This window comes from Enterobacter cloacae complex sp. GF14B (assembly GCF_004136805.1).
Classification (GTDB): Bacteria; Pseudomonadota; Gammaproteobacteria; order Enterobacterales; family Enterobacteriaceae; genus Enterobacter; species Enterobacter hormaechei_C.
In genome coordinates this window covers 1-56328 of record NZ_QFRV01000006.1, presented here as the reverse complement: position 1 = coordinate 56328, position 56328 = coordinate 1, and the positions used below count along the sequence as shown (strand labels likewise).

The 56328-nt window shown below is 53.1% G+C and carries 60 protein-coding genes, 3 tRNA genes and 2 pseudogenes (1 of these 65 only partly in view); 42 read left to right on the top strand and 23 right to left on the bottom strand.

The genetic code is table 11. The annotated features are described in order from the left end of the window. A protein-coding gene (locus DD606_RS03530) for a right-handed parallel beta-helix repeat-containing protein (RefSeq protein WP_129258177.1) crosses the window boundary here: on the top strand, positions 1-349 show its 3' portion. It extends 1748 nt beyond the left edge of the window; 349 of the gene's 2097 nt are visible here — the last part of the coding sequence; its start codon lies off the left edge, out of view; the stop codon is at positions 347-349. Here the strand turns inward: DD606_RS03530 and DD606_RS03525 are convergent, their stop codons facing one another. Genes DD606_RS03525 through DD606_RS03515 form a run of 3 tightly spaced genes read right to left on the bottom strand, consistent with a single transcriptional unit; the run spans position 350 to position 3098 of the window. Beyond that, positions 350-1825 (bottom strand): hypothetical protein, encoded by a 1476-nt coding sequence (locus DD606_RS03525; RefSeq protein WP_129258175.1) that lies wholly within the window; start codon positions 1823-1825, stop codon positions 350-352. Then, positions 1822-2739 carry a glycosyltransferase family 2 protein gene (locus DD606_RS03520; RefSeq protein ID WP_129258173.1) on the bottom strand — a complete coding sequence of 306 codons (918 nt, stop codon included), beginning with the start codon at positions 2737-2739 and terminating at the stop codon, positions 1822-1824. The genes DD606_RS03525 and DD606_RS03520 overlap by 4 nt, the downstream gene beginning before the upstream one ends. Continuing rightward, complete coding sequence (locus DD606_RS03515) at positions 2736-3098, bottom strand: GtrA family protein (RefSeq protein WP_045340345.1); 363 nt, start codon at positions 3096-3098, stop codon at positions 2736-2738. Before DD606_RS03515 ends, DD606_RS03520 begins: the two co-directional genes overlap by 4 nt. Before the next feature lie 112 nt (positions 3099-3210). Between DD606_RS03515 and DD606_RS03510 the strand changes: the two genes are divergently transcribed. From DD606_RS03510 to yedD, 3 genes are all read left to right on the top strand, one after another. Then, on the top strand, positions 3211-3516 hold the full coding sequence (locus DD606_RS03510; protein ID WP_126297191.1) for a hypothetical protein: 306 nt from the start codon (positions 3211-3213) through the stop codon (positions 3514-3516). Further along, complete coding sequence (locus DD606_RS03505; RefSeq protein ID WP_129258171.1) at positions 3516-4784, top strand: Y-family DNA polymerase; 1269 nt, start codon at positions 3516-3518, stop codon at positions 4782-4784. Before DD606_RS03510 ends, DD606_RS03505 begins: the two co-directional genes overlap by 1 nt. Before the next feature lie 347 nt (positions 4785-5131). After that, positions 5132-5545: a lipoprotein YedD gene (gene yedD, locus DD606_RS03500; protein ID WP_047653407.1), complete on the top strand. Its 414-nt coding sequence runs from the start codon at positions 5132-5134 to the stop codon at positions 5543-5545. A gap of 445 nt (positions 5546-5990) precedes the next feature. On the opposite strand, the gene amyA is transcribed toward yedD, so the two are convergent. From amyA to fliD, 4 genes are all read right to left on the bottom strand, one after another. Beyond that, positions 5991-7478: an alpha-amylase gene (gene amyA, locus DD606_RS03495; RefSeq protein WP_003859614.1), complete on the bottom strand. Its 1488-nt coding sequence runs from the start codon at positions 7476-7478 to the stop codon at positions 5991-5993. A 98-nt stretch (positions 7479-7576) separates the two neighbouring features. Next, complete coding sequence (fliT, locus tag DD606_RS03490; RefSeq protein ID WP_006811148.1) at positions 7577-7948, bottom strand: flagella biosynthesis regulatory protein FliT; 372 nt, start codon at positions 7946-7948, stop codon at positions 7577-7579. Next, complete coding sequence (gene fliS, locus DD606_RS03485; protein ID WP_003859616.1) at positions 7948-8358, bottom strand: flagellar export chaperone FliS; 411 nt, start codon at positions 8356-8358, stop codon at positions 7948-7950. Before fliS ends, fliT begins: the two co-directional genes overlap by 1 nt. Before the next feature lie 30 nt (positions 8359-8388). After that, positions 8389-9801, bottom strand: a complete 1413-nt coding sequence (gene fliD / locus DD606_RS03480; RefSeq protein WP_047653406.1) for a flagellar filament capping protein FliD — start codon at positions 9799-9801, stop codon at positions 8389-8391. 269 nt (positions 9802-10070) lie between these two features. Between fliD and DD606_RS03475 the strand changes: the two genes are divergently transcribed. The 8 genes from DD606_RS03475 to sdiA all read left to right on the top strand — a co-directional run bounded on the left by DD606_RS03475 (position 10071) and on the right by sdiA (position 17232). After that, positions 10071-11381, top strand: a complete 1311-nt coding sequence (locus tag DD606_RS03475; RefSeq protein WP_022651462.1) for a FliC/FljB family flagellin — start codon at positions 10071-10073, stop codon at positions 11379-11381. Between the two features lie 163 nt (positions 11382-11544). Continuing rightward, complete coding sequence (locus DD606_RS03470) at positions 11545-12264, top strand: RNA polymerase sigma factor FliA (RefSeq protein WP_003859623.1); 720 nt, start codon at positions 11545-11547, stop codon at positions 12262-12264. Positions 12265-12318: 54 nt separating this feature from the next. Next, positions 12319-12870: a flagella biosynthesis regulatory protein FliZ gene (gene fliZ, locus DD606_RS03465; protein WP_015570235.1), complete on the top strand. Its 552-nt coding sequence runs from the start codon at positions 12319-12321 to the stop codon at positions 12868-12870. A gap of 86 nt (positions 12871-12956) precedes the next feature. Beyond that, entirely contained in the window at positions 12957-13757 is an 801-nt protein-coding gene (tcyJ, locus tag DD606_RS03460; RefSeq protein ID WP_003859627.1) for a cystine ABC transporter substrate-binding protein, read from the top strand. 103 nt (positions 13758-13860) lie between these two features. Next, positions 13861-14847 carry a D-cysteine desulfhydrase gene (dcyD, locus tag DD606_RS03455; RefSeq protein ID WP_096946721.1) on the top strand — a complete coding sequence of 329 codons (987 nt, stop codon included), beginning with the start codon at positions 13861-13863 and terminating at the stop codon, positions 14845-14847. A 21-nt stretch (positions 14848-14868) separates the two neighbouring features. After that, on the top strand, positions 14869-15537 hold the full coding sequence (gene tcyL / locus DD606_RS03450; RefSeq protein ID WP_003859632.1) for a cystine ABC transporter permease: 669 nt from the start codon (positions 14869-14871) through the stop codon (positions 15535-15537). Further along, positions 15534-16286 carry an L-cystine ABC transporter ATP-binding protein TcyN gene (gene tcyN / locus DD606_RS03445; RefSeq protein ID WP_003859634.1) on the top strand — a complete coding sequence of 251 codons (753 nt, stop codon included), beginning with the start codon at positions 15534-15536 and terminating at the stop codon, positions 16284-16286. Before tcyL ends, tcyN begins: the two co-directional genes overlap by 4 nt. A gap of 223 nt (positions 16287-16509) precedes the next feature. Further along, the gene (gene sdiA / locus DD606_RS03440; RefSeq protein ID WP_003859639.1) at positions 16510-17232 is read left to right on the top strand and encodes a transcriptional regulator SdiA; all 723 of its coding nucleotides are present in this window, start codon (positions 16510-16512) and stop codon (positions 17230-17232) included. Between the two features lie 64 nt (positions 17233-17296). Here the strand turns inward: sdiA and DD606_RS03435 are convergent, their stop codons facing one another. Next, a complete protein-coding gene (locus tag DD606_RS03435) occupies positions 17297-17521 on the bottom strand; it encodes a DUF2594 family protein (RefSeq protein WP_003859644.1) in 225 nt (74 codons plus the stop codon). Beyond that, positions 17518-17619, bottom strand: a pseudogene (locus DD606_RS26620) (hypothetical protein); the annotation flags it as partial. The gene DD606_RS03435 and the pseudogene DD606_RS26620, both read right to left, overlap by 4 nt. Positions 17620-17985: 366 nt before the next feature. On the opposite strand from DD606_RS26620, the gene uvrY reads away from it, so the two are divergent. The 9 genes from uvrY (at position 17986) to DD606_RS03395 (ending at position 23264) form a co-directional block, all read left to right on the top strand. Next, complete coding sequence (gene uvrY, locus DD606_RS03430) at positions 17986-18642, top strand: UvrY/SirA/GacA family response regulator transcription factor (protein ID WP_003859647.1); 657 nt, start codon at positions 17986-17988, stop codon at positions 18640-18642. After that, on the top strand, positions 18639-20471 hold the full coding sequence (gene uvrC, locus DD606_RS03425) for an excinuclease ABC subunit UvrC (RefSeq protein ID WP_003859650.1): 1833 nt from the start codon (positions 18639-18641) through the stop codon (positions 20469-20471). Before uvrY ends, uvrC begins: the two co-directional genes overlap by 4 nt. Before the next feature lie 56 nt (positions 20472-20527). Then, positions 20528-21076, top strand: a complete 549-nt coding sequence (pgsA, locus tag DD606_RS03420; protein WP_003859652.1) for a CDP-diacylglycerol--glycerol-3-phosphate 3-phosphatidyltransferase — start codon at positions 20528-20530, stop codon at positions 21074-21076. Positions 21077-21239: 163 nt separating this feature from the next. Beyond that, positions 21240-21315 (top strand) — tRNA-Gly (locus DD606_RS03415). A gap of 51 nt (positions 21316-21366) precedes the next feature. Next, a tRNA-Cys gene (locus DD606_RS03410) sits at positions 21367-21440 on the top strand. Positions 21441-21451: 11 nt separating this feature from the next. Further along, a tRNA-Leu gene (locus DD606_RS03405) sits at positions 21452-21538 on the top strand. A gap of 291 nt (positions 21539-21829) precedes the next feature. Further along, positions 21830-21982: a hypothetical protein gene (locus tag DD606_RS25870; RefSeq protein WP_023314371.1), complete on the top strand. Its 153-nt coding sequence runs from the start codon at positions 21830-21832 to the stop codon at positions 21980-21982. Positions 21983-21984: 2 nt separating this feature from the next. Next, positions 21985-22308, top strand: a complete 324-nt coding sequence (locus DD606_RS03400) for a hypothetical protein (protein WP_045337573.1) — start codon at positions 21985-21987, stop codon at positions 22306-22308. 29 nt (positions 22309-22337) lie between these two features. Continuing rightward, positions 22338-23264, top strand: coding sequence for a LysR substrate-binding domain-containing protein (locus DD606_RS03395; protein WP_022651459.1), 927 nt, complete (start codon positions 22338-22340; stop codon positions 23262-23264). A 5-nt stretch (positions 23265-23269) separates the two neighbouring features. On the opposite strand, the gene DD606_RS03390 is transcribed toward DD606_RS03395, so the two are convergent. From DD606_RS03390 to DD606_RS03365, 6 genes are all read right to left on the bottom strand, one after another. Next, positions 23270-23740, bottom strand: a complete 471-nt coding sequence (locus DD606_RS03390; RefSeq protein WP_129258170.1) for a hypothetical protein — start codon at positions 23738-23740, stop codon at positions 23270-23272. Between the two features lie 163 nt (positions 23741-23903). Continuing rightward, complete coding sequence (locus DD606_RS03385; protein WP_003859661.1) at positions 23904-24620, bottom strand: ABC transporter ATP-binding protein; 717 nt, start codon at positions 24618-24620, stop codon at positions 23904-23906. After that, complete coding sequence (locus DD606_RS03380) at positions 24617-25492, bottom strand: ATP-binding cassette domain-containing protein (RefSeq protein WP_003859662.1); 876 nt, start codon at positions 25490-25492, stop codon at positions 24617-24619. Before DD606_RS03380 ends, DD606_RS03385 begins: the two co-directional genes overlap by 4 nt. Next, positions 25489-26763, bottom strand: coding sequence for a high-affinity branched-chain amino acid ABC transporter permease LivM (gene livM / locus DD606_RS03375; RefSeq protein WP_063864385.1), 1275 nt, complete (start codon positions 26761-26763; stop codon positions 25489-25491). The genes DD606_RS03380 and livM overlap by 4 nt, the downstream gene beginning before the upstream one ends. A gap of 11 nt (positions 26764-26774) precedes the next feature. Then, complete coding sequence (locus tag DD606_RS03370) at positions 26775-27689, bottom strand: branched-chain amino acid ABC transporter permease (protein WP_003859667.1); 915 nt, start codon at positions 27687-27689, stop codon at positions 26775-26777. A gap of 68 nt (positions 27690-27757) precedes the next feature. Then, entirely contained in the window at positions 27758-28879 is a 1122-nt protein-coding gene (locus tag DD606_RS03365; protein WP_003859669.1) for a branched-chain amino acid ABC transporter substrate-binding protein, read from the bottom strand. Positions 28880-29290: 411 nt separating this feature from the next. On the opposite strand from DD606_RS03365, the gene DD606_RS03360 reads away from it, so the two are divergent. Further along, positions 29291-29959: a YecA family protein gene (locus tag DD606_RS03360; RefSeq protein WP_129258167.1), complete on the top strand. Its 669-nt coding sequence runs from the start codon at positions 29291-29293 to the stop codon at positions 29957-29959. 316 nt (positions 29960-30275) lie between these two features. Here DD606_RS03360 and tyrP read toward each other — a convergent pair whose 3' ends face one another. Then, entirely contained in the window at positions 30276-31487 is a 1212-nt protein-coding gene (tyrP, locus tag DD606_RS03355) for a tyrosine transporter TyrP (RefSeq protein ID WP_032645646.1), read from the bottom strand. Between the two features lie 191 nt (positions 31488-31678). Here tyrP and DD606_RS03350 point away from each other — a divergent pair, with 191 nt between their 5' ends. Further along, positions 31679-31915, top strand: coding sequence for a YecH family metal-binding protein (locus DD606_RS03350; protein WP_003859673.1), 237 nt, complete (start codon positions 31679-31681; stop codon positions 31913-31915). Positions 31916-31951: 36 nt separating this feature from the next. Here the strand turns inward: DD606_RS03350 and ftnA are convergent, their stop codons facing one another. After that, entirely contained in the window at positions 31952-32449 is a 498-nt protein-coding gene (gene ftnA / locus DD606_RS03345) for a non-heme ferritin (protein WP_003859676.1), read from the bottom strand. 200 nt (positions 32450-32649) lie between these two features. Then, the gene (yecR, locus tag DD606_RS03340; protein ID WP_003859678.1) at positions 32650-32988 is read right to left on the bottom strand and encodes a YecR family lipoprotein; all 339 of its coding nucleotides are present in this window, start codon (positions 32986-32988) and stop codon (positions 32650-32652) included. 245 nt (positions 32989-33233) lie between these two features. Here yecR and DD606_RS03335 point away from each other — a divergent pair, with 245 nt between their 5' ends. Continuing rightward, positions 33234-33872, top strand: a complete 639-nt coding sequence (locus DD606_RS03335; protein WP_003859680.1) for an RpiB/LacA/LacB family sugar-phosphate isomerase — start codon at positions 33234-33236, stop codon at positions 33870-33872. A 43-nt stretch (positions 33873-33915) separates the two neighbouring features. On the opposite strand, the gene DD606_RS03330 is transcribed toward DD606_RS03335, so the two are convergent. Continuing rightward, a complete protein-coding gene (locus tag DD606_RS03330; protein WP_032609552.1) occupies positions 33916-35334 on the bottom strand; it encodes an MFS transporter in 1419 nt (472 codons plus the stop codon). A gap of 214 nt (positions 35335-35548) precedes the next feature. On the opposite strand from DD606_RS03330, the gene azuC reads away from it, so the two are divergent. After that, complete coding sequence (azuC, locus tag DD606_RS03325; RefSeq protein WP_003859682.1) at positions 35549-35632, top strand: stress response protein AzuC; 84 nt, start codon at positions 35549-35551, stop codon at positions 35630-35632. A 106-nt stretch (positions 35633-35738) separates the two neighbouring features. Next, positions 35739-35990, top strand: coding sequence for a DUF2766 family protein (locus DD606_RS03320; protein WP_003859683.1), 252 nt, complete (start codon positions 35739-35741; stop codon positions 35988-35990). A gap of 80 nt (positions 35991-36070) precedes the next feature. Here the strand turns inward: DD606_RS03320 and DD606_RS03315 are convergent, their stop codons facing one another. Next, on the bottom strand, positions 36071-37414 hold the full coding sequence (locus DD606_RS03315) for an anaerobic C4-dicarboxylate transporter (protein ID WP_104469390.1): 1344 nt from the start codon (positions 37412-37414) through the stop codon (positions 36071-36073). Between the two features lie 577 nt (positions 37415-37991). Next, a complete protein-coding gene (locus DD606_RS03310; RefSeq protein ID WP_003859685.1) occupies positions 37992-38495 on the bottom strand; it encodes a non-heme ferritin-like protein in 504 nt (167 codons plus the stop codon). Between the two features lie 502 nt (positions 38496-38997). Between DD606_RS03310 and DD606_RS03305 the strand changes: the two genes are divergently transcribed. The 6 genes from DD606_RS03305 (at position 38998) to otsA (ending at position 45798) form a co-directional block, all read left to right on the top strand. Then, positions 38998-39555: a DJ-1/PfpI family protein gene (locus DD606_RS03305; RefSeq protein ID WP_045329949.1), complete on the top strand. Its 558-nt coding sequence runs from the start codon at positions 38998-39000 to the stop codon at positions 39553-39555. Positions 39556-39871: 316 nt separating this feature from the next. Further along, the gene (araF, locus tag DD606_RS03300; protein WP_003859687.1) at positions 39872-40861 is read left to right on the top strand and encodes an arabinose ABC transporter substrate-binding protein AraF; all 990 of its coding nucleotides are present in this window, start codon (positions 39872-39874) and stop codon (positions 40859-40861) included. 71 nt (positions 40862-40932) lie between these two features. After that, positions 40933-42447 (top strand): L-arabinose ABC transporter ATP-binding protein AraG, encoded by a 1515-nt coding sequence (gene araG, locus DD606_RS03295; protein WP_023324891.1) that lies wholly within the window; start codon positions 40933-40935, stop codon positions 42445-42447. A 14-nt stretch (positions 42448-42461) separates the two neighbouring features. Then, the gene (gene araH, locus DD606_RS03290; protein WP_003859689.1) at positions 42462-43442 is read left to right on the top strand and encodes an arabinose ABC transporter permease AraH; all 981 of its coding nucleotides are present in this window, start codon (positions 42462-42464) and stop codon (positions 43440-43442) included. Between the two features lie 153 nt (positions 43443-43595). Then, positions 43596-44399: a trehalose-phosphatase gene (otsB, locus tag DD606_RS03285; RefSeq protein WP_003859690.1), complete on the top strand. Its 804-nt coding sequence runs from the start codon at positions 43596-43598 to the stop codon at positions 44397-44399. Further along, positions 44374-45798 carry an alpha,alpha-trehalose-phosphate synthase gene (gene otsA / locus DD606_RS03280; protein WP_003859691.1) on the top strand — a complete coding sequence of 475 codons (1425 nt, stop codon included), beginning with the start codon at positions 44374-44376 and terminating at the stop codon, positions 45796-45798. The genes otsB and otsA overlap by 26 nt, the downstream gene beginning before the upstream one ends. A gap of 15 nt (positions 45799-45813) precedes the next feature. Here the strand turns inward: otsA and uspC are convergent, their stop codons facing one another. Next, positions 45814-46242 carry a universal stress protein UspC gene (uspC, locus tag DD606_RS03275; protein WP_003859692.1) on the bottom strand — a complete coding sequence of 143 codons (429 nt, stop codon included), beginning with the start codon at positions 46240-46242 and terminating at the stop codon, positions 45814-45816. 796 nt (positions 46243-47038) lie between these two features. Here uspC and flhD point away from each other — a divergent pair. The 6 genes from flhD to cheW all read left to right on the top strand — a co-directional run bounded on the left by flhD (position 47039) and on the right by cheW (position 52444). Beyond that, positions 47039-47389, top strand: a complete 351-nt coding sequence (gene flhD, locus DD606_RS03270) for a flagellar transcriptional regulator FlhD (protein ID WP_003859693.1) — start codon at positions 47039-47041, stop codon at positions 47387-47389. A gap of 2 nt (positions 47390-47391) precedes the next feature. Continuing rightward, the gene (flhC, locus tag DD606_RS03265) at positions 47392-47970 is read left to right on the top strand and encodes a flagellar transcriptional regulator FlhC (RefSeq protein WP_003859695.1); all 579 of its coding nucleotides are present in this window, start codon (positions 47392-47394) and stop codon (positions 47968-47970) included. 123 nt (positions 47971-48093) lie between these two features. Continuing rightward, positions 48094-48981: a flagellar motor stator protein MotA gene (gene motA, locus DD606_RS03260; RefSeq protein WP_003859696.1), complete on the top strand. Its 888-nt coding sequence runs from the start codon at positions 48094-48096 to the stop codon at positions 48979-48981. After that, entirely contained in the window at positions 48978-49907 is a 930-nt protein-coding gene (gene motB / locus DD606_RS03255; RefSeq protein ID WP_003859697.1) for a flagellar motor protein MotB, read from the top strand. Before motA ends, motB begins: the two co-directional genes overlap by 4 nt. Positions 49908-49911: 4 nt before the next feature. Beyond that, entirely contained in the window at positions 49912-51921 is a 2010-nt protein-coding gene (gene cheA, locus DD606_RS03250) for a chemotaxis protein CheA (protein ID WP_003859698.1), read from the top strand. 19 nt (positions 51922-51940) lie between these two features. Next, a complete protein-coding gene (cheW, locus tag DD606_RS03245; RefSeq protein ID WP_003859699.1) occupies positions 51941-52444 on the top strand; it encodes a chemotaxis protein CheW in 504 nt (167 codons plus the stop codon). Positions 52445-52489: 45 nt separating this feature from the next. Here cheW and DD606_RS03240 read toward each other — a convergent pair whose 3' ends face one another. Beyond that, positions 52490-53749, bottom strand: a complete 1260-nt coding sequence (locus DD606_RS03240; RefSeq protein ID WP_003859700.1) for a dicarboxylate/amino acid:cation symporter — start codon at positions 53747-53749, stop codon at positions 52490-52492. A gap of 425 nt (positions 53750-54174) precedes the next feature. Between DD606_RS03240 and DD606_RS03235 the strand changes: the two genes are divergently transcribed. The 4 genes and pseudogenes from DD606_RS03235 to DD606_RS03220 all read left to right on the top strand — a co-directional run. Further along, a complete protein-coding gene (locus tag DD606_RS03235; protein WP_003859701.1) occupies positions 54175-54747 on the top strand; it encodes a spore coat protein U domain-containing protein in 573 nt (190 codons plus the stop codon). A 7-nt stretch (positions 54748-54754) separates the two neighbouring features. Further along, positions 54755-55303: a spore coat U domain-containing protein gene (locus DD606_RS03230; protein ID WP_032609535.1), complete on the top strand. Its 549-nt coding sequence runs from the start codon at positions 54755-54757 to the stop codon at positions 55301-55303. Positions 55304-55319: 16 nt separating this feature from the next. After that, positions 55320-56081, top strand: coding sequence for a molecular chaperone (locus tag DD606_RS03225; RefSeq protein ID WP_045329898.1), 762 nt, complete (start codon positions 55320-55322; stop codon positions 56079-56081). After that, positions 56057-56328 (top strand): annotated as a pseudogene (locus DD606_RS03220) (fimbrial biogenesis outer membrane usher protein); the annotation flags it as partial. The gene DD606_RS03225 and the pseudogene DD606_RS03220, both read left to right, overlap by 25 nt.

The window sequence follows — 56328 nt, the reverse complement described above, 5'->3', positions numbered from 1 at the left end:
GAGAAATATTTCATGGAACTCACAGAAAATGACTATTTCAGACAATGAAAGCAGCGGCACCACAGAGCTATCAATGAGGATGTTTGGTGATGGAATTGGAAACCTATATATGGGCCCCAACAGATGGGATACCGCGAGCAACCCAACTCTATTAGCAAGCCTGCAGAAGCAGGGCGGCCCAACTGCGTTACCGGTATGGTATGCAGATGCCGCCCCAACTTCTACCTCACTAACAAATCCTGTTGGTTCCAGGGTTTTAAAAGCAACTCCGGTGGTAGGTCAACCTAAAGGTTGGCTATGTACGGTTTCTGGAGCTCCTGGTACATGGGTAGCCGAAAGTAACCTTTAATCACCTTGCGCTGTACACAGTGAAATAACCGTAAGAGTCAACCTTGGTAAACCCATTGAGCGGCTTATCCGACACTATGTGGTCAAAGCCGCTTTTACTTATCTCTTTATCAAACTGATCCTGATTACTTACTATTGTTACCTGTTTATCAGGCAGGCAATCTGTAAGCCCATTCAGACGGTATGGGGCCGATATAAAGTAAATAGTTTCGCCGCTTAAAGCTACATTGCAATATGGTTTGTTATTCGAAAATGAATAATCAACCTTGCCGGCCTTATAAGTTACGATTGAGAATGAGACAATTGCAACGCAAACCGCAATTCCTAGCGCCTTGTGTATCCTGACTGCTACTATCATAACTGTAGTATAGACAAATGCCAGAACGGGAATCGCCGGGTAAACATACCGAGGAACCTTGTAAGGAGCGAAAGTCATCACAAACAGCCACCAAATAATTGTTGATGATATGGCTATCAATATGAATGGCTTATTCATGTCAGCTTTTTTCCAGAGGAATGAAGCTACAACACATATAATGAATGCCCCGAATGCAAACCAGAAGTGTGGATGATATGTCCCAAGATCATGAAGAGTATTCACAGCCTTTAGCATGTTTTCATGAAGACTGTCAGATTTTGATAAAGCCTCACTCTGTCTAGATCCTCCAACGAAGAAGTAAGGAGGATAAATGGTGTATGCAACAATGCTGGTTGTCAGTGCAAATTTCAAGCATGTCAACGCAAGGTCTTTGTAGTTTTTATCACAGTTAAACATGGCATAAATCAACACCATGAGCATCACAATAAAAACATAAACCACTGAGAAATAACCAGTAAGAAGAGTAAAGGCAGTAACAATTGAATAACAAATAATGAATTTGGTGCTAGGTAATACATTCCTCATATAGGACATCGTCATGGACAGGAACGCCAAGGTCATGGTCTCCTGAAGCTGATACGGCCTGGCAAATATGGTGTTTGATATTGTCTCGTAGCATATGAACGCCACTATAACCGATGATATTGTCACCAAATGACTGCGCGACAGTTGATAGGCCATATGGCTGAATATCAACATAGAGGCAACAGACAAGACAATGTTAAGCTGAACAGCCCACAGCAATGTGAAGTAAAATTTATCGCTGGAAGTTCCTGTAAACCATATCCTCAGAAGAGAGTAGTACAAATTGCTGTGTGGTGTATCTCTGTTGAATACCCATAGGCTTTTTAGGTCACCTAGCATCCCAGATATGGTTACATCATTAAACCACATCGCACCCCTAAGCTGATCGCCTGTCAACTTTAATACATCCGGGAATGCTTTATCGAATCCATAAGGATTGTACGCCGAAAGTATAAAGGACATGGACTCATCAACATGAAGCCCTTGCCGCATGAATAACCAGTACTCACGCAATAAAATCATCGATATTATTAAAATGGCGTAAGCCGCAACAACTCTTTTACCAGAAATCATTTTCTTCCCTTCAACACATATCTTGGCCGGCTCTTAACTTCTACATAGATTCTTCCTATGTATTCACCAAGTACTCCTATCCCTATCAACTGAATTCCACCAAGGAAAAGTATTGATACCAATAATGAAGGATAGCCTCTCACTGCATTTCCAAACGCAATGGTATCAATGATCATCCACGCACCATACAGGAAAGCCGCGCCTGCAACGAACAGACCAATATAAGTCCACATGCGCAACGGGAAAGTAGAGAAGCTGGTAATCCCCTCGAGGGCAAGGTTCCATAGCTTCCAGCCGTTGAATTTCGTGCTTCCAGCAACGCGTTCTGCGCGAGCATATTCCACGACATCGGTACGGCCGCCAACCCAACTCAATACGCCCTTCATAAACAGATTACGTTCAGGCATGAGCTTAATGTTTTCTACCACCTCGCGAGACATCAGGCGGAAGTCACCAACGTTTTCTTCAATCTTCGGGTTGCTGATTTTGTTGTGCAGCTTATAGAACCATTCAGCGGTCTTGCGCTTCAGTCTGCCATCTGTAGAGCGATCAGATCGTTTAGCCAGAACCATATCAGCACCGGCCTGCCACTTCTCGATCAGGTGAGGAATGACTTCGATAGGATCCTGCAAGTCTACGTCAATCGGGATAATCGCTTCACCTGTCGCATGGTCAAGACCGGCGAACAAAGCTGGTTCTTTCCCAAAGTTACGAGTGAATGACAGTGGAACAACAAGTGGATCGGCAACAGCAAGCGCGTTGATAATTGATTCTGTCGCGTCTTTACTGCCGTCATTGATGAAGACTATCTCTACTTCATGTTGCTGAAGCCCTTCAAATTCCCGAACCGTTTTATAAAAAATAGGTATCGCGTCTTCTTCGTTGAAGACGGGAACGACCAGAGAAATTTTCATTTCGCATCCCTAAAGACAATGAACTTTGAATAAATAAAACCGCACACCAGACTGATTGCGGAGAAGAGAATGAGAGTCACAATTGGAGCCATACCGGACTTATCGGCAGCCCAACCAACAGTTGCGCTCAAGGATCCCATAAACCCTACATACAGCATGTAGCGCATCGTGGTTGTCGAAGACTTAAACGTGAACCTGGCGTTTGCAAAGAAGCTGAATGACACCGCCACAACGAACCCGGCGAAGTTACCAAGTGCCTGGCCTGTGTGAAACGCATATATGCAAATAGCGAACACAACCCAGTGAATGAGCGTGTTGATAACACCTATTGATGTGTACTTGGCGAATAACTTTAACATTATAGAAATCAGTGAATTCGGAAAGGTCTGAAGTTTAGCATCACTGTCCAACTTGATCGACTCTCATATTTGACGATACTGTATATAAATACAGTTGTTTTGGGAGGTTGCCATGGAGGCAAAAGCTCAGCGATTCAGGCTTGAAAAATTATGTGGGGTTAACCGCTACTCCTGCTTGGTTGAAACGTCAGGCGGTTATGCGCTTTTTCAGCCTGATCTTGTGCCATCCAACGGAACACGCGTGCTGGTAAATGCGTTCGGACAACTACAGTTCGCGGTCGTTATGGGCGGTTCGCTCATCACCGAAGACGGTGAATGCATAGAAGGTGATGCTTTAGATGAAATCGATGTCATGGGAGTTGTGACCTTTTTTATCAATGGCGCTGCGGCGTTCACAGACGACAATCCGGTGATGTGATGTTTGCCCTGGTCGATGTGAACTCATTTTATGCCAGTTGCGAGACGGTATTCAGACCAGACCTGCGTGGTCGGCCGGTGGTTGTTCTTTCGAATAATGACGGCTGCGTAATAGCGCGTAGCGCCGAAGCAAAGGCTGTCGGGATAGCGATGGGTGAGCCGTTCTTCAAGCAGAAGGAATTGTTCCGGCGCGCTGGTGTTGTTTGCTTCAGCAGCAACTACGAGCTCTATGCAGATATGTCCAGCCGGGTAATGACCACACTGGAAGAAATGAGCCCTCGCGTGGAAATTTACAGCATAGACGAAGCATTCTGCGATCTGACCGGCGTAAGAAACTGCCGGGACCTGACTGAGTTCGGGAAAGAGATCCGCGCGACTATTTTACAGCGGACACATCTCACAGTCGGCGTCGGCATAGCTCAGACCAAGACGCTGGCTAAGCTGGCTAACCATGCTGCGAAAAAATGGCAGCGGCAGACGGGCGGCGTGGTCGATCTCTCAAACGTCGACCGACAGCGGAGGTTGCTGGCGCTGGTGCCGGTAGAGGATGTCTGGGGCGTTGGTCGTCGCATTAGCAAAAAGCTGAACGCCATGGGCATCAAAACCGCACTGGACCTTTCAGAGCAGAGTACGTGGATTATCCGAAAACACTTTAACGTTGTGCTGGAGCGAACCGTCCGCGAGCTGCGCGGCGAGCCATGCCTGGATCTGGAGGAGTTCGCCCCGGTAAAGCAGGAAATTGTATGCAGCCGATCGTTTGGCGAACGCATTACAGATTATGAGCAGATGAGGCAGGCTATATGCAGTTATGCGGCCCGTGGAGCTGAAAAGCTACGTGGTGAGCATCAGTACTGCCGTTTTATCTCCGCTTTCGTCAAGACATCACCTTTTTCCCTTAATGAGCAGTATTACGGAAACAGCGCATCGGTAAGACTGCTCACGCCAACTCAGGACAGCAGAGACATCATCAACGCCGCGGTAAAGTGTCTGGACAAAATATGGAAGGACGGTCACCGGTACCAGAAAGCGGGTGTCATGCTGGGTGACTTCTTCAGCCAGGGCGTGGCCCAACTCAACCTGTTCGACGACAGCGCTCCGCGTGCCGGAAGTGAAAAGTTGATGGAAGTGCTGGATCACCTGAATGCAAAGGACGGAAAGGGCACGCTCTATTTTGCCGGGCAGGGTATACAGCAGCAGTGGCAGATGAAGCGTGAAATGCTGTCGCCTCGATACACTACGAGATTTTCAGATTTGCTTGTTGTCCGATAAAAGAGTTGCGCACCTGATAAATCTTACAATCGGATCGGTGGTGATTATGCTGATGGTATGGGAAGGCTTAAAGCGGCAAGTTGCGAAACTGGAAGGAGCTACGCAAAGTTTAGCGGTGGGGCATGGGTGGGGCACAAAACAGCACTCGTTCTAAGGCGAACTTAGACGACTGATGTTTTTGACGACTATAACCATCTGTTATTTGGTGCGCTCTTGGACGATCTTTGTCGATTAATAAAAATGTATGCTCATGTCATGGGGATGCAGGTGTAAACCTTCCAATCTTACGCTGGCAGCCTGATGGCTTTAATGCCACAATATTTTTTTCTTCGCATGCAGGAAAGATGATGAAAAAAGTAGCAATTGTGGCTGCGATGCTGACGTTAGCGGGATGTGTTCAGGTTGATAACTATCAGGAAGTGATTAAGCACCCGGTACCTTCGCAACTGGCAGGTTACTGGCAGTCGAAAGGTCCGCAGAGCGCGATGGTGAGCCCGGAAGCGATCGCCACGCTGGTGGTGACGCCAGAAGGGGATACGCTGGATTGCCGTCAGTGGCAGCGCGTTATCGCGGTGCCGGGTAAGATCATGCTGCGTTCAGATGATTATTATAACGTGACCGAAAAACGAGACGTCTATCCGCTCGATCGTGATGGGGCGGCGCTGGAGTATGACGGCATGGAACTGTACAAGGTTGACCGCCCAACGGTGGAATGCGCAGATTACCTGAGCAAGAATCCGCTGGAGAGTAAGCTTCCGTAACTTTTAACCCGAAGCAAAAAACTTGTTTGAGAACGACTGAAGGCTTTCAGCGATGCTCTGGTCCGGCTGTAAATCGCTGAGGCGTTTCCTGTAGGCCGGGGCGAGGCGCAGGGATGCGCCGAGAGGGCGGGCTTTACAGGGATGTTACCTCCGCCCGTCCCCGATAAGCCGGAAGGAATAAGCCGAAGGCACCGCGAAGCGGCGATTTTCCGCCGGAAGCCCGGGTCGCCAGGGTGGTGGCGACTGAGCCACCCTGGCACGTTCACCGGTTATGTTGTGACAGAGTAGCAAGGAACATAACGTGAACGGAATGACCACCAGAGCCGTATGTTCCCCCTCACCCCAGCCCTCTCCCTCAAGGGAGAGGGGGCCGTCTGTGCAGACATTATTTTGTGAGGATGGCGTACGCTTCGGGAGCGGGTCCGCAGACCGCACTGTTCCAGCCCTACAGCGCGTCCTCAATCACCCAGACGCTGACGCTTCCCCCGTTACAGAAGAACGTCCCTTCGCCATCCGCCGCCGTGGTCACGGTTTCCTCGCGGTTGCCTAAAAAATCACGCCAGGTCTTATTGCCGTAATTTTCCCCGAGGCAGATCGTCTTCTCGCCGTCATCACCATTCGACAGCACCACCACACAGCCCGGGTGCTCCTCAGTCCCGCTGCGGCTGAACGCAATGCAGTTTGGATGATCGAAAAACAGCGTCTGCACGCCGTGGGCAAAACGCTGCCGGGCGAGGATAAGCTCGTGGAGTTGTTCAATCACCGGCATATCGATGTGATACGTCTCGCCATCCCCGCCGGTGTCGTCATAGCTGGCGCCAAAAAGATCCGGGTAGAACACGCTCGGCACGCCGTTTTCACGCAGCAGGATGAGCGCGTAGGCCAGCGGTTTGAACCAGGCTTCAACCGGGGCTTCCAGCGCCTGCAAGGGTTGGGTGTCGTGGTTGGCAACCAGCGTCACGGCATGGAACGGATCGGCTTCCACCAGCGTACCGGTGAAAATCTGGCTCATATCGTAGTCGCGTCCCTGGCGTGAGGCTTCGTGAAATTTCATTTGCAGTGGCGCATCAAACAGCATGGTTTTGCCGTCCACCTGATTGATGTAGTGCTGCAATTTATCCACTTCGTGTGACCAGTATTCCGCCACGATAAACAGCGGCTGCGGGGCCACCTCCTGGACGTGCTCAATCCACTCTTTATAGAACCAGGCCGGGATGTGTTTTACCGCGTCAAGGCGGAAGCCGTCGCAGTGAGTTTGCTCCATCACCCAGCGCGCCCAGTATTTGATCTCCTCCGTTACCGCATGGTTGCGAAAATCAATATTTTCACCCATCAGGTAATCGAAATTGCCCATCTCGTCGTCGACCTGATCGTTCCAGCCTTCGCCGGTGTAGTCGTTGACGATTTTGAAGATACCGTCCTCATTGGGGTTTTCAATGTGATCGATACCGCTAAAGCATTTGTAATCCCATATGAACTGCGAATACTGGCCGGCCCGAACGGGAAAGGTGTAGCGCGTCCAGGCTTCGCATTCGATGATCTCATCGCTGATTTGGGTGCGATCCTGCGCATCCACGCGCTGCACGCGGACGGGTTCCTTCTCATCGGCCCCCATTTTGTGGTTGACCACCACGTCCAGAAGTACCGCAATCTGGTTGCTTTTTAAGGCGTTGATGGCCTCCAGCAACTGGGCTTTATCGCCGTATTTGGTGGCGACGCTGCCTTTCTGGTCAAACTCACCGAGGTCGAAAAGGTCATAAGAGTCATACCCGACGGAATAGCCGCCGGATGCGCCTTTGTAGGCCGGCGGTAACCAGACCATATTGATGCCGATTTCGTTCAGGTTGGGGGCTAATGCCGTGACTTCTCGCCACAGTTCACCGCCGGTGGGGTAGTACCAGTGAAAACATTGTAAAAGTGTTGGGTTGCGCATGCACCATCTCCATGAGGTCGCGAAACTCAAGTATGGAGCAGGTTTGGCAGAAATGCCTGGCGAACGAAACGGTTAACGTTTGCCCGCCAGTTAAATGGCTAATTGATATCGCTATTACTTTGCGGAACCAGGACATGACCGCCCTGGTTACCGTAGGTGGAGAGAACGGTTTTCTGGATGGAAGATTGCCCGACCAGCTTCGCCAGCTCATCCATTCTGGCTTGCAGCAACGTTTTTACCTGGCCTTCGTTGTCCAGGATCACCCGCAGCGTCGGGCGAAGCTGCTCCTGAATCTGCATCGAAGGTTCACTTTCCTGAGTGAGACGAGCCAGTGAGTGCACCGCATTAACATAGTCGGTTTCACAGATGATCAGATCATCCCATAGTCCCTGCCGGGCCAGTCGCAACATCAACTGGCTCTGCTCAAGGAGTTGCTGATAAAGGGCATAAAGTTGCGGTGCGTTACTCATTAGACGGCGTCCTGCATCAGTTGTGGCGTACCGGCAACCTCCTTCCACCCGTCAGCGATATTGCGCAGCAGGTTTTCCACCTCTTCGATGGCGCTGGCGTCGTTATTCACGTTGGCGTGCAGGAGGCGACGTACCATATAGGCATAAAGGGCAATCAGGTTTTGCGTAAGCTCATCCCCGTTATTTTCCACCAGGCCAACCTTCAGCCCGTTTTCGATAATGTTGATGGCTTTTGAGAGCGCCAGCCCTTTTGCCGGGATATTACCGTCTGCAAGGAACAGACGCGCGCGTACCAGCGCGCTGAGGGCTCCATCAAATAGCATGATAACCAGCTGTTGCTGGCTGGCGCTCATCACCGCGCTTTCAACTTCTATCTTTGCGTAGGCTTGCGTGCCTTTTGCGCCGTACATGTTATCCCCCTCGGGTCTGATTAGCGTTTACTACTTGTTGCTGGACGTATTTTCGAACTGCTGCGTCAGGTAGCTGCTGGTGTTGTTCAGCGAGGTCATCAGTACGTCCAGCTGGGTAAACTGGGCTTTGTACTGCGCCACTCTCGCGTCAATACGTTCGCTCACGGCGTTATATTGATCCGTTAACTTGTTCAGCGTTTTGCTGACGCCATCTTTGGCTGCCTGGATAATGCCTTTACTGGAAAGCCAGTCAGTCAGATGGGTGGCCATGGTGGTGGTGATCCCGGTAGTTTTTCCGTCACCCACAACCAGATCTTTCACGGCAGCCGGGTTCTCCGTCAGCGCTTTTTTCAGCTTTTCGCTGCTCAGTTCCAGCTTGCCCGTGCTTGGATCTGAGGTAATGCCAACCTGAGACAGCGTTTTATAGGCGGTTCCGCCGACGGTGTTGCTCAGCATGGTTTTCAGCTGCGTCTGAATAGTACGCAGCGTACTGTCTCCGAGCAGGGCGCCGTTGCTGGAGTCCTGCGCATCTGTACCCGCATCAACCGCCGTATATTTGGTTAACGATGCAAAGCTGTCCTGGAGGGTGTTGTAGGCATCCACCCAGGCTTTCATCGCCGTTTCCGCTTTCGACGTATCTTTAGCGATCGTCAGCGTCTGGTTACCGGTGGTGACATCGTTCAGGTTCAGGGTGATATCTTCCAGCGCATCGCTGATGGTGTTGCTGCTGTTTTCGATATCGACGTTATTCACCTTCAGCTTCGCGTTCTGCGCGGTGACGCTTTCCGTCATGCCGTTGCTGGCGTCGGTGCTGGTGCCGTTGTAACCCATAAAGGATTGCAGGGCGCTGTCGCCGCTCACGCTGATGCTGACCGCGTTGTCCGCTCCGGTTTCGGTGGAGGTGATGGACAGACGATACTGACCATTACCGACGTTAATAATACTGGCGGTCACGCCGGCGTCAGCTTTGTTAATCGCATCGCGAATGCCGGTCAGCGAGGAGTTTGCCGCGCTGATATCGACGGTCACCGGATCTTTACCGTTACCGGCGGTAAAGGTGATCTTGCTGTCAGCCGTGGCAATGGCCGTTTTGGTATCCGGCTGCGCGTTTTTGGTCGTCAGGGTTTGCGCCTGCGCCAGCTGCGACACGCTGATGGTGTATTTACCGGCAATCGCGCTGCCGGTAGTGGTGGCACTGAATGCCGTGGAGCTGCTCGACGTGCTGGTCGCCGTAAACAGGTCGGCTTTATTCAGCGCGGTGTTGGCAGTCTGAAAGGCTTCCAGTGAACTCTTCAACGTGCCGTAAGCGCTCAGCTTGGCGGTATAAGATGACTGTTGTTTGGAAATCGGCGTCAGCTGCTCTTTTTCGGCCTTGGTCAGACTATCCAGAATGTCTGCTAACTTAAGACCCGATCCAATCCCCAATGATGAAATACTTGCCATATTTATTCCTTAATCTATCGACACGTAGAACGAATAGTGGGGTTATCGGCTTTTATGGGGGAAAGTTTACGGTTAATTTCTTTTTTTTAATGGCGGGAATAACGGTAATAGAGAAGAGCTTTTCCGTGGCTAAAAAAATTAACGCGATCCTGAAAAAAAATCTAAAGGTTGGTTTGGACCAGACGATAACACTTTTGACGGCGATGAAGCCGAAGGGTGGAAACCCAAATCTAACCAAACAGATTTGATGAACAACAGGAATCGAAATCATGGCACAAGTCATTAATACCAACAGCCTCTCGCTGATCACACAGAACAACATCAACAAGAACCAGTCCGCTCTGTCTTCTTCTATCGAGCGTCTGTCTTCTGGTCTGCGTATCAACAGCGCGAAAGATGACGCTGCGGGCCAGGCTATCGCTAACCGCTTCACCTCTAACATCAAAGGTCTGACTCAGGCTGCACGTAACGCTAACGACGGTATCTCTCTGGCGCAGACCACTGAAGGCGCACTGTCTGAAATCAACAACAACCTTCAGCGTGTTCGTGAACTGACCGTTCAGGCAACTACCGGTACTAACTCTGATTCTGACCTGTCTTCCATCCAGGACGAAATCAAATCCCGTCTGGACGAAATTGACCGCGTATCTGGTCAGACTCAGTTCAACGGCGTGAACGTGCTGGCAAAAGACGGCACCATGAAGATTCAGGTTGGCGCAAACGATGGTCAGACTATTTCCATTGATTTGCAGAAAATTGACTCTTCAACCTTGGGTCTGAGTGGATTCTCTGTTTCTCAAAACTCACTCAAGACTAGTGACGCGGTTACACAAATTAATACAGCGGCCAACTCTGCGCCGTTGAATGTTGATTTAAGTGGTGTTGCCTCAGATTTGGATGTAGAAGCATCAACTCTGACTCTGCGTAACGTTCTTGATAAAGATGGTGCAGCAACTGCAAATTACGTAGTTCAGTCAGGAAGCGACTTCTATGCCGCTTCAGTTGACCGCGACAGCGGTAAAGTAATTCTTAACAAAGCAGATATTGATTATACTGATAGTGCAAATGGCCTTAATACCACTGCTACCCAAGCTGGGCAACTGGTTAAAGTTACAACCGATAAAGATGGTAATGCAGCTTCTTACGTTACCTTCCAGGGTAAAAACTATGCAGCTAATGCGGATTCTCTGGTTGATACAGGTGATGACGATGCTACAAACCAAACAGCAGCGGCGACTACTAACAAAGTGACTGTTGCTCTTAGTGGTGCGACCCCTACAGCAGAATTCAAAGGAGCTGCAAGCGCAAATCCTTTGGCTGTTTTAGATAAAGCAATTGCTCAGATTGACAGCTTCCGTTCTTCTCTGGGTGCGGTACAGAACCGTCTGAGCTCTGCGGTAACCAACCTGAACAACACCACCACCAACCTGTCTGAAGCGCAGTCCCGTATTCAGGACGCCGACTATGCGACCGAAGTGTCCAACATGTCTAAAGCGCAGATCATCCAGCAGGCCGGTAACTCCGTGCTGTCCAAAGCTAACCAGGTTCCTCAGCAGGTTCTGTCTCTGCTGCAAGGCTAATCACCTGATTACGCTCAAACCCCGCTTCGGCGGGGTTTTTTCTGTCCGCATTCACGCGTAACCCCCCAAATAACCCCTCATTTCACCCACTATTCACCCGATTAAAACCCCTCCAGAATCGGATAATCATGCCGATAACTCAACTAACGCAGGGCTGTTTATCGTGAATTCACTCTATACCGCTGAAGGTGTAATGGATAAACACTCGCTGTGGCAGCGTTATGTTCCGCTGGTGCGTCACGAAGCATTGCGCCTCCAGGTGCGTTTGCCGGCGAGCGTGGAACTGGACGATCTGCTACAGGCGGGCGGTATCGGGTTATTGAATGCAGTTGACCGGTACGACGCTCTGCAAGGAACGGCATTTACGACTTACGCAGTGCAGCGTATTCGTGGTGCGATGCTGGACGAGCTGCGCAGCCGCGACTGGGTGCCGCGCAGCGTTCGCCGCAACGCGCGCGAAGTGGCGCATGCGATGGGGCAGCTGGAACAGGAACTGGGGCGCAACGCGACGGAAACCGAAGTGGCGGAACGTCTGGGCATTCCTGTTGAAGAATATCGTCAGATGTTGCTCGATACCAATAACAGCCAACTCTTCTCTTATGATGAGTGGCGCGAAGAGCATGGCGATAGCATCGAACTGGTGACGGATGAACATCAGCAAGAAAACCCGTTACACCACTTACTGGAAGGGAATTTACGCCAGCGCGTGATGGAAGCGATTGAAGCTTTACCGGAACGTGAGCAACTGGTGTTAACCCTCTATTACCAGGAAGAGCTCAATCTCAAAGAGATTGGTGCCGTGCTGGAGGTGGGCGAGTCACGGGTGAGCCAGCTGCACAGCCAGGCCATTAAACGCCTGCGCACAAAACTGGGTAAGTTATAGGTGAGTCATTCGCCTTGGAAATGCCGCACAACGTATTGACAACCAGGAGTTATCATGACGGTGCAGCAATCTAAAAGACGGCCTTTAAGCCGCTACCTGAAAGACTTTAAACACAGCCAGACGCATTGCGCCCACTGTAAAAAATTACTCGACCGCATCACGCTGGTTCGTCGCGGTGAAATCGTGAATAAGATTGCGATTTCCCGCCTCGACACGCTGATGGATGAAGCCGCCTGGCTTGAAGAGCAAAAAGAGTGGGTAGCGCTTTGCCGTTTCTGTGGCGATCTCCATTGCAAAGAGCAAAGCGACTTCTTCGATATTATCGGCTTCAAGCAGTTCCTGTTTGAACAAACCGAGATGAGTCACGGCACCGTGCGTGAATACGTGGTTCGCCTGCGCCGCCTGGGTCAGCATTTGACCATGCAAAATATCTCCCGCGATCTGCTGACGACCGGATACCTGGATGAAAATCTGGAGCCCTGGCTGCCCGCCACCAGTACCAACAATTACCGCATCGCGCTGCGAAAGTATGCACAATATAAAGTCCAGATGCCGGGCGTCATAAAGCAGAAAGTCCGCGCCGGAACAACTTCTGATATATATTAAAAAAGAATAAGATGTAGCGCAGCCGCCTTTGACGTTGCAGGCGATTTCTCTACACTACTCAAAAATTCCACTGTATCGGAGTACTTATGAAATTAGCACTTCTGGGTCGTCAGGCGCTGATGGGGATGATGGCCGTTGCGCTGGTCGCGGGGATGAGCGTGAAAACGTTCGCGGCAGAGAATCTGCTCAACAAAGTTAAAGAGCGCGGCACGCTGCTGGTTGGGCTGGAAGGAACCTATCCTCCGTTCAGCTTCCAGGGTGACGACGGTAAACTGACCGGTTTTGAAGTGGAGTTTGCGCAGGAGCTGGCAAAACACCTCGGCGTTAAAGCCTCCCTGAAACCCACCAAATGGGATGGGATGCTGGCGTCACTGGATTCCAAACGTATTGACGTGGTGATTAACCAGGTAACCATTTCTGACGAACGTAAGAAGAAGTATGACTTCTCCACGCCGTACACCGTGTCCGGTATTCAGGCGCTGGTGAAGAAAGGTAACGAAGGCAGCATCAAGTCCGCAGCGGATCTGAAAGGTAAGAAAGTCGGCGTCGGTCTGGGCACCAACTACGAAGAGTGGCTGCGCCAGAACGTGCAGGGCGTGGACATCCGTACCTACGATGATGACCCGACGAAATACCAGGATCTGCGCGTAGGCCGTATCGACGCCATTCTGGTGGACCGCCTGGCAGCGCTGGATCTGGTGAAGAAAACCAACAATACCCTGGCTGTCGCGGGTGATGCGTTCTCCCGTCAGGAGTCCGGCGTGGCGGTGCGTAAGGGTAACGAGGATCTGCTGAAAGCCATCGATGGTGCCATTGCTGAGATGCAGAAAGACGGTAGCCTGAAAGCGCTTTCTGAGAAGTGGTTCGGCGCAGACGTGACGAAATAATTCGCTGACTGACAAAAAAAGGCGCTTTTAAAAGCGCCTTTTTTATTTCTCGCGCGTCTGCGTGCATAATGAAATAACAATTGTTTGCGTGACCGGAGGAACCATGTCACTACAGAATTTAACGCGCTTTCCCCGTCTGGAATTTATCGGCGCACCCACGCCGCTGGAGTTTCTTCCGAGATTTTCTGACTATCTGGGGCGCGATATTTTCATTAAGCGTGACGATGTGACGCCCATGGCGATGGGCGGGAATAAGCTGCGCAAGCTGGAATTTCTCGCCGCCGATGCCCTGCGCGAGGGGGCGGATACGCTGATCACCGCCGGGGCAATTCAGTCTAACCACGTTCGCCAGACGGCGGCAGTGGCGGCGAAGCTGGGGCTCCACTGCGTAGCCCTGCTGGAGAACCCGATCGGGACGCAGGCAGAGAATTACCTGACTAACGGTAACCGTCTGCTGCTGGATCTGTTCAACGTGCAGGTTGAAATGGTCGACGCGTTGACCGACCCGGCAGCACAGCTCGACGAGCTGGCGACGCGTCTGGAAGCGCAGGGTTTTCGTCCGTACGTGATCCCGGTTGGCGGCTCGAATGCGCTGGGTGCCCTCGGCTATGTTGAGAGCGCGCTGGAAATCGCTCAGCAGTGCGAAGGCGCGGTAAGTTTATCCTCGGTGGTGGTGGCGTCCGGCAGTGCGGGGACCCATGCCGGTTTAGCGGTCGGGCTTGAGCGGCTGATGCCGGAGGTCGAGCTGATTGGCGTGACGGTTTCCAGAAGCGTTGCGGACCAAAAGCCGAAAGTCGTCACCCTGCAACAGGCGGTGGCTGAACAGCTTGCGCTTCAGGCGAAGGCGGAAATATTGCTGTGGGATGACTATTTCGCGCCGGGCTATGGCACCCCCAATGATGAAGGGATGGAGGCCGTTAAGCTGCTGGCCCGTCTCGAAGGTATTCTGCTTGACCCGGTCTATACCGGTAAGGCAATGGCGGGCCTGATCGACGGCATCGCCCGGAAGCGCTTTAAGGATGAAGGACCTATTTTGTTTGTTCATACTGGCGGAGCGCCTGCGCTGTTTGCCTATCATCCTCATGTCTAAAAATCAGGTAGAAAAATAACAATGCAAGAAAGTATTCAACTGGTTATTGATTCGCTGCCGTTCTTGCTTAAAGGCGCGGTGTTTACTTTACAGCTCAGTATCGGCGGGATGTTCTTCGGGCTGGTGCTCGGGTTTGTGCTGGCACTGATGCGCATGTCCAACATCTGGCCGGTGCGATGGCTGGCGCGGTTTTACATCTCCGTGTTCCGCGGAACGCCGCTTATCGCCCAGCTGTTTATGATTTACTACGGGCTGCCACAGTTCGGTATCGAGCTGGATCCGATCCCGGCGGCGATGATTGGCCTGTCGCTGAATACAGCGGCGTACACCTCTGAAACGCTGCGTGCGGCGATCTCCTCCATCGATAAAGGGCAGTGGGAAGCGGCGGCCAGTATCGGGATGACCCCGTGGCAGACGCTGCGCCGGGCGATCCTGCCCCAGGCGGCGCGTGTGGCGCTGCCGCCGCTGAGCAACAGCTTTATCAGCCTGGTGAAAGACACCTCCCTTGCGGCGACCATTCAGGTGCCGGAGCTGTTCCGTCAGGCGCAGCTGATCACCTCGCGTACGCTGGAAGTGTTTACTATGTATCTGGCGGCCTCGCTGATTTACTGGGTGATGGCGACGGTGCTGTCCGCTCTGCAAAACTATTTTGAAAACCAGCTTAACCGCCAGGAGCGTGATCCAAAATGAGTGCAATTGACGTCAAAAACCTGGTGAAAAAATTCCACGGGCAAACGGTGCTGCATGGCATTGATCTTGAGGTTGAGCAGGGCGAAGTGGTGGCAATTATCGGCCCGAGCGGGTCAGGCAAAACCACGCTGCTGCGCAGCATCAATTTACTGGAGCAGCCCGAAGGCGGGACGATCCGCGTGGGTGATATCACCATTGATACCGGGAAACCTATCAGCCAGCAAAAAGGGCTGATTCGCCGCCTGCGCCAGCATGTCGGCTTCGTGTTCCAGAGCTTTAATCTCTTCCCGCACCGCACGGTGCTGGAAAACATTATTGAAGGGCCGGTCATCGTCAAGGGGGAACCTAAGGAAGACGCCACGGTCCGCGCCCGCGAGCTGCTGGCGAAGGTTGGCCTGGCAGGGAAGGAGACGAGCTATCCGCGTCGCTTATCTGGCGGGCAGCAGCAGCGTGTCGCTATTGCACGCGCGCTGGCGATGCGCCCTGATGTGATCCTGTTTGACGAACCCACATCCGCGCTCGATCCTGAGCTGGTCGGGGAAGTGCTGAACACCATCCGACAGCTGGCGCAGGAGAAACGCACGATGGTGATTGTGACGCATGAAATGAGCTTCGCCCGCGACGTTGCCGATCGGGCTATTTTCATGGATCAGGGGAGAATAGTTGAGCAGGGGCCAGCTAAAGCGCTGTTTGCCAATCCGCAGCAGCCCCGTACCCGTCAGTTCCTTGAAAAATTCTTAATGCAGTAGCATTTTAGCGTTCAATTTGCTCCAGATGCCGCTTCTGGAGCAAATTATCCTCCCTTAAACTCCGTTCTGTTGCTTTTTTATTCCGCCTGAAGTGGATAAGCCATCGCCAAATTAAAGATAATCTGCCTGTGGCCGATATTTTATATAAATAATCATGCTAAATGTGTTAGGTTATATTCACCATAATAATGATTATCTTTATCAGAGGCTTCATTCGGCAAGTATGAGGGATATAGACTTTTTCACCTGGCGACGGGAATGCGTCCTCCGGTTTCAGCAAATGACCTGTGCTGACGAGGTATATCAGGAACTTCAGCGACAAACGCAGGCGCTTGAATTCGATTATTATGCGCTTTGTGTTCGACACCCTGTGCCATTTACCCGCCCGCGAACATCCGTCCATTCCAGTTATCCGCAACAATGGATGGCGCAATATCAGTCCGAGAATTATTTCGCCATTGACCCGGTACTGAAGCCGGAGAATTTCATTCAGGGACATTTGCCCTGGACGGATGAATTATTCACGGATGCCCAGCAATTATGGGACGGCGCGCGGGACCACGGTTTACGCAAGGGAATAACGCAGTGTCTGATGATGCCAAATCATGCGCTCGGTTTCCTTTCCGTGTCATGTACCAGCTTACAGGCACACTCGATATCCAGTGAAGAAGTTGAGCTGCGTTTACAAATGCTGGTCCAGATGGCGCTCACTACGCTGTTGCGCTTTGAACATGAGACGGTGATGCCGCCTGAAATGAAATTCAGCAAGCGTGAACGGGAAATTCTGAAGTGGACCGCAGAAGGGAAGACGTCGGCAGAAATCGCCATCATTCTTTCCATCTCGGAAAATACCGTCAATTTCCACCAGAAGAATATGCAGAAGAAATTCAACGCACCGAATAAGATCCAGATAGCGTGTTATGCCGCGGCGACGGGACTTATCTGACTGATATCACGTTCTGCGTGTCAGACGAGAAAACGGCTGAATGCTTTGCATCCAGCCGTTTTTGTTACTGGCGGTAGGCTTGTTTAATTTGCTTAACCGTATTGGCAAAAACAGCGGATTCCGCCTGGTCTTCCATCTGCGCGATCTGTTTTTCCATTTTAATGATCACACGACCAGCATCAGCCTGGCCCATCGCCTGTAGCATAAGCGTCAGCAGCGACTTCAGGCAGTTTACTTCCTGTGCCAGTTCCTGGTTATTCTCGGCAGTGGCAAATTCAGGTGTGCTCATTTATTTTCCTCATTATAAAACAGCGCATGAGCGCGACGATGAAAGTTAAGGCGGCGGAGTATACCACAAGCTATGGCAAAAAATGCAGTGGTTGTTTTTTATACTTGTCGCGCCGCGATTATTGGTCGACGCGGATTATGAAGGTACTCTGTCCAATATGTTAGCGGCAATTAAATGTTTATCCCCGGTTCGTCATTCGTTAATTGTTGTTACAAAAAATCGCGCGCTCTTTTTCGTTTGGGTTAACAACTGTTTTAGTAACTTTTTGAATATCGATGCTAGAAAATAGCGGTAAAAGCCCAGCGGACAAGGGTTTTCTTTCCACTTGCTGTACAGCCTAATTTCCAAAAACGAGACCAGAATCGTATAGCCGATTTTTTAGCGTTTTAATCTTGCATGGAAAACCGTTAATATAAACCCAATTAGCAGTCAGTAGCGTTATCCCTATTCTGGAGACATTTCCTTTGATCAACGTCCTTCTTGTTGATGACCACGAACTGGTGCGCGCAGGGATACGACGCATTCTTGAAGATATAAAGGGTATTAAAGTTGCCGGCGAGGCGTGCTGTGGCGAAGATGCCGTCAAATGGTGTCGCGCTAACTCCGCAGACGTGGTGCTGATGGATATGAACATGCCCGGTATTGGCGGGCTTGAAGCCACGCGCAAAATCGCGCGCATGTTCGTTGATACCAAAGTTATCATGCTGACCGTCCATACCGAAAATCCGCTGCCTGCCAGGGTTATGCAGGCGGGTGCTGCCGGGTATCTCAGTAAAGGCGCCGCGCCGCAGGAAGTTGTCAATGCGATCCGCACTGTATACGCCGGGCAGCGTTACATCGCTTCTGATATTGCTCAACAGATGGCTCTGAGTCAGATTGAACCGGAAAAAACGGAATCTCCGTTTGCCAGTTTGTCTGAGCGCGAATTGCAGATTATGCTGATGATCACTAAAGGTCAGAAGGTGAATGAGATCTCAGAGCAGTTGAATCTCAGCCCGAAAACGGTCAACAGCTATCGCTATCGGATGTTCAGTAAATTGAACATTCACGGTGATGTCGAACTGACTCACCTGGCCATTCGCCATGGTTTGTGCAATGCGGAGTCGTTAATAAGTCAGTGAGTGAAGCGTTCGATTCAAAAGCATTTCTGAAAACCGTCACCAGCCAGCCGGGCGTCTACCGAATGTACGACGCTGGCGGTACGGTTATCTATGTCGGTAAGGCAAAAGATCTGAAAAAACGCCTTTCCAGCTATTTCCGCAGCAACCTTGCCTCCCGTAAAACCGAAGCGCTGGTCGCACTTATACACAACATTGATGTCACCGTAACGCATACGGAAACGGAAGCGCTGCTGCTTGAGCACAACTATATCAAGCTGTATCAGCCGCGCTACAACGTCCTGCTGCGCGATGATAAGTCCTACCCGTTTATCTTCCTGAGCGGTGATACCCATCCTCGCCTGGCGATGCATCGTGGCGCTAAGCATGCGAAGGGTGAATACTTTGGCCCTTTCCCGAACGGTTATGCCGTACGCGAAACGCTGGCGCTGTTGCAAAAAATCTTCCCCGTTCGCCAGTGTGAAAACAGCGTCTACCGCAACCGTTCCCGGCCGTGCCTGCAATATCAGATTGGCCGCTGCCTGGGGCCGTGCGTTGAAGGGCTGGTAAGCGAAGAAGAGTACGCGCAGCAGGTGGAATATGTCCGCCTGTTTTTAGCCGGGAAAGACGATCAGGTGCTGACGCAACTGATTACTCGTATGGAAAAAGCCAGCGCGGCGCTGGAATTTGAAGAGGCCGCACGCATCCGCGACCAGATCCAGGCGGTGCGCAGGGTGACCGAGAAGCAGTTTGTTTCTAATACGGGCGACGACCTCGATGTTATCGGCGTAGCCTTTGACGCCGGTCTGGCCTGCGTTCACGTGCTGTTTATTCGTCAGGGTAAAGTGCTCGGCAGCCGCAGCTACTTCCCGAAAGTGCCTGGCGGCACCGAGCTGGGTGAAGTGGTGGAGACTTTCGTCGGCCAGTTTTATTTGCAGGGCAGCCAGATGCGTACGCTGCCCTCGGAGATCCTTCTAGACTTCACGCTCGACGATAAAACCCTGCTGGCGGAATCGCTTTCAGAGCTGGCAGGCCGCCGGGTGAATGTCCAGACGAAACCGCGGGGCGATCGCGCACGTTATCTGAAGCTGGCGCGAACCAATGCCGCCACGGCGCTGACCACCAAACTGTCCCAGCAGTCGACCGTCAGTCAGCGTTTAACCGCCCTTGCTACGCTGCTCAAGCTGCCGGAAGTGAAACGCATGGAATGCTTCGACATCAGCCATACGATGGGTGAGCAGACCGTGGCGTCGTGTGTGGTCTTTGATGCGAATGGCCCCCTGCGGGCAGAGTATCGTCGCTATAACATCACCGGCATTACGCCCGGTGACGATTATGCCGCCATGAACCAGGTGCTGCGCCGTCGCTATGGTAAAGCGATTGAAGAGAGCAAAATCCCGGACGTTATCCTTATCGACGGCGGGAAAGGGCAGTTGGGGCAGGCGAAGGCGGTATTCGAATCGCTCGACGTAGAGTGGGACAAGAACCATCCGCTGCTGCTAGGGGTAGCGAAGGGGGCAGATCGTAAGGCTGGCCTGGAAACGCTGTTCTTTGAGCCGGAAGGCGAGGGCTTTAGCCTGCCGCCGGATTCCCCTGCGCTGCACGTGATCCAGCATATTCGCGATGAGTCGCACGATCATGCCATCAGCGGGCACCGTAAAAAACGGGCGAAAGTGAAAAATACCAGTACCCTTGAGACGATTGAAGGCGTCGGGCCAAAACGTCGCCAGATGCTGTTGAAGTATATGGGCGGATTGCAAGGATTACTCAACGCCAGTATGGAAGAAATTGCAAAAGTGCCGGGTATTTCGCAAGGGCTGGCAGAAAAGATCTACTACTCGTTGAAACATTGAGGGCTCTGTAGCAACATAGAGCTAAATTTTACTGACAACAGACAGTTACCGTCATCATGCGATTTAATATCCCTACGTTGCTCACTCTCTTTCGCGTTGTGCTCATTCCATTCTTCGTCCTGGCATTTTACCTGCCGGTCGTCTGGGCGCCTTTTGCCTGTGCGCTTATTTTCCTGATCGCTGCCGTGACGGACTGGTTTGACGGTTATCTGGCGCGTCGCTGGAACCAGAGCACCCGCTTTGGCGCATTCCTCGATCCGGTTGCGGATAAGGTGATGGTAGCAATCGCGATGGTGCTGGTGGCGGAACATTATCATACCTGGTGGGTGACGCTGCCTGCCGCGACCATGATTGGACGTGAGATTATTATCTCTGCCCTGCGCGAGTGGATGGCGGAGCTGGGTAAACGCAGCAGCGTGGCGGTGTCCTGGATCGGTAAAGTTAAAACCACTGCGCAGATGGCGGCGCTGGTGTGGATGCTGTGGCGTCCGAATGCCTGGGTTGAGTGGGCCGGCATTGGTCTGCTGTGGGTTGCGGCGGTGCTGACATTGTGGTCAATGCTGCAATATTTGAACGCTGCGCGCGGTGATTTGCTTGAACAGTGATCGTTTCGGCTTAATTTTCAGCAAACGATCCTGAGATGCAAAAAATAACGTTGACTCATAACGTCATATCAGTAGAATGCAACGCATCGAACGGCGGCACAGTTAGCCGGACGATAATGAAATCAAGTGGTTAGGAAGTCGTTAAATAGTTACTTGATGACATGCGGGAATAGCTCAGTTGGTAGAGCACGACCTTGCCAAGGTCGGGGTCGCGAGTTCGAGTCTCGTTTCCCGCTCCAGATTAAAGCATCGGCAGTTTGCGGGTGCAGGTCGAAAGACAACAGATTTAAGGCGCGTTAGCAAAGCGGTTATGTAGCGGATTGCAAATCCGTCTAGTCCGGTTCGACTCCGGAACGCGCCTCCACTTTCTTCCCTGGCCGGATGGTGGAATCGGTAGACACAAGGGATTTAAAATCCCTCGGCGTTCGCGCTGTGTGGGTTCAAGTCCCACTCCGGCTACCATGGGAAAAGCAGAATAATCAAAGCAATAAGCAGTGTCGTGAAACCACCGAAAGGTGGTTTTTTTGTGCCTGCAATTCCCCCTTCCTGACAACAAATCTTATTTTTCGTGCCTGACCCATGCACAACCATAATTTTTCGATCATTATGCGTTGAGGGCGTTTCCTTATCGCGTAAATTCTTATATCTCCGTTTCATCGATTGCCCTGCGGCAGCTTCGCAGATAACTTCATTTGGATTTTCCTTAGAAGTAGTGGAAGAGCTTGCAAATAGGCTGGGCAAGGGTATCAACAAATGATCAAAACATTGTTCTCCGGCGACAAGCTCTCGAACGTACAGGATATGAAGTACGGTTGGCAAGAGGCATCTAAAACCGCAATGGCGCTGGATTTGACCACTGGGAGCATTACGGGATGGCAGATGTACCAGATAGCTAAAGAGAACTGATTATGTCACAAGAATTAGAATTTTCGCTTCATCCACCCGTTTGGCCTGCCATCGTCTATTTTGTTGTATCTGTTGCAATTTTTTTCTTGCTTTATCTCGGGAAACTAAAAGTTAACAGGCTGCATAAATACCCGCTATTTATCGCATATCTGGTGTTTGTAATCGCTGTTGCAGCCGTTCAGATAAACATCTTTGCTAATGGCTACGAGTTTGTCCGCAGCTTTTTGCATATCGATTTTGACCCCTATCGATATGACTCGGTATATTGGGGATCATTGTTTTTCTCCATAATTTACTTGCTGGCGTTGCCCCGGAACAAGTTTTAGCATAATGAAATTTTCATTTAAGGGACGTTATGTCTTTACCGCCATTGTATGCACTGCGTGCGTTTGAAGTTGCTGCACGGTTGAACTCCTTCAGTAAAGCCGCTGAAACGCTCAATATTACGCCGGGTGCGGTCAGCAGACATGTTCGTACCCTTGAACTGTGGTTCGACTGCGAGCTTTTCAAAAGGCAAGGTCCTCGCGTGGAGGTCACTGAAGCCGGGCGAGTGCTTGCCGGACAGCTGAACGAGAGCTTCACGAGCATTGAATGGGCCTGCCGGGCATTTCGCAGTGAAAACCACCTGCTGCGGTTAAAAGCACCCAGCACCCTGACCATGAGATGGCTTCTCGACGTGCTGCGATCTTTTCGCAACAACCATGCAAAACCACAGGTTGAGATTGCCAGCGTCTGGATGGACATTGATACCGTTGATTTCAATCTTGAGCCCTACGACTGCGCCATCCTTCTTGGTAATGGCCGTTTTGGTGACACAACGGAAAGTCAGCTGCTTTTTCATGAATGGCTTATCCCGGTTTGTACTCCATCACTTATCGAACCGGCCCGGCAACGGCTTCCGCAATGTGATTTGATCCATCCTTCACCCGACAGACGTGACTGGCGGCGCTGGCTGCGAAGAACAGGATTGTTCCCGGGGCTCGATATGAGCAGCGGTATGGTCTTCGATACCCTTGAACAGGGAAGTATTGCCGCGATGAACGGGCACGGCATCGCTATCGCCGACCTGCATCTCACGCTTGATGCCCTGAAAAGCGGCCTGCTGGGCCTGCCGTTCAGGGAAGCTATTGCGACAGGGGATGGCTACTACCTCGTCTGGCCAAAAAATTCACTCAAAAGAGAGAGCATTCAGCATCTTCTGGCCTGGCTGCAAAACCATACCCCGGTCGTTCCGGCGCTGGATATCGATTATCTGGAATACGATGACAGTCGGGTTTATTAATACCGTCATGAATAAGATATGTTTGCCATCTTTTTATAACGTTCTGGCAAAGCGCTGTTCAGGCTGAGTACCTTATCCAGAATATAAAATGCTGGCGTGTTTTTCTGTTGCTCAGCGTCAATGATTGCCGCGCGTAATAGCGTGGCGGCAGACGAAATCTTGTGAAAATAGTCCTCAGACTCGGGCGTCTGTAATTCACCCGACGTGGCGTAACGCACGTCCGGCCAGCCGGAGAAGTTGAGTAGCGGGAGAGGGTTACCTGCTCCGGGCTGACAGGATGAAATCAGCGCAGCCGCTTGCTTAGGGTCGCGATGGGCAACGGATAGCATGTATACGCGCTGCGCAAACGGTGACAGAGCCTCAGAGTGATGTTTCGTCGCCATAAGCATGGCCATAAAATCCTGTAAATCATCGGCTGAATCGGTGTCAGGTGGTAATACAGTTTTCAATAACTGATATAACGCATCAAGTGTCATATTTGCCCCGGATCCTCTTATCATTATTATTCAGTTTGCGGCTGAACGTTTTATCGACCCGCGCAAAGGCGGGTCGTGAAGATGATATTTGAATGCGGTCGCATCAGAAAAACGATTAATAATGGCAATCACTGTGAGTTTTTCTCACTATAGCCTTTTCGTTTCACACTCCACCCAGGTACGCCTTCCTCACCTCCGGATCCTTCAGCAACGCCTCGCCGCTGCCGCTTAACCGAATCTGGCCGTTAACCATCACATAGCCGCGGTCGGACAACTTCAGCGCGTGGTGCGCATTCTGCTCGACCAGAAAAATCGTCATTCCGTTACGGGCCAGTTCGCGCAGCGTCTGGAAGATCTGTTTAACCACGATTGGCGCGAGGCCGAGGCTGGGTTCATCCAGCAGCAGAAGTTTAGGACGGCTCATCAGCGCGCGGGCGATAGCCAGCATTTGCTGTTCACCGCCTGAAAGCGTCATCGCCCGCTGGTTACGTCGCTCTTTGAGGCGAGGGAAGAGGTCGAACATGCTTTGCATATCTTCCGCTGCATGCTGATTGCCGACGGGGATTGTCCCCATCAGCAGGTTCTCTTCTACAGACATATCCGGGAAAATGCGTCGTCCCTCAGGTGCCTGCGCGATGCCGCCGGTGGCAACATAGTGGGTAGATTTGTGGCTGATATCCTCGCCGCAGAAGAGGATCTGCCCGTTGCGGATCCGGGGCTGACCAAAGACAGACATCAGTAATGTTGACTTCCCCGCGCCGTTAGCGCCAATCAGGGCCACGGTTTCCCCTTCGTTAACCTCAAGCGAAACCTGCTTCAACGCCTGGATCACCCCGTAGAAAACATCCACATCCTGAAACTGAAGCATCGGTTCGCTCACAGATTTACCTCGCTTTCGTCGGTGCCCAGATACGCGGCAATCACTTTTTCATTGTGCTGAATCTCAGCCGGTTTACCTCTGGCAATTACATCGCCGTGATCGAGCACAATGATGTCATCTGAAATGCCCATCACCATCCCCATATCATGCTCGATCAGCAAAACCGTGATGTCATGGTGGTCGCGCAGGAACCGGATGATCTCACTCAGCTTGTGCGTCTCCACCGGGTTCAGGCCGGCAGCAGGTTCATCGAGACAAATCATCTCCGGGCCGGTACACATGGCGCGGGCGATTTCGAGGCGTCGTTGCTGACCATAGGACATTTCCCCGGCCAGACGGTTCGCGCAATCCACCAGATCCACCACCTCCAGCCAGTAAAACGCCCGGTCCAGCGCATCGTTTTCTGCCCGACGATACGCAGGGGTGTTCAGCACCCCCGCCAGCAGATTGCGGTTGACGCGCATGTGCTGTGCCACCAGCAGGTTTTCCACAACGGACATCTCGCGGAACAGGCGGATGTTCTGAAACGTGCGCGCAAGACCCGCGCGGTTCACCAGATGCGTGCCGCCAAACATTTTATAGAACAGGCGTTGACCAAGCTGCGCCGGGTTGAGCCAGTCGCCCGGCTGGAATTTCTGGCCGAGCACCTGAATGACATTGGTGGTTTTATTTCGTGCATTGAACAGAATGTTGCCGCCGGAGGCCCGGTAGAAACCGGTCAGGCAGTTAAAGACGGTCGTTTTTCCTGCGCCGTTAGGCCCAATCAGTGCGGTAATGGAGCCGCGCTGCACCTCAAGATTGACGTCGTTTAAGGCCTTGATCCCGCCGAAGTGCATCATCAGATGTTCTACACGTAAAATCGTTGCGTTCATGGCGCCACTCCTTTACGCACGGTAAATCCGCTGCGGTTGATGCGGATCAGACCGCGAGGACGCCAGATCATCATCACCACCATCAGCATGCCAAACAGCAGCACCCGGTATTCCGCAAAGCTGCGCAGCAGTTCCGGCGTGACGGTCAGCACAAAGGCGGCCAGTACGACGCCGACGGTGGAGCCCATCCCGCCCAGGACCACAATGGCGAGGATCAGGGCCGATTCAAAAAAGGTGAAAGAGGTCGGGTTAACAAACCCCTGGTAGGTGGCAAAAAACACCCCGGCGATACCTGCCGTCGATGCGCCCAGGGTGAAGGCCGAGAGTTTGACCAGAACGTGATTCAGCCCCATGGAACGGCAGGCAATCTCATCCTCACGGAGCGCTTCCCACGCCCGTCCAATGGGCATTCGGGTCAGACGGTGTTTAATGTAGAGCACCAGCATGACTACCAGGAAAAGTACCGCATAGATGAAAATAAACTTCATGTTGGGGTTATAGGTCAGGCCGAAGAACTCGTGGAAGGGGACGCCGCCTTCTTTGGCGCGTCGGCCAAACTCAAGGCCAAAAAAGGTTGGGGCAGGGGCAGAAACGCCGTTAGGCCCTCCGGTGAAGGTAAGCCAGTTGTTCAGCACCAGGCGGATGATCTCGCCAAACCCGAGCGTGACGATGGCGAGATAATCCCCGTGCATGCGCAACACCGGAAAGCCAAGCAGGGCGCCTGCGCCCGCGGCCATTAGCGCCGCCAGCGGCAGCATGCTCCAGAACCCAAGCCCCAGATACTGATACCCGAGCGCCAGCCCGTAAGCGCCGATGGCATAGAAGGCGACATAACCCAGATCCAGCAGCCCTGCCAGGCCAACAACAATGTTCAGCCCAAGACCGAGCAGGACGTAGATCAGTCCGAGAATGGCAACCGTCAGAACGTATTTCGTTGCTACAAACGGGAAGCAGATCGCCAGCGTGACAATCAGCGGAATGATCCAGCGCATGCGGCTTTTATACGCCGGCGGCCGGACATACACGCCCGCATTGTCGGATTCAAACCGCGTCTGTAAACGTCTTCCGGCCGCCGTAGCTGAAAAGGCGCTCAGCAAAAAACGTCCCACCATCACCGTGCCAACAATCCACGCCAGCCGCTGGCCGTCAAAGGTAAAGCTGTAACCATCCAGTATCACACCCGCAATCGGGCCGAAAATAATCAGGGCGATCATTCCGGAAAAAATTGCGTCCAGAATGCAGCGCTTCAGGGAAAAACCGTCAGAGGTCATCGCGTTGTTCCTTACACTTTAGCCACGACAGGGCGGCCCAGCAGCCCCTGAGGACGGAAGATCAGAATTAAGACCAGCAATCCAAACGAGAACACGTCTTTATAATCCGAGTTCACCATCCCGGAGAATTGCGCTTCTGCGACGCCCAGAATCAGCCCGCCAAGCATCGCACCGGGCAAAGAGCCGATGCCGCCCAGCACCGCCGCCGTAAAGGCCTTGATGCCGATAACAAACCCGACGTAAAAATCAAAGGTGCCGTAATTCATGGTGATCAGCACGCCCGCCAGCCCGGCCATGGCTGCGCCGATAACAAACACCAGCGAAATTATTCTGTCGGTGTTGATACCCAGGATGGAGGCCATCTTACGATCCTGCTGTACCGCACGGCACATGCGTCCTAAGCGGGTACGGTTGATAATCCAGGTCAGCACCAGCATGCCCGCGAACGAGGCGATGAGGATAAAGACTTTGGTATAGGTTATCTGGACAAACCCTTCGCCAAGGTGAAAACGCAGCACGCCATCAAGCATGGTGGGCACGCCCTGCTGGCGCGGGCCCTGGCTGAGCTGGACGTAGTTTTGCAGTATCAACGACATCCCGATGGCCGAAATCAGCGGCGCCAGACGCGTCGAGTTGCGTAGCGGCTTATAGGCGATGCGCTCAATCGTCCAGCCATAAACGCCAGTGACCACGATGGTGAATACCAGCGTCCCCAGGATCAGCAGCGGAAAGGAGTGGAGTCCAAAAAACGCCAGCAGGGCCAGGCCAATGGCCGAGAGATAGGCGGAGATCATATACACTTCGCCGTGGGCGAAATTGATCATACCGATGATGCCGTACACCATGGTGTAGCCGATGGCGATAAGACCGTAGACCGACCCCAGCGTTAAGCCATTAATTAATTGTTGCAGAAAGAATGTACTCATGGTCGCGCACCTGAATAAAGGGTTACGCCGACAGTCAGACCTGCCGGCGCTGAGCAGATTCCGTCCCGTTATGGCACTTCTTTATATTTGCCTTTGTCATCCCACTGGTAGACCACGTAGTCAGAGACTTTGAGGTCACCTTTGCTGTCCCAGGCTTTTTTACCCATCACCGTGTCGACAGGGTTGGCCTTCAGCCACTCGCTGGCTTTTGCGGAATCCGTCCCTTTCGTGGCCTTGAATGCCGCCGCGATAGCCTGCACAGACGCGTAGGCGTAGAGGGTGTACCCTTCAGGTTCAAATTTACCGGTGCGGAATTTCTCGATGACGGCTTTTCCGTCCGGGATCAGGCGCGGATCTTTACCGAAGGTCATGTAAATACCGTTGGTGTACTGTGCCCCACCGGCGGCGGTGACCATCTCTTCATTGACGATACAGTCTCCCGAGAAGAACTTCGCCTGCACGCCCTGTTCACGCATCTGGCGAACCAGCGGGCCCGCTTCCGGGTGACAGCCCCCGAAGAACACCACGTCCGGTTTTTGTGCGCCGATTTTGGTCACCAGCGCGTTAAAGTCTTTCTCCCCGCGGGACAACCCTTCGTACATCACCTCCTTAACGCCGCGTTTCGCCAGCGCCGCTTTAGTGGCATCCGCCAGCCCCTGACCGTAGGTGTCTTTATCGTGGATGATGACCACCCGTTTGGCTTTCAGCTTATCAAGAATAAAATCGCTGGCGACCTGGCCCTGCTGGTCGTCACGTCCGCACATGCGAAATATGTCGCTCATGCCACGTTCGGTAATCAGTGGGTTCGTTGAGCCGGGAGTGATGGAGAGGATCCCGGCATCGCTATAGACCTCGGAGGCGGGCATGGTCGACGAAGAGCAGAAGTGGCCGACGACCGCTTTCACCTTATCCTGATCGACTAAGCGGTTGGCAACGGCGACGGCCTGTTTGGGCTCGCAGGCGTCGTCGCCCTGAACCAGTTTGATTTTCTCACCGTTGATCCCGCCGGCGGCGTTAATGTCTTCCGCCGCCTGCGTAGCGCCATGCCAGTATTGATCGCCGTAGGTTGCGTTCGGGCCTGTGAACGGCCCGGCCACGCCGATGACGATATCGGCCTGCGCGGAAAAGGCCGTCACCAGACAACCGGCCAGCACCAGGGAGAGGGGAGTTTTGGTAAATTTCAGCGACATTATTATGTTCCTTAGCAAAGAGGTTTTTGCACCAGGTATAAACCCGAACGCCTGATGGCATCGTAAATCCAAAAACAAGAGCGAGAACAAAATGCACTTTAGAAGCAATCTCATGCTTAATACGGCGAGGATCCCACGCACCGCGAAGCGCGCAGAACATTAAGCAAAAAGGTTGCCAGAATGGTTAATCCCTTGACCGGGTCACAACACGTTGAGTATAGAGCGCCGTTTTATGCGCCTTTGCGGGATGAGATGAATTTACAGCGGAGATCACATCTCCTTAACAACAAAGCCCATAAGTTGTGCAACGGTCACGATTTGCACGTTTTTGCAGCAATAAAGACCTAAACTTCAGATAGGCACGCGCGGCGATATATGTCAGGATCGTTTTTTTTATCAGGAGTATCAGCAATGGCTGAAGGCCCATTAAATGAAAGCGAGATGGCGTGGCTGGAAGAGACATTAATCTCTTACGGTCACGACGATGCATCCGTGATTGACGTGTCCGAACTGGACGGCATGCTTACCGCAGTACTTTCCGGTCCCGTTGTGGTGGAGCCCGACACCTGGCTGGTGGCGGTCTGGGGTGGTGAGAAATATATTCCTCGCTGGAAAAACGATCGTGAGATGAACCGTTTTATCGATCTCTGCTTTAAGCACATGAACGATATTGCCGAGCGTTTGAGCGAATACCCGGATCAGTTTGAACCGCTGTTTGGCTATAACGACGTTGACGGTCAGAGCTATACCGTGGTGGAAGAGTGGTGCTATGGCTACATGCGCGGCGTGGCGCTGACGGACTGGTCATCCCTGCCGGAAGCGCTGGAAGCGGACCTGGCGGTGATTGCCCTGCACGGGACGGAAGAGAACAGCGAGAAGCTGGATGCGCTGACCGAAGAGGAGTATATGGCCAGCATCGAGAGCATTCAGCCTGCGGCGCTGCGTTTGTATGACTACTGGGTGGCTAACCCGCAGCAGACGGAAGCGAAAAAGCCGATCGTGAACGGGGCGAAGGTGGGGCGTAATGACCCGTGCCCGTGCGGGAGTGGGAAGAAGTTTAAAAGCTGCTGCCTGCATTAAATCATTAATTACTGTGGCCTGAATGGGGCACGAGTGTTGAGTCCCCGCTAAAATCGGCGAACCGGAGACCAGATGACAAGGGCTGGACGCCATGGATGGCGGCCAGAGGCGAATCGAGACAGGATGTCGAGTTGAGCCGACCGCAGGCAGATGGTCGGGAGGTGAGCGCAGTGCGAAGCACCAATTTTCCGCGGGGCCGCGGGGATTGATAAGGGGGCCGCGGCGGCCCCCTTATCCCGTTCACATGCTGTGAAAAAATTATATTCTGTTGATCTTAAGGTGAACGGAACAGTACCTCAGGACCTGTATAAATAAGTTATCCCACTTCCGGCAGCATCCCCGCTGCAATCAAAATCTGCACCAGAATAATCGCCACGCCGCACCCAAACACCACGCACAGCATTGGCGTACCGCCCGCCACGCGATACCCCTGCTGCGGATGTTGCTGGCGGCTCTTCCACGCCAGCAGGGAAGGCAGCAGCAGGGCCAGTACCGATAACGCCACGCCGGCATACCCCAGCGCCATCACAAACCCGCGCGGGTAAAAGAGCGAGAAGGCCAGCGGCGGCAGGAAGGTCATCGCCCCCGTCTGTAAGCGTCCCGCAACGGTATTGCGCCGCTGGAACAGATCCGCCATATAGTCAAACAGGCCAAGCGCCACGCCGAGGAAGGAGGTTGCCAGCGCCAGGTCTGCAAACAGATGTACCGCCAGCTCCACGTGTGAAGAGGCCACCACGTTACGCAGGGCAACCAGGAATCCATTCAGACCAGAATGCTCTGCCATCAGGCCGATAAAAGTATTGGAATCAATACTGCCCAGCGTTACCAGCTGCCAGAACAGGTAAGCAATCAACGGAATGGCGCTGCCGATAACAAAGACGCGGCGTAGCTTGCGAATATCACCGTTCATATAGCTCACGATGCTCGGTACGCTGCCGTGAAAACCGAAGGAGGTGAAAATAACCGGGATGGCCGAAAGCGCCAGACCTTTCTCCAGCGGGAGGGAGAGCAGGTTAATCTTGTGAACATGCGGTGCCAGCAGCACCAGCATCACAACAAGGAAAAGAATTTTGGCGCTGAACAAAAAACGGTTAAACAGATCGACCAGCGATGTGCCCGCGCAAACCACGCCGCCACCGATCAGCGTAAAGACAATGGCGCCTGTTTCCGGTGAAAGCGACGCACCGAAGCCGTCATTGATACTTGACGCAATCAGCTCCCCGGCGCCGCTGATGTAAGCGGCAGTCAGGGCGTACATCAGGAACATCATGCTGAAACCGGTGATCCACTGCCCGTAGCGTCCAAGATAGCGTGCAGCCAGGGAGCCTAAGCCAGTATCGGCAGGGACATGCTGATAAACCTCCAGCAATAATAGCGCGGTGTAACACATCAGGGCCCACAGACCGCCCAGCAGCACTACGGTAATCCCAAACCCGACGCCAGCGGCAGCCAACGGCATGGCCAACATTCCTGCGCCAATTGTCGTTCCGGCGACGATAAAAATACTTCCCAGAGTTCTGTTCTTCACGCTTTCCTCTACAACGCTTCCATACCGCGACTCATTCTGCGGCGCAGAGTAAGGGAAAAGCCCCGTCTCGTCAAATCACCGTTACATAGGGTGTAAAAATTAATTTACAAAAAGAAAAGGGTAACCTGAGCCAGCGCAAAGCGTGCCGTGGAGGGAGCGTTTAGTCTGCTTTTTATTTACGAGAGGTAACCATGTCAATTCACGGACACGACGTGCTGAATATGATGATTGAGTCAGGTGAGCGGTATACGGAGGAGAGTCTGGTTGAGGCGATACATGCCCGCTTTGGCGAAGCGGCGCGTTTCCATACCTGTTCAGCTTCGGAGATGACGGCCGCGGAGCTGGTGGCGTTTCTGGCGGCGCGCGGAAAATTCATTCCGGCAGCAGACGGATTTTCCACTCACGAAAGTAAAATTTGCCGTCATTAAATAAAACGGTGCTGAAAACTCAGCACCGCTTTTCTGTTAATTCTGCGTGTCGAGCGTCGACAGCTCTTTATCAATGAAGTACAGACCTTCCCCGGATTTACCTGCCAGAGATAATTTATCCAGCACGGATTTAAACAGCTTCTCTTCTTCGTGCTGTTCAGCCACATACCACTGAAGGAAATTAAAGGTTGGATAATCCTGGCTGGTCATGGCGGCATGAGCCAGTTCATTAATTTTCTGGGTGATCAGCTGTTCGTGCTCATAGGTGGCGCGGAACAGTTCATCAAGAGAGCCGTATTCGGCAAAAGGGGATGCCACGTTATCAATACGCGGCAGGCTGCCGGTGTCCGTCAGGTAATCAAACAGACGCTGCATGTGCGTCATCTCTTCCTGGGCATGACGACGCAGGAAGGCGGCCGCTCCTTCAAAGCTGTGATAGCTGCACCAGGCGCTCATCTGCTGATAAAGCAGGGAAGAAAAAAGCTCAAGATTCATTTGCGCATTGAGCTTGTCGATCATTTCAGTTTTTAACATGGTGCAGCTCCGGTTTATTAATTCTGGTTCACGATGAGCGACACTATAATTTGTTATTTAATTATTTGCAAAAAGTAAAATAAATATTTCTTTATTAAAAATACGAATGGGAATAAAACGCATTGCCGATATTTATATTTATTAATGAGAATTGTTTTAGTTCTTATTAAATAAACTGCCAGCATGACTGGCAGTAGCGGTTAATACCACGGATTCTGGCTGGAAGAGGTAACAGCATATCCCTGACATTTATACTGAATGGTCACACTTTCGTTCAGACAGAGTGAACCGCTGATCAGGGTGCAGGTTTTAATTGGCTGCCCGTAGGCTGACGCAGTGGCGTACCCCATATGTTGACAGGCTTTGGTTGCCGTACCGTTATTAACATACTCATCAGACCAGGCGTTTTGCAGCATGGCCTGGCCATAGTCGAGGCGCACAATTCCGTTTGGGGCATCCGTACTGCTGATTTCTGCCTGACGGTTGATACTGCACCCAGCGAGCAACAGGATCGTTCCGGCTATGATTATACGTTTCATGGTTCACTCTGCGTGACGGGAAATACGCCATTGTAACCAACGCGATGTGACGCAATGGCCGGAATAGCCGGAGGATCTGCCCTCTCACTGTGCAACGAGCCGGGCCACCGCGCGAAATTGTGAGCGCATCTTTGTTTTTTAAAACAAGTTTTCACTTAATTTGAAAGTGTGTTTGTTTGATAGTAAGGTTAAGTGGAAAAAGTATCCACAGCGGGATCGCCCGCCATGCATTCAGGAGAGACAAGATGAAAATTGCACTGATGATGGAAAACAGCCAGGCCGCTAAAAATCCCATCATCCTTAATGAGCTGAAAGCCGTTGCTGATGAGAAAGGTTTCCCGGTCTATAACGTCGGTATGAGTGATGAGAACGATCATCATCTCACCTATATTCACCTGGGCATCATGGCGAGCATTCTGCTTAACGCTAAAGCTGTCGATTTTGTTGTCACCGGCTGCGGTACCGGGCAGGGCGCGTTGATGTCCCTGAACATCCATCCGGGTGTGATTTGCGGTTACTGCATCGATCCTGCGGATGCCTTCCTGTTTGCGCAAATCAACAACGGTAACGCGCTTTCTCTGCCTTTTGCGAAGGGCTTCGGCTGGGGGGCAGAACTGAACGTACGCTTTATCTTTGAGAAAGCGTTTACCGGACGCAATGGCGAAGGTTATCCACCAGAGCGTAAAGAGCCGCAGGTGCGTAACGCCGGGATCCTGAACCAGGTGAAAGCGGCGGTGGTGAAAGAAAACTATCTGGATACCCTGCGAGCAATCGATCCTGAGCTGGTTAAAACCGCCGTCTCAGGCCAGCGCTTCCAGCAGTGCTTCTTCGAGAACTGCCAGGACAAAGAGATCGAAGCCTTCGTGCGCGGTATTGTTGGCTGATTCCGTTTTGCCGGGCGGTGCGTTGCCTGCCCGGCAGATAGCGTTACTTTTTCGATGAGACCGCGCTGCCTGCATCTTTGGTCAGACGCAGCGTGTCAACCATTCCCACCAGGCAGATTAGTGCGATCGCCACAAATGCCAGCCGGAAGCTCATTCCCGGCATGCCGGCAATCCCCATCGCCTCACTGACTTTTTCCCCGATACGAATACCAATCGCCCCGAGCGTGATCCCAAGCCCCACGGCAAGCTGCGTTGCGGTTGAAAACAGAGTATTGGCATAGCTCATCTGCACCGATGGCACATCCGCAAAAGCCAGCGTACTGATGGCTGTAAACTGAATCGAACGGAAAACGCCGCCCAGATAGAGGATCAGCATGACGAGCCACGCGGGCGTCTGCGGCGTCAGAAACGCGCAGGCCAGCAACGCCAGGACATTCAACGCACCGTTAATCAGCAACAGCCGCTTAAACCCCAGGCTGCGGATAAGCGGCGTCGTCGCCGGTTTAATGGTGAGATTGCCAACGAAAACCGCCAGCACCAGCAGGCCCGAATGGAACGCGTCCATGCCAAAGCCGACCTGGAACATCAGCGGTAACAGGAACGGAACCGCGCTGATGGAGGCGCGAAACAGCGATCCGCCGTACAGGGTGACGCGAAACGTCGGCACCTGCATCGCATCGAGTCTGATCATCGGCCAGGTTGCCCGCTTAAAGTGACGCAGTGCCAGACTTAACGCGACGATACCGACGATAAACAGCGTGGCGGTTAATCCTGTCCGCAGTGGCTCTGCGCCCATCAACTCCATCGCATAAACCAGGCTCACCATGGCAAGGGTGGTGACAACAAAACCCGGTAAATCAAACGGTCGGCGCGTATCTTCATGCAGGTCTGGAATGATGCGCAGTGCCAGCAAAATGGCGATTATCCCCAGCGGCACGTTAATAAAGAAGATCCAGCGCCAGTCGGCATAGCTGGTAATGAACCCACCCAGCGGCGGGCCGATGATCGGCGCGACCAGCGCAGGCCACGTCAGGGTGGCGATTGCCGTGATGAGCTGATGTTTTGGCGTGGTGCGTAGCACGGCCAGGCGACCCACGGGCACCATCAGCGCGCCACCCATGCCCTGAAGGACGCGCATCGCGACGAACTGATCGAGCGTGGTGGACAGGCCGCAAAATACCGAGGCCAGCGTGAAGATTGCCAGCGCGAGGGCAAACACTTTTCGCGCGCCGAAGCGGTCGGCGATCCAGCCGCTGGCGGGGATCAGCACGGCCAGGGTGATCAGGTAGGCGCTGATGCCGATATTCAGATCCACGGCCTGTACACCGAAGCTTTTTGCCATGTCCGGCAGCGCGGTGGCAATCACCGTCCCGTCCAGAAACTCCATAAAGAAAGCACCGGCCACCAGCAGCGCCGCAGGCGATAATCCACGGCTCTCTTTGCCGGATACGTTTTCACTCATTCTCTTCCTGCCCGCTCAAAAAATTTTATAAACATTTACTGGAATTTATAAGACTGTAACGTGCAGATTTATCATGGCTTTTTTTAACAAACCAGCAGCACTGAGGGTTTAATAACCGTGATGCAGGTCACAAAATGGTTGATTTTTGTGATGGTGGTCATATTATAAGCGTATTGACAATAACACCTGCATAACACGTTACTGGAGCAACATAATGAAACTGCGCAAAATCCTGAAAAGCATGTGGGCAAACTACTGCACAACGTTTAAAGACGTCCCACCGGGTGCGATGTTCTGATAAAAAAACCTGCTTCGGCAGGTTTTTTTATGTCTGCGGACGACGAGAGGGAGATGGAAGGGCGTCTGTTTTGCTACTATGGCGGCCTTTGAATAAGGAGAACCCCATGTCACAAAACCTGAGCGCCGATCAGGAACTGGTATCTGACGTCGTCGCCTGCCAGCTGGTTATCAAACAAATCCTTGATGTGATTGACGTTATCGCGCCGGTTGAGGTACGCGAAAAGATGTCGACCCAACTGAAAAACATCGATTTCACCAACCATCCTGCTGCGGCGGACCCGGTTACGCTCCGCGCGATCCAGAAAGCGATTGCGCTGATTGAACTCCGCTTCACACCGCAGGGTGAGTCACACTAAAATAAACCGATGTTTTAAAATTAGAAACCCTTTTCTGCTTTTACGTCGAAGGGCGACAAAGCCTGTCGCCCGCAGAAGGATCAGAAGAACGTCTGCACCAGCAGATAGCTCACCACGCAGGCACAGCTGACGCCAATCAGCCCCGGCAGAATAAAGCTGTGGTTGATGATGAATTTACCGATGCGGGTGGTACCGGAGCGATCGAATCCGATACAGGCCAGATCGCTCGGATAGGTCGGCAGCACAAAGTAGCCGTAGGATGCCGGGAAGAAGGCCACCAGCATTTTCGGATCGATGCCCAGCATCAACCCCATCGGGGCGACCGCGGTCAAGGCCGCAGCCTGGCTGTTGACCAGTTTTGATACCAGGAACAGCACGATGGCATACGTCCAGGGATGACTCTTCACCACCCCCTCCAGCGCCATTTTCAGCTCGTCGAGATGCGCCTGAAAAAAGGTATCGCTCATCCACGCCACACCAAACACCGAGAAAATCGCGACCATCCCCGCCTTAAATACCGCCCCGTTTGAAATGGCCGACGCATTTACCTTGCAGGTCATCAGCATGATGGCCCCGGCGATCAGCATCATCATTTGAATGACAAGGTTCATCGACAGTGCTGTCATTTTCCCTTTGATCTCAAACGCCGGACGCAGCTCGGGCAGCGCACCCAGCAGGACCACAACGGCAATCCCGGCGAAGAAGATCCACGTGGACCAGTAGGCCTGTTTCGGGAAACGCTGATCCATCAACGTCTCCGTTCCTCCATAGATAAACTCCCGCTGTTTCGGATCTTTCAGCTTTTCCTGAAATTCAGTATCGTCTGCGAGGTTTTTCCCCCGGCGCAGGCTCCACAGTGCCGCAATGGCGACGCCAGACAGTGAGGCCGGTACGGAAACGGCGAGGATTTCGAGGATCCCCCACGCGTGACCGATGCCGTGCTGCGCACCCAGAATCGAGACCAGCGAAACGACGGCCACGGAAACGGGGGAGGCGGTGATCGCCATCTGAGAGGCCACCGAGGCCACCGCCATCGGCCGTTCCGGGCGAATGCCTTTTTTCAGGGCGATATCCGCGATAATGGGAAACATGGTGTAGACGACGTGCCCGGTCCCGCACAGGAAGGTCAACATCCAGGTGGTAAACGGTGCGAGAAGGGTGATGTGCTGGGGATGTTTACGCAGCAGGCGCTCTGCAAACTGCATCATTACATTCAGGCCACCGGCGGTCTGTAGCGTGGCCGCACAGCCGATGACGGCGAGGATCGTGAGCATCACGTCAACCGGCGGTTTACCGGGTTGCAGACCAAAGACAAAACTCAAAACAAACAGGCCGATGCCGCTTATCAGCCCCAGGCCCATCCCGCCGAAGCGGGTGCCTATCAGCAGGCAGAGGATAATGACAATAAACTCAATGGTGATCATGATGCTCCCTCGTTAATGAATGTAATTAAACAAATCATTACACGATGTATGGTTATTCATTGGGAGCAAGATCTGATTTGTTAAATGTCAGCAAAAGCAGGGAGTTGGTACCCACTCCCTGACGGGCTGAGGGATCCCCAGTAATTTGAAAGCAAAAGCGATAACGTTGCCTTCAGAATAACTGAAGGCTTTCAGCGATGTCTCGGTCCGGCTGTAAATCGCTGAGGCGTTTCCTGTAGGCCGGGGCGAGGCGCAGGGATGCGCCGAGAGGGCGGGCTTTACAGGGATGTTACCTCCGCCCGTCCCCGATAAGCCGGAAGGAATAAGCCGAAGGTACCGCGAAGCGGCGATTTTCCGCCGGAAGCCCGGGTCGCCAGGGTGGTGGCGACTGAGCCACCCTGGCACGTTCACCGGTTATGCCGTGACAGAGTAGCAAGGAACATAAAGTGAACGGAATGACCACCAGAGCCGTATGTTCCCCCTCACCCCAGCCCTCTCCCTCAAGGGAGAGGGGGCCGTCTGTGCAGGCATTATTTTGTGGGGAACTCTCAGCCCTGACGGGAGCGGGTGAAGGGACTTAGTGGTGTTGCACGGTAGCTATGTCGAGAAGATGGCGGTCCGTCTGCTCCAGACAAATCCCCGCACGTTTCGCGTTGCGGATTTCATCTGCGAGCGTCTTCAGCAGCATGCCATCCTGCTGCTGCTCTCTGTCCATATCGCGTAAAAACGTGAGGGTAATGATGTCCTGTTGCGCTTTGGCTTCATCAGCCAGTTTGCTCAGCTTCGCACAGCGTTGCTCATACTCTTCGAGCGTTTTCTGGAACAGTTCTTCCAGAGAAGTGTAATTATCTTCAATCGTTTCAAGCTCTTTGACGGTAGGGTTTGCCCCGACAGCTTTCAAAAAGTTAAAGACACGCATCATGTGCGTGACGTTACTTTGCGCCTGAGTACGAAAGAAGGTGGCAGTGCCGTTGAGGCTTTTTCTGGAACACCACGCGCTCAAATGCAGATGCAGATTTGAAGCATAAAACTCCAGGTTCATCTGGGCATTCAGTTTTTGCATCATCGTTTGGGTAGTCATTCTCATATCCTTATTGACTGTGGGACTTGATGTCCGCTACTTAACCTGACCCGGCAGGTATTGACGATTGAATGGCAGAAATAGATTTCTGCAAGGTAAAAACTCGAAAATTCACTTCCTGTGTTCGATTTAAATAAGCATACGCTTCTCTTCGACTTAAGAAAACTCTTAATTAGGCTGTGTTTACCATAGATTACAAATTTAAATATAGCCCAGAATAGAAAGAAGGTTACAAGATTGATAATTATATAACATGTTGATTTAAAAGGGTGTAAAATTAATTTTGCTCATTTTTATCGTTTCAGGAAACGTTCTTTGGCGGGAAATTCTGTAAAAGTGATAAATCATAAATAATATTTGCAAATATATCCTGTCGTATCAAATTTGAGCTAAATCATTTTTCACTCAATATACGGTTCTGTGATCGCGGCGCAAGATTGTGTTCTGATAACGCGAGAAAATGAAACAATGTTTTACATTGTTTCATTCGTTGAGGTTTATGATGGCTAACGTTGCGGTGCTGCTGGCACCTGGTTTTGAAGAAGCAGAAGCAATTATCACTATTGATATTCTGCGGCGTTTACAGATTGAGGTGGAGACGCTGGCCTGCGCGGAGTCCCGTGCGGTAGTGAGTTACCATAATATCCCCATGGTGGCTGACAGTACGTTAACGGAGCGCATTAATAGGCTGTATGACGCGGTCGTGTTGCCCGGTGGGCCGCAGGGGAGCGTCAATCTTGCTGCTAACCAGGAGGTGATCCGCTTTGTTTCCGCGCATGACGAGCACGGCAAACTTATCTGCCCGATCTGCTCTGCGGCCGCGCGGGTGCTGGGCGGTAACGGGCTACTGAAGGGGCGCCGCTACGTCTGTTCCGGCGATCTGTGGCAGAGCGTTGATGATGGAGTATATGTAGATGCGCCGGTCGTGGAGGATAATAACCTCATCAGCGGCAAGGGGCTGGGGCACGCTTTTGACTTTGCGCTGACGCTCTCTGCTCGTTTGTTGGGTGACGACACCCCCGTGCGCGATCATGCTGAACACATCTATTACCGCTGGTAAATTTTCTGCCGGACGCTAAGGCGTCCGGGTTACAGGGATTTCTTAGCTGACCTTATGGATAATCCTGCTTAACTCCTTTCCATTTGTAGGACAATTACGTCCTTTTTTATGTCATTTTCCGCTGAATTTATGTACGCAATTACTGTAATTCTGCGGTGTGATGTCGCTCTCTTATGGATGATTAATTTCCCGCTAAAACTATCTCCAGCAATAACGCTTATAACAAGGTAAGCGCTAATGCCTTGTTTTAAGTCCGATTAAATAAGTTGTTCGCCATTATTCCCTACAGATAAGAATGCTTAAGCTGGAGTTTACCATGCACAAATTTACTAAAGCGCTGGCGGCCATCGGCCTGGCTGCCGTTATGTCACAATCCGCTATCGCTGAAAATTTAAAGCTCGGTTTTCTGGTTAAACAGCCTGAAGAACCGTGGTTCCAGACCGAATGGAAATTTGCTGATAAAGCCGGAAAAGATTTGGGATTTGAGGTAATTAAAATCGCCGTACCTGACGGTGAGAAAACGCTGAACGCCATTGATAGCCTGGCGGCCAGCGGTGCGAAAGGTTTCGTTATCTGTACGCCGGATCCAAAACTGGGGTCAGCGATTGCCGCGAAAGCGCGCGGTTACGACATGAAAGTGATTGCGGTGGACGATCAGTTCGTGAACGCCAAAGGTAAACCGATGGATACCGTTCCGCTGGTAATGATGGCGGCCACTAAAATCGGTGAGCGTCAGGGCCAGGAGCTCTATAAAGAGATGCAAAAACGCGGCTGGGATGTCAAAGAGACCGCCGTGATGGCCATTACCGCTGACGAGCTGGACACCGCCCGTCGTCGTACCACCGGGTCCATGGACGCCCTGAAAGCGGCTGGCTTCCCGGAAAAACAGATCTACAAAGTCCCGACCAAATCCAACGATATTCCGGGCGCCTTTGATGCGGCAAACTCCATGCTCGTCCAGCATCCGGAAGTGAAGCACTGGCTGGTGGTGGGGATGAACGACAACACCGTACTGGGCGGCGTGCGTGCAACGGAAGGCCAGGGCTTTAAAGCACCGGACGTGATCGGGATCGGCATTAACGGCGTTGACGCCGTGAGCGAACTGTCTAAAGCGCAGGCGACCGGCTTCTATGGCTCACTGCTGCCAAGCCCGGATGTCCACGGCTATAAATCCAGCGAAATGCTCTACAACTGGGTGACCAAAGGGGCTGAACCGCCGAAATTCACTGAAGTGACCGATGTGGTGCTGATCACCCGCGATAACTTCAAAGAGGAGCTGGCGAAAAAAGGACTGGGCGGTAAGTAATACGCTGTGATTGCGCCCCTCCCTCACCGTGAGGGGCCAGACGTACACACTACAGGACTCACGGAGTCGTTATGCAACAGTCTGATCCGTATCTCTCTTTCCGCGGCATCGGTAAAACGTTCCCCGGTGTAAACGCGCTGACCGATATCAGCTTCGACTGCTATGCCGGCCAGGTTCACGCCCTGATGGGGGAGAATGGCGCGGGAAAATCCACGCTGCTAAAAATTCTCAGCGGCAACTACACGCCCACCACCGGCACGCTGGCTATTCGCGGCGAAGAGGTGGCCTTTGCCGACACCACGGCAGCATTAAATGCGGGCGTCGCCATCATCTATCAGGAGCTGCATCTCATTCCTGAAATGACCGTGGCGGAGAACATCTATCTGGGCCAGCTTCCGCATAAAAGCGGCGTGGTCAACCGCTCGCTGCTCAATTATGAAGCGGGCTTGCAGCTCAAGCACCTTGGGCTGGATGTCGATCCGCAAACGCCCCTTAAGTATCTCTCCATCGGCCAGTGGCAGATGGTGGAAATTGCCAAAGCGCTGGCGCGTAACGCCAAAATTATCGCCTTCGATGAGCCAACCAGCTCGCTCTCGGCGCGTGAAATAGAAAATCTCTTTCGCGTGATCCGCGAGCTGCGCAAAGAGGGCCGCATCATTCTGTACGTTTCTCACCGTATGGAAGAGATTTTTGCCTTAAGCGATGCCATCACCGTGTTTAAAGATGGACGCTACGTGCGCACCTTCACCGATATGCAGCAGGTTAATCACGATCAGCTGGTGCAGGCGATGGTCGGACGCGATCTGGGGGACATTTACCACTGGAAACCGCGCGAGTATGGCCCGGAGCGTCTGCGTCTGGATAACGTCAAAGCCCCAGGCGTGCGCACGCCCATTTCACTCTCGGTGCGCAGCGGCGAAATCGTCGGGCTGTTTGGCCTTGTGGGGGCAGGGCGCAGCGAGCTGATGAAAGGGCTGTTTGGCGGGACGCGCATAACCCTGGGCCAGGTTTTCGTCGACGGGAAAAAGGTCGATATTCAGAAGCCTGCGCAGGCGATTAACGCGGGGATTATGCTCTGCCCGGAGGATCGAAAGGCAGAGGGCATTATTCCGGTGCACTCGGTGCGCGACAACATCAACATCTCTGCCCGGCGCAAGTTCATCCGCGCGGGATGTCTGATTAACGACGGCTGGGAGGCGAGCAACGCGGATCACCATATCCGTTCGCTGAACATTAAAACCCCCGGCGCTGAACAGCTGATCATGAACCTGTCCGGCGGTAACCAGCAAAAAGCCATTCTGGGGCGCTGGCTATCGGAAGATATGAAGGTCATTTTGCTGGATGAACCAACGCGCGGTATTGACGTGGGGGCGAAACACGAAATCTATAACGTCATCTATGAACTGGCAAAACGTGGTGTGGCGGTCCTGTTCGCCTCCAGCGATCTGCCCGAGGTGCTGGGCGTCGCCGACCGCATTGTAGTGATGCGTGAAGGCGAAATTGCCGGTGAATTGCTGCATGAACAGGCGAATGAACAACAGGCGTTGAGTCTCGCCATGCCTAAAGTTAGCCAGGCTGTCGCCTGAGTAAGGAGTCAATGATGTCCTCTGTTACTACATCCGGAGCGCCGAAGTCGGCTTTCAGTTTTGGCCGCATCTGGGACCAGTACGGCATGCTGGTGGTCTTTGCTGCCCTCTTCGTCGCCTGCGCGATTTTTGTGCCGAACTTCGCCACGTTCATCAATATGAAGGGGCTGGGGCTGGCTATCTCCATGTCCGGCATGGTGGCCTGCGGAATGCTGTTCTGCCTGGCTTCCGGTGATTTTGACCTGTCGGTCGCCTCGGTGATTGCCTGTGCAGGCGTCACCACTGCCGTGGTGATCAACATGACCGAAAGCCTGTGGATCGGCGTGCTGGCCGGGCTGCTGCTCGGCGTGTTGAGCGGCCTGGTGAACGGGTTTGTCATTGCGCGCCTGAAGATTAACGCCCTGATTACGACGCTGGCGACCATGCAAATCGTGCGCGGTCTGGCCTATATCATCTCCGACGGCAAAGCGGTCGGGATCGAAGACGAGCGTTTCTTCACTCTGGGCTATGCCAACTGGCTGGGGCTGCCTGCGCCAATTTGGCTGACGGTAGGCTGTTTGATCCTGTTCGGTTTCCTGCTCAACCGCACCACCTTTGGCCGAAATACCCTGGCGATTGGCGGCAATGAAGAGGCGGCGCGTCTGGCGGGTGTCCCGGTCGTACGGACCAAGATCATTATCTTCGTGCTTTCCGGGCTGGTATCGGCGGCGGCGGGGATTATTCTGGCGTCGCGCATGACCAGCGGCCAGCCTATGACCTCCATTGGTTATGAGCTGATCGTCATCTCAGCCTGCGTTTTGGGGGGCGTTTCCCTCAAGGGCGGCATCGGAAAAATCTCATATGTGGTGGCGGGGATCCTGATTCTGGGGACCGTAGAGAACGCCATGAACCTGCTCAATATTTCTCCGTTCTCTCAGTACGTCGTACGCGGCCTGATCCTGCTGGCAGCGGTGATCTTCGACCGTTACAAGCAAAAAGCGAAGCGTACCGTCTGATTTATTTTTAGCCACTAACCTGCTCAACTATTAACCATAGTTGACCCCCTGACCGGCCCGCCAGTTTTGTTGACGGGCCGGTTGCTAAATGGCGAGCACCGTCACACTGTCTATACTTACATGGCTGTTTTGTTCACTGTAAGGAGGATTAGGGTGGCTGACTTGTTAACCGCACCGCCTGTATTGCCCGGAAAATTTGCTTTCTTTTTTGACCTCGACGGGACGCTCGCCGGGATTGAACCGCATCCGGATGACGTTGTTGTACCGGACACGGTGTTAGAGAATTTGCAGCAGCTCTCCCGACAGAACGAGGGGGCACTGGCATTGATTTCAGGGCGCTCAATGGCCGAGCTGGACGTGCTCGCCAGTCCTTATCACTTTCCGCTGGCCGGTGTGCACGGAGCGGAGCGCCGCGATATCCATGATCAACTGCATATAGTTTCACTCCCCGACACGCTGATTCAGGCGCTGCATGCGCAACTCTCTTCGGCTCTGGAAATGCTTCCCGGTACGGAACTGGAAGCCAAAGGCATGGCTTTTGCGCTGCACTACCGTCAGGCGCCCCATCATGAGGCGGCGATATTTTCGATAGCAAGAAGCGTGGCCGAAGCCCATCCGGAGCTGGCGTTACAGCCGGGTAAATGTGTGGTCGAGATTAAACCGGCAGGAATTAACAAAGGCGCTGCCATTGCAGCGTTTATGGCGGAAGCGCCGTTCAAAGGGCGTACGCCAGTCTTTTTTGGGGATGACCTGACCGACGAGGCCGGGTTCAGGGTGGTAAACCAGGCCCAGGGCATGTCTGTCAAGGTTGGATCTGGTGAAACCATTGCCGGATGGCGGCTGGATAATGTCGCCAGCGTCTGGCAGTGGATATCTGACGTCGCTAACCAGCAACAACAACAAATAGCGCAAAACAACGGGAGAAATCATTATGGGTCGCTTAGTCGTCGTCTCTAATCGCATCGCACCGCCGGATGATAAAAAAGCCAGTGCCGGTGGCCTGGCGGTCGGGGTATTAGGTGCCCTCAAAGCCGCGGGTGGTCTCTGGTTTGGCTGGAGCGGGGAAATCAGTAACGAAGAGAAACCGCTAAAAAAGGTGTCACGGGGCAATATCACGTGGGCCTCCTTCGCCCTTAGCGAGAAGGACTATGATGAATATTATTCCGAGTTCTCAAACGCCGTGCTGTGGCCAGCGTTTCACTATCGTCTGGATCTGGTGAAATTCCAGCGTGAATCCTATGAAGGCTACATGCGCGTCAACGCGCTGCTGGCAGATAAACTACTGCCGCTGATCGAAGAAGACGATATCTTATGGATCCACGATTATCATCTGCTGCCCTTCGCCAGGGAGTTGCGGAAACGGGGTGTGAATAACCGAATCGGTTTCTTCCTGCATATTCCGTTCCCGACCCCGGAGATCTTTACGGCGCTGCCGCAGCACGAGGAGATCCTGGAGGCGCTGTCAGATTACGACCTGCTCGGTTTCCAGACGGAAAATGACAGGCTGGCCTTCCTCGACAGCGTGTCGGGCAAAACCCGGCTGGTCACTCACGGCGGTAAATCTCATACTGCGTGGGGACGAAATTTCCATACCGAAGTCTACCCAATCGGTATTGAGCCAGACGAAATTGCCGAGCAGGCCTCCGGTCCGCTGCCGCCGAAGCTTGCCCAGCTCAAGGACGAACTCAAGCACGTTAAGAATATCTTTTCGGTTGAACGACTGGATTATTCCAAAGGGTTGCCGGAGCGATTCCTCGCCTATGAAACCCTGCTGGATAAATTCCCGCAGCATCATGGCAAGATCCGCTACACCCAGATAGCGCCGACCTCGCGCGGTGAGGTTCAGGCCTACCAGGATATTCGTCACCAGCTTGAGACCGAAGCAGGGCGCATCAACGGGCGCTATGGCCAGCTCGGCTGGACTCCACTTTTCTATCTGAATCAGCATTTTGAGCGCAAAATCCTGATGAAAGTGTTCCGCTATGCGGACGTCGGGCTGGTCACGCCGCTGCGCGACGGGATGAATCTGGTGGCAAAAGAGTATGTAGCAGCACAAGATCCTGCTGACCCGGGCGTGCTGGTGCTGTCCCAATTTGCCGGTGCGGCAAACGAGTTAACCTCAGCGCTGATTGTGAACCCTTACGATCGCGATGACGTGGCAAATGCCCTGAATCGCGCGTTAACCATGCCGCTTGCGGAACGCATTTCACGTCATTCGGAAATGATGGAGACCATCGTTAAGAATGATATCAACCGCTGGCAGGCGCGTTTTATTGACGATTTGCGCGCGATCCAGCCGCAAAGTCAGGAAGGTGATCTGCAAAAAAAGATCGCGACCTTCCCTAAACTCGCCTGATTTCCTCCGGGGGCATTAATTGCCCCCGAGAGGCACCAGCAGGACATCCACCTGGCTTGACGAAACGATGGATTTTGCCGAGCATGCCGCCCGGGAAAAAAAGCTCTGGTTATGATTTCCGCAAATGACCAAATCAATATTCTGTTTCCGACAAATGTCGAGAATATGTTCACTTAATTCCCCGGTGGCAATCACCGTCTGATGGACAGGATAGTTTGCCCGCTCAACCAGCTCGCGCAGAAATTGCTGCGTTTCTTCCTGAAGAACCTCACGAATATCTTCCAGCATAGGCGCTGCCAGTTGGTTATACATTTCGGGTTCAGCTGCCAGGGTGATCAGACTTATGCGGGCGTTGTTCGGGCGGGCAATGGAAACTGCACGGGCGACGAGTTGATGACTTTCTGGGGAAACCGCAACAGAAACAAGAAGATGGGAGTAACTCATCACACACTCCTTTTATGTCAGAATGACACGTTTCTCAAGCTTTACCGCGAATCTGCCGCTTCTGCAAGAGGTACATGCGACAATAGTGTGAACCTTATCATAATTATTCATTAATTATTCTTATAAGAAGAATAACGAAATGGCGGCGCTAAATGAAAGTAATTAACAACTTAACGTAAATCACACATTTAGCCTTCCGTGCTGTTAAATCGCGTTAACCGATCGTCAACGCAAGCGTGATGCTGACCCCTGGAAGCTCCTGTCTCGAATTGAAAGCTTAACCTGCTGTTTTTACTTAATTAACTCTGGCTGTTCCCTGACGTTCGCGCCCGTTCAGACGCGGAAGGGCAGCGCTTCTCCGACATAGCAATTTTCATACCCGATCCACTCATCCCTCTGCATGAGTATTCGTTCCACAAGAATATAACCAAGCTTTGGTTGCTCAATAAATAGTCAAATTACAAGTCATGCTGATGGATTTATGGGTTACATTCGCGTAAATTATGTGACGAAGATCACATTTTTTTTAAATTCCAGGGGGGGCTGCATTGTATGTGTCAAAACTGACGAGTAGAGTTTGCGTCGAATTAGGAAAAATCTTAGTTATTTGTAAGAAAAGATAAAATGTGTAACCGACATTTTGGCCATGTTAACCGGTCACGCGCTTTACGACGTACAAACCTAAATTCAACTATGCATTTGGCCTTTTCTTTTTATACCGGGTGATTTCCCGGCGACATCACGGGGTGCGGTCTTTCCGCATAAAAATAATAGTTGGTTATTCGGGATGGGAAAAATGCATACATCCGAGTTGCTAAAACATATTTATGACATCAATTTGTCGTATTTATTGCTCGCGCAGCGTTTGATTAGTCAGGACAAACCGTCAGCGATGTTTCGTCTGGGTGTTAACGAAGAGATGGCAACCATGCTGGGTGGATTAACCCTCCCGCAAATGGTCAAGCTGGCTGAAACCAATCAACTTGTCTGCCAGTTCCGTTTTGATAACCCGCAGACCATTACGCGTCTGACTCAGGAATCTCGCGTGGACGATCTGCAACAAATCCACACCGGTATTCTTCTCTCCACCCGTCTGCTCAACGAAATCAGCCAGCCTGATGACGTAGCCCGGAAGAAAAGGGCTTAACAATGAGCGAAAAAAGCATTGTTCAGGAAGCCCGTGATATCCAGCTGGCAATGGAACTCATCACGCTGGGCGCGCGTTTACAAATGCTGGAAAGCGAGACGCAGTTGAGCCGTGGTCGTCTGATCAAGCTGTACAAAGAACTGCGTGGTAGCCCGCCGCCAAAAGGCATGCTGCCGTTTTCCACTGACTGGTTCATGACCTGGGAGCAGAACATTCATGCTTCCATGTTCTGTAACGCCTGGCAGTACCTGCTTAAAACGGGCTTATGCAGCGGCGTTGATGCCGTGATCAAAGCCTACAAACTTTACCTTGAGCAATGCCCGCAGCAGGAAGAGGGACCTCTGCTGGCGCTGACCCGCGCCTGGACGCTGGTGCGTTTTGTTGAAAGCGGCATGCTTGAATTGTCGCGCTGCAACTGCTGTGACGGCAATTTTATTACCCACGCGCATCAGCCTGCGGGCAGCTTCGCCTGTAGTTTGTGCCAGCCTCCATCCCGAGCCGTAAAAAGACGTAAACTTTCCCGGGATGCTGCCGATATTATTCCACAACTGCTGGATGAACAGATCGAACACGCTGTTTAACCCGAACCTGTGGGCAAGATTCCAGCAGCGGTAAGCGATTACCGCTGCTTTTTTTTACCCTGCGTTCAGGTCTCGCGCTCGAAATGAACGTCCTGCCATAGTCACTAGCGGAAGGATGATGTCGTGCTTATCTTATTAGGTTACCTGGTAGTTCTCGGTACAGTTTTCGGCGGTTACATGATGACCGGCGGGCACCTTGGAGCACTCTATCAACCGGCTGAACTTGTCATCATCGGCGGTGCAGGGGTAGGGGCTTTTATCGTTGGTAACAACGGTAAATCGATCAAGGGCACGCTGAAGGCGATTCCGCTGCTGTTTCGTCGCTCGAAATACACCAAAAGCATGTATATGGATCTGCTGGCGCTGCTCTATCGCCTGATGGCGAAGTCACGTCAGCAGGGGATGTTCTCGCTGGAGCGGGACATCGAAAACCCGAAAGAGAGCGAAATTTTCGCCAGCTACCCGCGTATTCTGGCCGACGCGATGATGCTCGATTTTATCGTCGATTACCTGCGCCTGATCATCAGCGGCAACATGAACACCTTCGAAATTGAAGCCCTGATGGACGAAGAGATTGAAACCCATGAGAGCGAATCCGAAGTGCCGGCCAACAGCCTGGCGCTGGTGGGCGACTCGCTTCCGGCGTTTGGCATCGTGGCGGCGGTAATGGGCGTGGTACATGCCCTGGCCTCGGCGGATCGCCCGGCGGCTGAACTGGGCGCGCTGATTGCCCACGCGATGGTGGGGACGTTCCTCGGTATTTTACTGGCCTACGGCTTTATCTCCCCGCTGGCGAGCGTGCTGCGCCAGAAGAGCGCCGAAACCACCAAAATGATGCAGTGCGTGAAAATTACGCTGCTCTCAAACCTCAACGGTTATGCCCCGCCGATCGCCGTCGAATTTGGTCGTAAGACGCTCTACTCCAGCGAACGTCCGTCGTTTATCGAACTGGAAGAGCACGTGCGCGCGGTGAAAAACCCCAACCAACAGACGACAACTGAGGACGCATGAAAAACCAGTCCCATCCGATCGTCATCGTAAAAAAGCGCAAGCATAAGGGGCACGGGCACGGTTCTCACGGCTCCTGGAAGATCGCGTACGCCGACTTTATGACCGCCATGATGGCGTTCTTCCTGGTGATGTGGCTGATCTCCATCTCCAGCCCGAAAGAGCTTATCCAGATTGCGGAATATTTCAGGACGCCGCTGGCGACGGCGGTCACCGGCGGGCCGCGCATTTCGAACAGCGACAGCCCGATCCCCGGCGGCGGTGATGATTACACCCAGCAGCAGGGCGAAGTGAAAAAACAGCCTAACATCGACGAGCTGAAAAAACGAATGGAGCAGGCGCGCCTGAAAAAACTGCGCGGTGACCTGGATCAGCTGATTGAAGCGGACCCTAAGCTGCGCGCACTGCGTCCGCATCTGAAAATTGACCTGGTACAGGAAGGGCTGCGTATTCAGATCATCGACAGCCAGAACCGGCCGATGTTTAAAACCGGCAGCGCCGATGTCGAGCCCTACATGCGCGATATTCTGCGTGCGATTGCACCGGTACTGAACGGTATTCCTAACCGCATTAGCCTGTCCGGACACACGGATGATTTCCCGTACGCCACGGGAGAGAAAGGATACAGCAACTGGGAGCTTTCTGCCGATCGCGCCAACGCCTCGCGTCGCGAGCTGGTGGCGGGTGGGCTTGATGATGGCAAGGTCCTGCGCGTGGTCGGCATGGCTGCAACCATGCGCCTTACCGACCGCGGACCGGATGACGCCATCAACCGTCGTATCAGTCTTTTAGTGCTGAACCAGCAGGCGGAGCAGGCCATCCTGCATGAAAACGCCGAAAGTCAGAATGAGTCACTGGACGATTTAAAACAGCCTGGGGCCGTCCCTTCGGCTGCCGTTCCAACATCGCCACCAGCCAATCCGAGGTGATAGCGTGAGCATGGATATTACCGATTTTTACCAGACATTTTTTGATGAAGCCGACGAATTGTTGGCCGATATGGAGCAACATTTGCTGGATCTGGTGCCCGAGGCGCCGGACTCAGAACAGCTCAATGCCATCTTCCGTGCGGCGCATTCCATTAAAGGCGGAGCCGGAACGTTTGGATTTACCATTTTGCAGGAAACCACCCATTTAATGGAAAACCTGCTGGATGAAGCACGACGCGGTGAGATGCAGCTCAATACCGACATTATCAACCTGTTTTTGGAAACGAAAGATATTATGCAGGAACAGCTCGACGCCTATAAAAGTTCGGCAGAGCCTGATGCCGCCAGCTTTGAATACATCTGCAACGCGCTGCGTCAGTTAGCGCTGGAAGCCAAAGGTGAGGCGTCTGCGCCCGCTGTCCCTGCGGCAAAATTGAGCGTTGTTGACGCCGTGGCCGAACCCGCTACGGCGCCTGACGCGCCCGCAGGAAAACTGCGCGTGGTGCTGTCACGTCTGAAGGAGAACGAGGTCAACCTGCTGGAAGAGGAGCTGGGGAACCTGGCGACGCTCAGCAACGTGGTGAAGGGCAAAGACAGCCTGGCCGCGACGCTTGACGGCGGAATCGGTCAGGATGACATCGTGGCAGTGCTGTGCTTCGTGATTGAAGCGGATCAGATTGCGTTTGAAACCGAGGCGGCGGCAGTTGAAGCGCCAGCTCCGGCAGAGAATACCCCTGCGGTAGTTGCCGCTGCCCCGGCACTGAAAGCCGTGCCAAAAGAGACGGCTGCCCCGGCCCGCGGTGAAAAACCGGCGGCGCGTTCCAGCGAGTCCACGAGCATTCGCGTGGCGGTGGAGAAAGTGGATCAGCTAATCAACCTGGTGGGTGAACTGGTGATCACCCAGTCGATGCTGGCCCAGCGTTCCAACGAGCTGGACCCGGTGACTCACGGCGATCTCATCACCAGCATGGGCCAGTTACAACGTAACGCCCGCGATTTGCAGGAATCGGTGATGTCCATCCGCATGATGCCGATGGAATATGTCTTCAGCCGCTTCCCGCGCCTGGTGCGCGACCTGGCCGGCAAGCTCAACAAACAGATCGAACTCACGCTGATGGGCAGCTCCACCGAGCTGGACAAGAGCCTGATCGAACGCATTATCGACCCGTTAACGCACCTGGTGCGTAACAGCCTCGACCACGGCATCGAGCTGCCGGAAAATCGCGTGGCAGCCGGAAAATCGCCCGTGGGCAACCTGATCCTGTCAGCGGAACATCAGGGCGGCAACATCTGCATCGAAGTGACCGATGACGGCGCGGGCCTGAACCGCGAGCGCATTCTGGCGAAGGCGATCTCGCAGGGAATGGCGGTCAACGAAAACATGACGGACGAAGAAGTGGGCATGCTGATTTTTGCCCCGGGCTTCTCAACCGCAGAGCAGGTCACCGACGTTTCCGGCCGTGGCGTGGGCATGGACGTGGTGAAACGTAACATTCAGGAGATGGGCGGTCACGTTGAGATCCAGTCTAAGCAGGGTGCAGGCACCACGATTCGTATCCTGCTGCCGCTGACGCTGGCCATTCTTGACGGCATGTCCGTTAAAGTGGCGGACGAAGTCTTTATTCTGCCGCTGAACGCGGTGATGGAGTCCCTCCAGCCGCGTGAAGAAGATCTGCATCCGCTGGCGGGCGGGGAGCGCGTGCTCGAAGTACGCGGCGAGTATCTGCCGCTGGTGGAACTGTGGAAAGTGTTCGAAGTGGACGGGGCAAAAACCGAGGCCACGCAGGGTATCGTTGTGATCCTGCAAAGCGCCGGACGCCGCTACGCGCTGCTGGTTGATCAGCTGATTGGTCAGCATCAGGTGGTGGTTAAGAACCTGGAAAGTAACTACCGCAAAGTGCCGGGGATCTCTGCTGCCACCATCCTGGGTGATGGTAGCGTCGCGCTGATCGTCGATGTATCGGCACTTCAGGGATTAAATCGTGAACAACGTGTGGCGAACACAGCCGCCTGATTAAGTAAAAGGTAATAACATGACCGGTATGAGTAACGTAACGAAACTGGCGGGCGAGCCATCGGGGCAGGAATTCCTGGTTTTCACTTTAGGTGATGAAGAGTACGGTATCGACATCCTGAAAGTGCAGGAAATTCGTGGTTACGACCAGGTAACGCGCATTGCGAACACGCCAGCGTTTATCAAGGGTGTGACCAACCTGCGCGGTGTGATTGTGCCTATCGTGGACCTGCGCGTGAAGTTCAGCCAGGGCGATGTGGAGTACAACGATAACACGGTGGTGATCGTCCTGAATCTGGGGCAGCGCGTGGTGGGGATCGTGGTGGATGGCGTGTCTGATGTACTGTCGCTGACCGCAGATCAAATCCGTCCTGCGCCGGAGTTTGCGGTCACGCTGTCGACGGAATACCTGACGGGGTTGGGTGCGCTCGGCGAGCGTATGCTAATTCTGGTGAATATTGAGAAGCTGCTGAACAGTGAAGAGATGGCGCTGCTGGATATTGCGGCGAATCATGTAGCATAAAATGAAGCCGGGTAAGCGTCAGCTCCACCCGGCTCTTTTGTATCCTTACGCCTCCTGCTCCACCAGCTCTGCCTCCGCTTCCCGCGCCCCTTCATTCTGCGACAGCATCGCTGTCGCAATCCCGTTCCCCAGCACGTTAATGGCGGACCGTCCCATATCCAGGAAATGATCAATCCCCATCAGCAGCAGGATCCCGGCCACCGGAATGTTAAAGCTCGGAATGGTTGCCGCCAGCACCACCAGCGACGAGCGCGGTACACCCGCAATGCCTTTCGAGGCCAGCATCAGCGTTAACATCAGCACCGTCACCTCGGTGAAACTCAGGTGAATGTTGTACGCCTGGGCGATAAACATTGAGGCGAACGAGCAGTACACCATGGAGCCGACCAGGTTAAACGAGTAGCCGATCGGCAGGACGAAAGAGGCGATATTCCGTGAACAGCCGAAGCGCGCTAACTGCTCCAGCGTTTTCGGGTATGCCGCTTCAGAGCTGCTGGTGGTAAACGCGACCAGCACCGGATCTTTCAGCATCGCCACCAGACGAAAAATCTCTTTTTTCAGCACCATGTAACCTACCGCCAGCAATACCAGACAGGTCAGAAGGATCGCCACATAGTAACCGCCAATAAACGAGGCATAGTTCAGCAAAATGCCCAGCCCCTGAGTGGCAATGACGGACGAAATTGCGGCAAAAATGGCCAGCGGCGCAACGTACATCACGTAGCCCGTCACCTTCAGCATAATGTGGGAGACCACATCCAGCGCCGCGACCAGCGGGGCGTTGAATTTTTGGCCCAGTGACGCGCCGCCAATGCCGAAGAACATCGAGAAGACCACAATTTGCAGGATCTCATTGTTCGCCATCGCGCCGGCAATGCTGGTTGGAATGGTGTGTGACAGGAAGGCTTTCAGCGACATCCCACTAACGGCCAGGCCGGTATCAACCGTCTCTGTGGGGATGCTCAGGTTCAGACCGCTGCCGGGTTGTTCAAGGGTAACAATAAACAGCCCCACCAGAATGGAAAGCACGGATGAGCTGATAAACCACACCATCGCTTTACCCCCGACGCGCCCAATCGTCGACGTTTCACCCAGCTTCATAATGCCCACCGTCAGGGTGCTGAACACCAGCGGGGCAATCACCATCTTAATCAGCCGCAGGAAAATATCGGTCAGTAGCGTAATGTTCTCCGACCAGGCCTGTATCGCGTCGGACGAAGCATACTCATGGATCGCCGCACCTGAAAGAATACCCGCCAGCATGAAAATCACGATGAAGAGCGTGAGTTTGTTTGCACTTGCCACAAAAAGATCCTCTATGCGCTAAAAGAGTTTCCTGCGTCGATGCATACAACTTTTTTATTTAAGCGCAGGAAAATATTCGAGGCATAAATTGAAGTAAAGCTGCGTGAGTTACAACTTGTTTTTAATTTTTATGAAATTCGTTGTTTTTATCATAACGATATATTGTGATGCAGATCACATTACACGCGATATATCCTCAGATTAAGCAAGAATAATGCCCGTTTTATTTTGCTAACTCTTTGTAATGTTTGTTAATAGTCTGTTAATTGGGGGCGGTGTCTCACCTTCGTTGAAAGTGGTTGAAGCGTGAACCATAAACTAAATTCTCAGTAACCGCGCCGGGGAATGTTTAAGCGGGGCTAACATACTGAACAGTATGAATAAAATATGGCAAGCGGACCATTATTTCTTCTGGAGGGTGGTAAATGAAAAGAAAACTTCTTTTTATCTGCGCGGGTACACTGCTGACGGCGGCGACTGTCGGTCAGGCGCTGGCAGTCACCAGTAGCGGTACTATCGGGGCGACGCTGACGTTGACGAACGGTTGTTTGATCAACGGCTCGCCAACGCAAAACGGCATTAACTTCGGGACACTCGATTTCGGGACCCATCCTGCGACATTCTCCACCCTGACAACCCAGTTAACCGGGGCCAGCGGCGGAAATACCTTTACCATTCAATGTACCACTGCCAGTTACACGGTGGCGATCACCGGCAACACCAACGCGACCGCACCCGGAACCGTTGTCGGCACCCCCGGCACACCCGCCCGATATCTGGTGAACACCGCCAATGCGGCACAGGGCGTGGCATACAGCCTCTATAGCGACAGCGGGTACAACAACGTGATTGCTAACAACGCCGCGTTGCCCGTAGCTTCCACAGCGGGCGGGGTGAACAGCTATACCCTCTACGGGCGCATAACAGGCGGCGGCAATAGCGTAACGGTTGTACCGGGAACCTATACCGACACGATTAACGTCAGCGTCACCTACTGATTCAGCCATGAAGGCATTGTGTTTATGTCTGCGCGAAAGCGCAGAGGGCGTCGTGCACCCTTTTTTGGCCCTGATCGTCGGGCTGATGATGATCTGCGACGCCAGGGCGGTGACATCCCAGTCCTTCAGGGTGAGCGCGACGGTAGTACCAGGATGCTCGGTGAGTACCGGCACGGGCGGGCGCTTTGGGACGCTGGATTTTGGAACCCGCAATGGCGTGGACAACACGCCGGTCAGCACCAGCTTTGTCGCCGACGGCGCGTTGTCCATCGCCTGCACACCGGGTGTGGCGCTAAGTATGAGCATTAACGGCGGTCAGAATTATAGCTCTGTGAGGCGGATGACGCGTTCAGGCGGGACAGAGGTGGTCGGTTACCGGCTCTACAGCAGCAGCTCACTGGCCGCGAACAGTGAAATTGGCGTTAACCAGGCCATACCGATTACCTATACCAACAGCAATAACATCGCGTTGCCTCTTTTTGGCGTCGCGCTCCTGACGGGGTTTAGCCTGCCGGGAACATATTCAGATCAACTCACCGTGACCTTGTCATGGTAGGAAAGGGAGAACATCGATGAAGCCATTTTTCAGGCGATCAGGCCTGGTGGGTCTGTTGGGGGCAACGGCTCTGGCAGCGGGCCAGGCGCAGGCAGCGGCAACCATTCTTTTGTGGCCCATCGATCCGTGGCTTTCGGCAGAGGCGAGAGCAACTGAATTGTGGATCCAGAATCAGGGCAACAGCGCCACGACAATGCAGATACGCATTGTGCGCTGGAAACAGGAGGGCGGATATGAGCGTTACACCGCCCAGCAGGATGTGGTCGCCAGCCCGCCGATCGTGACTATCGCTAAAGGCAGTAAACAGCTTATTCGCCTGATCAAGCAGGGGACGATCCCGTCGGGGGTTGAGCAGGCCTACCGCATTATTGTGGATGAAATTCCCCAGCCGGATGCCAAAGCGGAACCGTCCATGGGCCTCAAACTGCAAATGCGCTATTCGATTCCTTTATTTGTTTATGGGCAGGGGATCCCCACCCTCAACGAAGGGGCACACCACGCGCTGGCGAACACCCAACAGCTGAGCTGGCGGGTCATTCAGGAGGGGGGGAAACCCGCGCTTCAGGTCCGTAATCAGGGGGATGTTCATGTCCGGCTCAGCCAGGTTGCGGTTGAGCAGGGCGGGCAAAAACGCACGGTTGCCGAGGGGCTGCTGGGTTATGTGCTGCCAGGCAGCACCCGAAGCTGGCCGCTTCCGGCAGGGATTTATCAGCCGAACCGGATGAGCGCGCAAATTAATGCCAGGGATACGCAATGGCAATCGACGCCCGTCAACTGAAACCGGCGATGATGATCCTGCTTTGCGTCAGTACCAGCGCCTTTGCCGAAACCGGTGACGACAGTTTACCGCCGCCGCCGGATGCACGGACGATGAACGGCGAAGCAGTATTCCAGCTCGCCCTGGTGCTGAACCACTATGACACGGGTCTGGTGGTGCCGGTGACGCAGCGCGAGGGTGCCTGGTTTATTTCGGGCGCGGATTTGCTCCGCGCCGGGCTGCCGCCCGCGCATGTGCCTGCCGGAGA

Bases quoted from the DNA above. Each gene is read 5' to 3' on its own strand.
- tcyJ (WP_003859627.1), top strand. From the start codon at position 12,957: ATGAAATTAGCACTTCTGGGTCGTCAGGCGCTGATGGGGATGATGGCC.
- araG (WP_023324891.1), top strand. From the start codon at position 40,933: ATGCAACAGTCTGATCCGTATCTCTCTTTCCGCGGCATCGGTAAAACG.
- flhD (WP_003859693.1), top strand. From the start codon at position 47,039: ATGCATACATCCGAGTTGCTAAAACATATTTATGACATCAATTTGTCG.
- yedD (WP_047653407.1), top strand. From the start codon at position 5,132: ATGAAAAAAGTAGCAATTGTGGCTGCGATGCTGACGTTAGCGGGATGT.
- DD606_RS03400 (WP_045337573.1), top strand. From the start codon at position 21,985: ATGTCACAAGAATTAGAATTTTCGCTTCATCCACCCGTTTGGCCTGCC.
- fliS (WP_003859616.1), bottom strand. From the start codon at position 8,358: ATGTACGGCGCAAAAGGCACGCAAGCCTACGCAAAGATAGAAGTTGAA.
- tcyL (WP_003859632.1), top strand. From the start codon at position 14,869: ATGCAAGAAAGTATTCAACTGGTTATTGATTCGCTGCCGTTCTTGCTT.
- DD606_RS03315 (WP_104469390.1), bottom strand. From the start codon at position 37,414: ATGATCACCATTGAGTTTATTGTCATTATCCTCTGCCTGCTGATAGGC.
- DD606_RS03230 (WP_032609535.1), top strand. From the start codon at position 54,755: ATGAAGGCATTGTGTTTATGTCTGCGCGAAAGCGCAGAGGGCGTCGTG.
- DD606_RS03235 (WP_003859701.1), top strand. From the start codon at position 54,175: ATGAAAAGAAAACTTCTTTTTATCTGCGCGGGTACACTGCTGACGGCG.
- DD606_RS03305 (WP_045329949.1), top strand. From the start codon at position 38,998: ATGGCTAACGTTGCGGTGCTGCTGGCACCTGGTTTTGAAGAAGCAGAA.
- pgsA (WP_003859652.1), top strand. From the start codon at position 20,528: ATGCGATTTAATATCCCTACGTTGCTCACTCTCTTTCGCGTTGTGCTC.
- DD606_RS03510 (WP_126297191.1), top strand. From the start codon at position 3,211: ATGGAGGCAAAAGCTCAGCGATTCAGGCTTGAAAAATTATGTGGGGTT.
- DD606_RS03370 (WP_003859667.1), bottom strand. From the start codon at position 27,689: ATGAGTACATTCTTTCTGCAACAATTAATTAATGGCTTAACGCTGGGG.
- uspC (WP_003859692.1), bottom strand. From the start codon at position 46,242: ATGAGTTACTCCCATCTTCTTGTTTCTGTTGCGGTTTCCCCAGAAAGT.
- sdiA (WP_003859639.1), top strand. From the start codon at position 16,510: ATGAGGGATATAGACTTTTTCACCTGGCGACGGGAATGCGTCCTCCGG.
- araH (WP_003859689.1), top strand. From the start codon at position 42,462: ATGTCCTCTGTTACTACATCCGGAGCGCCGAAGTCGGCTTTCAGTTTT.
- DD606_RS03390 (WP_129258170.1), bottom strand. From the start codon at position 23,740: ATGACACTTGATGCGTTATATCAGTTATTGAAAACTGTATTACCACCT.
- azuC (WP_003859682.1), top strand. From the start codon at position 35,549: ATGAAACTGCGCAAAATCCTGAAAAGCATGTGGGCAAACTACTGCACA.
- fliZ (WP_015570235.1), top strand. From the start codon at position 12,319: ATGACGGTGCAGCAATCTAAAAGACGGCCTTTAAGCCGCTACCTGAAA.
- ftnA (WP_003859676.1), bottom strand. From the start codon at position 32,449: ATGTTAAAAACTGAAATGATCGACAAGCTCAATGCGCAAATGAATCTT.
- araF (WP_003859687.1), top strand. From the start codon at position 39,872: ATGCACAAATTTACTAAAGCGCTGGCGGCCATCGGCCTGGCTGCCGTT.
- DD606_RS03320 (WP_003859683.1), top strand. From the start codon at position 35,739: ATGTCACAAAACCTGAGCGCCGATCAGGAACTGGTATCTGACGTCGTC.
- DD606_RS03350 (WP_003859673.1), top strand. From the start codon at position 31,679: ATGTCAATTCACGGACACGACGTGCTGAATATGATGATTGAGTCAGGT.
- DD606_RS03225 (WP_045329898.1), top strand. From the start codon at position 55,320: ATGAAGCCATTTTTCAGGCGATCAGGCCTGGTGGGTCTGTTGGGGGCA.
- DD606_RS03520 (WP_129258173.1), bottom strand. From the start codon at position 2,739: ATGAAAATTTCTCTGGTCGTTCCCGTCTTCAACGAAGAAGACGCGATA.
- DD606_RS25870 (WP_023314371.1), top strand. From the start codon at position 21,830: ATGATCAAAACATTGTTCTCCGGCGACAAGCTCTCGAACGTACAGGAT.
- dcyD (WP_096946721.1), top strand. From the start codon at position 13,861: ATGTCACTACAGAATTTAACGCGCTTTCCCCGTCTGGAATTTATCGGC.
- yecR (WP_003859678.1), bottom strand. From the start codon at position 32,988: ATGAAACGTATAATCATAGCCGGAACGATCCTGTTGCTCGCTGGGTGC.
- fliT (WP_006811148.1), bottom strand. From the start codon at position 7,948: ATGAGTAACGCACCGCAACTTTATGCCCTTTATCAGCAACTCCTTGAG.
- DD606_RS03525 (WP_129258175.1), bottom strand. From the start codon at position 1,825: ATGATTTCTGGTAAAAGAGTTGTTGCGGCTTACGCCATTTTAATAATA.
- DD606_RS03380 (WP_003859662.1), bottom strand. From the start codon at position 25,492: ATGAACGCAACGATTTTACGTGTAGAACATCTGATGATGCACTTCGGC.
- DD606_RS03475 (WP_022651462.1), top strand. From the start codon at position 10,071: ATGGCACAAGTCATTAATACCAACAGCCTCTCGCTGATCACACAGAAC.
- fliD (WP_047653406.1), bottom strand. From the start codon at position 9,801: ATGGCAAGTATTTCATCATTGGGGATTGGATCGGGTCTTAAGTTAGCA.
- flhC (WP_003859695.1), top strand. From the start codon at position 47,392: ATGAGCGAAAAAAGCATTGTTCAGGAAGCCCGTGATATCCAGCTGGCA.
- DD606_RS03395 (WP_022651459.1), top strand. From the start codon at position 22,338: ATGTCTTTACCGCCATTGTATGCACTGCGTGCGTTTGAAGTTGCTGCA.
- tcyN (WP_003859634.1), top strand. From the start codon at position 15,534: ATGAGTGCAATTGACGTCAAAAACCTGGTGAAAAAATTCCACGGGCAA.
- otsA (WP_003859691.1), top strand. From the start codon at position 44,374: ATGGGTCGCTTAGTCGTCGTCTCTAATCGCATCGCACCGCCGGATGAT.
- livM (WP_063864385.1), bottom strand. From the start codon at position 26,763: ATGACCTCTGACGGTTTTTCCCTGAAGCGCTGCATTCTGGACGCAATT.
- DD606_RS03505 (WP_129258171.1), top strand. From the start codon at position 3,516: ATGTTTGCCCTGGTCGATGTGAACTCATTTTATGCCAGTTGCGAGACG.
- DD606_RS03360 (WP_129258167.1), top strand. From the start codon at position 29,291: ATGGCTGAAGGCCCATTAAATGAAAGCGAGATGGCGTGGCTGGAAGAG.
- amyA (WP_003859614.1), bottom strand. From the start codon at position 7,478: ATGCGCAACCCAACACTTTTACAATGTTTTCACTGGTACTACCCCACC.
- DD606_RS03365 (WP_003859669.1), bottom strand. From the start codon at position 28,879: ATGTCGCTGAAATTTACCAAAACTCCCCTCTCCCTGGTGCTGGCCGGT.
- DD606_RS03435 (WP_003859644.1), bottom strand. From the start codon at position 17,521: ATGAGCACACCTGAATTTGCCACTGCCGAGAATAACCAGGAACTGGCA.
- motB (WP_003859697.1), top strand. From the start codon at position 48,978: ATGAAAAACCAGTCCCATCCGATCGTCATCGTAAAAAAGCGCAAGCAT.
- DD606_RS03310 (WP_003859685.1), bottom strand. From the start codon at position 38,495: ATGACTACCCAAACGATGATGCAAAAACTGAATGCCCAGATGAACCTG.
- DD606_RS03330 (WP_032609552.1), bottom strand. From the start codon at position 35,334: ATGAGTGAAAACGTATCCGGCAAAGAGAGCCGTGGATTATCGCCTGCG.
- DD606_RS03515 (WP_045340345.1), bottom strand. From the start codon at position 3,098: ATGTTAAAGTTATTCGCCAAGTACACATCAATAGGTGTTATCAACACG.
- DD606_RS03335 (WP_003859680.1), top strand. From the start codon at position 33,234: ATGAAAATTGCACTGATGATGGAAAACAGCCAGGCCGCTAAAAATCCC.
- cheW (WP_003859699.1), top strand. From the start codon at position 51,941: ATGACCGGTATGAGTAACGTAACGAAACTGGCGGGCGAGCCATCGGGG.